52 protein-coding genes (1 of these 52 running past the window's edge) are annotated in these 57671 nt (G+C 39.7%); 10 read left to right on the plus strand and 42 right to left on the minus strand.

Annotation, left to right across the window (positions count from 1 at the left end):
- Window positions 1-703: 703 nt before the first annotated feature.
- Both ACYSNQ_RS15010 and ACYSNQ_RS15015 read right to left on the minus strand, forming a co-directional pair.
- Window positions 704-1588: a phosphate ABC transporter substrate-binding protein PstS family protein gene (locus ACYSNQ_RS15010; protein ID WP_426084395.1), complete on the minus strand. Its 885-nt coding sequence runs from the start codon at window positions 1586-1588 to the stop codon at window positions 704-706.
- Window positions 1589-1985: 397 nt separating this feature from the next.
- The gene (locus tag ACYSNQ_RS15015) at window positions 1986-3161 is read right to left on the minus strand and encodes a pyridoxal phosphate-dependent aminotransferase (RefSeq protein WP_426084396.1); all 1176 of its coding nucleotides are present in this window, start codon (window positions 3159-3161) and stop codon (window positions 1986-1988) included.
- Window positions 3162-3337: 176 nt separating this feature from the next.
- Here ACYSNQ_RS15015 and hisC point away from each other — a divergent pair, with 176 nt between their 5' ends.
- On the plus strand, window positions 3338-4387 hold the full coding sequence (gene hisC, locus ACYSNQ_RS15020) for a histidinol-phosphate transaminase (RefSeq protein ID WP_426084397.1): 1050 nt from the start codon (window positions 3338-3340) through the stop codon (window positions 4385-4387).
- Between the two features lie 272 nt (window positions 4388-4659).
- On the opposite strand, the gene ACYSNQ_RS15025 is transcribed toward hisC, so the two are convergent.
- The 17 genes from ACYSNQ_RS15025 to ACYSNQ_RS15105 all read right to left on the minus strand — a co-directional run bounded on the left by ACYSNQ_RS15025 (window position 4660) and on the right by ACYSNQ_RS15105 (window position 23714).
- A complete protein-coding gene (locus ACYSNQ_RS15025; RefSeq protein ID WP_426084398.1) occupies window positions 4660-5562 on the minus strand; it encodes a LysR family transcriptional regulator in 903 nt (300 codons plus the stop codon).
- Between the two features lie 16 nt (window positions 5563-5578).
- Window positions 5579-6286 (minus strand): carbonic anhydrase family protein, encoded by a 708-nt coding sequence (locus ACYSNQ_RS15030; RefSeq protein WP_426084399.1) that lies wholly within the window; start codon window positions 6284-6286, stop codon window positions 5579-5581.
- 435 nt (window positions 6287-6721) lie between these two features.
- Window positions 6722-7357 (minus strand): orotate phosphoribosyltransferase, encoded by a 636-nt coding sequence (gene pyrE, locus ACYSNQ_RS15035; protein WP_426084400.1) that lies wholly within the window; start codon window positions 7355-7357, stop codon window positions 6722-6724.
- Entirely contained in the window at window positions 7358-8068 is a 711-nt protein-coding gene (gene pyrF, locus ACYSNQ_RS15040) for an orotidine-5'-phosphate decarboxylase (RefSeq protein ID WP_426084401.1), read from the minus strand.
- Window positions 8065-8994 (minus strand): dihydroorotate dehydrogenase, encoded by a 930-nt coding sequence (locus tag ACYSNQ_RS15045; RefSeq protein WP_426084402.1) that lies wholly within the window; start codon window positions 8992-8994, stop codon window positions 8065-8067. Before ACYSNQ_RS15045 ends, pyrF begins: the two co-directional genes overlap by 4 nt.
- The gene (locus ACYSNQ_RS15050; RefSeq protein ID WP_426084403.1) at window positions 8991-9773 is read right to left on the minus strand and encodes a dihydroorotate dehydrogenase electron transfer subunit; all 783 of its coding nucleotides are present in this window, start codon (window positions 9771-9773) and stop codon (window positions 8991-8993) included. The genes ACYSNQ_RS15045 and ACYSNQ_RS15050 overlap by 4 nt, the downstream gene beginning before the upstream one ends.
- Before the next feature lie 176 nt (window positions 9774-9949).
- Window positions 9950-13138 (minus strand): carbamoyl-phosphate synthase large subunit, encoded by a 3189-nt coding sequence (carB, locus tag ACYSNQ_RS15055; RefSeq protein WP_426084404.1) that lies wholly within the window; start codon window positions 13136-13138, stop codon window positions 9950-9952.
- Entirely contained in the window at window positions 13131-14216 is a 1086-nt protein-coding gene (locus ACYSNQ_RS15060; RefSeq protein WP_426084405.1) for a carbamoyl phosphate synthase small subunit, read from the minus strand. The genes carB and ACYSNQ_RS15060 overlap by 8 nt, the downstream gene beginning before the upstream one ends.
- A gap of 4 nt (window positions 14217-14220) precedes the next feature.
- A complete protein-coding gene (locus ACYSNQ_RS15065; RefSeq protein WP_426084406.1) occupies window positions 14221-15504 on the minus strand; it encodes a dihydroorotase in 1284 nt (427 codons plus the stop codon).
- A 9-nt stretch (window positions 15505-15513) separates the two neighbouring features.
- Window positions 15514-16440 carry an aspartate carbamoyltransferase catalytic subunit gene (locus ACYSNQ_RS15070; RefSeq protein WP_426084407.1) on the minus strand — a complete coding sequence of 309 codons (927 nt, stop codon included), beginning with the start codon at window positions 16438-16440 and terminating at the stop codon, window positions 15514-15516.
- Between the two features lie 136 nt (window positions 16441-16576).
- Window positions 16577-17869 (minus strand): uracil permease, encoded by a 1293-nt coding sequence (gene uraA / locus ACYSNQ_RS15075; protein WP_426084408.1) that lies wholly within the window; start codon window positions 17867-17869, stop codon window positions 16577-16579.
- Window positions 17870-17904: 35 nt separating this feature from the next.
- The gene (gene pyrR, locus ACYSNQ_RS15080) at window positions 17905-18447 is read right to left on the minus strand and encodes a bifunctional pyr operon transcriptional regulator/uracil phosphoribosyltransferase PyrR (protein WP_426084409.1); all 543 of its coding nucleotides are present in this window, start codon (window positions 18445-18447) and stop codon (window positions 17905-17907) included.
- Window positions 18448-18703: 256 nt separating this feature from the next.
- Window positions 18704-19606 carry an RluA family pseudouridine synthase gene (locus ACYSNQ_RS15085; RefSeq protein ID WP_426084410.1) on the minus strand — a complete coding sequence of 301 codons (903 nt, stop codon included), beginning with the start codon at window positions 19604-19606 and terminating at the stop codon, window positions 18704-18706.
- 91 nt (window positions 19607-19697) lie between these two features.
- The gene (lspA, locus tag ACYSNQ_RS15090) at window positions 19698-20168 is read right to left on the minus strand and encodes a signal peptidase II (protein WP_426084457.1); all 471 of its coding nucleotides are present in this window, start codon (window positions 20166-20168) and stop codon (window positions 19698-19700) included.
- Between the two features lie 5 nt (window positions 20169-20173).
- Window positions 20174-20875 carry a CBS domain-containing protein gene (locus tag ACYSNQ_RS15095; protein WP_426084411.1) on the minus strand — a complete coding sequence of 234 codons (702 nt, stop codon included), beginning with the start codon at window positions 20873-20875 and terminating at the stop codon, window positions 20174-20176.
- Window positions 20865-21257, minus strand: a complete 393-nt coding sequence (locus tag ACYSNQ_RS15100; RefSeq protein WP_426084412.1) for a hypothetical protein — start codon at window positions 21255-21257, stop codon at window positions 20865-20867. The genes ACYSNQ_RS15095 and ACYSNQ_RS15100 overlap by 11 nt, the downstream gene beginning before the upstream one ends.
- Window positions 21258-22043: 786 nt before the next feature.
- A complete protein-coding gene (locus ACYSNQ_RS15105; RefSeq protein ID WP_426084413.1) occupies window positions 22044-23714 on the minus strand; it encodes a formate--tetrahydrofolate ligase in 1671 nt (556 codons plus the stop codon).
- 180 nt (window positions 23715-23894) lie between these two features.
- On the opposite strand from ACYSNQ_RS15105, the gene ACYSNQ_RS15110 reads away from it, so the two are divergent.
- Window positions 23895-24095, plus strand: a complete 201-nt coding sequence (locus tag ACYSNQ_RS15110) for a cold-shock protein (RefSeq protein ID WP_426084414.1) — start codon at window positions 23895-23897, stop codon at window positions 24093-24095.
- Window positions 24096-24182: 87 nt separating this feature from the next.
- Here the strand turns inward: ACYSNQ_RS15110 and ACYSNQ_RS15115 are convergent, their stop codons facing one another.
- The 3 genes from ACYSNQ_RS15115 to ACYSNQ_RS15125 form a co-directional block, all read right to left on the minus strand.
- Complete coding sequence (locus ACYSNQ_RS15115) at window positions 24183-24566, minus strand: Asp23/Gls24 family envelope stress response protein (RefSeq protein WP_426084415.1); 384 nt, start codon at window positions 24564-24566, stop codon at window positions 24183-24185.
- 248 nt (window positions 24567-24814) lie between these two features.
- The gene (locus ACYSNQ_RS15120; RefSeq protein ID WP_426084416.1) at window positions 24815-26002 is read right to left on the minus strand and encodes a M28 family metallopeptidase; all 1188 of its coding nucleotides are present in this window, start codon (window positions 26000-26002) and stop codon (window positions 24815-24817) included.
- A gap of 62 nt (window positions 26003-26064) precedes the next feature.
- Window positions 26065-26880: a MerR family transcriptional regulator gene (locus tag ACYSNQ_RS15125; protein WP_426084417.1), complete on the minus strand. Its 816-nt coding sequence runs from the start codon at window positions 26878-26880 to the stop codon at window positions 26065-26067.
- A 611-nt stretch (window positions 26881-27491) separates the two neighbouring features.
- Here ACYSNQ_RS15125 and ACYSNQ_RS15130 point away from each other — a divergent pair.
- A complete protein-coding gene (locus tag ACYSNQ_RS15130) occupies window positions 27492-28481 on the plus strand; it encodes an Abi family protein (RefSeq protein ID WP_426084418.1) in 990 nt (329 codons plus the stop codon).
- A 123-nt stretch (window positions 28482-28604) separates the two neighbouring features.
- Window positions 28605-29138 (plus strand): hypothetical protein, encoded by a 534-nt coding sequence (locus ACYSNQ_RS15135; protein ID WP_426084419.1) that lies wholly within the window; start codon window positions 28605-28607, stop codon window positions 29136-29138.
- A gap of 78 nt (window positions 29139-29216) precedes the next feature.
- On the opposite strand, the gene ACYSNQ_RS15140 is transcribed toward ACYSNQ_RS15135, so the two are convergent.
- The 3 genes from ACYSNQ_RS15140 to gdhA all read right to left on the minus strand — a co-directional run bounded on the left by ACYSNQ_RS15140 (window position 29217) and on the right by gdhA (window position 32671).
- Entirely contained in the window at window positions 29217-29423 is a 207-nt protein-coding gene (locus ACYSNQ_RS15140; protein ID WP_426084420.1) for a hypothetical protein, read from the minus strand.
- A gap of 295 nt (window positions 29424-29718) precedes the next feature.
- The gene (locus ACYSNQ_RS15145) at window positions 29719-31068 is read right to left on the minus strand and encodes a glucose-6-phosphate isomerase (protein ID WP_426084421.1); all 1350 of its coding nucleotides are present in this window, start codon (window positions 31066-31068) and stop codon (window positions 29719-29721) included.
- Window positions 31069-31324: 256 nt separating this feature from the next.
- Window positions 31325-32671: an NADP-specific glutamate dehydrogenase gene (gdhA, locus tag ACYSNQ_RS15150; RefSeq protein WP_426084422.1), complete on the minus strand. Its 1347-nt coding sequence runs from the start codon at window positions 32669-32671 to the stop codon at window positions 31325-31327.
- Between the two features lie 131 nt (window positions 32672-32802).
- Between gdhA and ACYSNQ_RS15155 the strand changes: the two genes are divergently transcribed.
- The 3 genes from ACYSNQ_RS15155 (at window position 32803) to ACYSNQ_RS15165 (ending at window position 35789) form a co-directional block, all read left to right on the plus strand.
- Complete coding sequence (locus ACYSNQ_RS15155) at window positions 32803-34092, plus strand: BaiN/RdsA family NAD(P)/FAD-dependent oxidoreductase (protein ID WP_426084423.1); 1290 nt, start codon at window positions 32803-32805, stop codon at window positions 34090-34092.
- 380 nt (window positions 34093-34472) lie between these two features.
- Entirely contained in the window at window positions 34473-34904 is a 432-nt protein-coding gene (locus ACYSNQ_RS15160) for a hypothetical protein (RefSeq protein WP_426084424.1), read from the plus strand.
- 714 nt (window positions 34905-35618) lie between these two features.
- Window positions 35619-35789 carry a transposase gene (locus ACYSNQ_RS15165; protein ID WP_426084425.1) on the plus strand — a complete coding sequence of 57 codons (171 nt, stop codon included), beginning with the start codon at window positions 35619-35621 and terminating at the stop codon, window positions 35787-35789.
- A 427-nt stretch (window positions 35790-36216) separates the two neighbouring features.
- Here ACYSNQ_RS15165 and ACYSNQ_RS15170 read toward each other — a convergent pair whose 3' ends face one another.
- Window positions 36217-37611 (minus strand): 6-phospho-beta-glucosidase, encoded by a 1395-nt coding sequence (locus ACYSNQ_RS15170; protein WP_426084426.1) that lies wholly within the window; start codon window positions 37609-37611, stop codon window positions 36217-36219.
- Window positions 37612-37892: 281 nt separating this feature from the next.
- On the opposite strand from ACYSNQ_RS15170, the gene ACYSNQ_RS15175 reads away from it, so the two are divergent.
- Entirely contained in the window at window positions 37893-38876 is a 984-nt protein-coding gene (locus ACYSNQ_RS15175) for a LacI family DNA-binding transcriptional regulator (protein ID WP_426084427.1), read from the plus strand.
- 197 nt (window positions 38877-39073) lie between these two features.
- Here ACYSNQ_RS15175 and ACYSNQ_RS15180 read toward each other — a convergent pair whose 3' ends face one another.
- The 10 genes from ACYSNQ_RS15180 to ACYSNQ_RS15225 all read right to left on the minus strand — a co-directional run bounded on the left by ACYSNQ_RS15180 (window position 39074) and on the right by ACYSNQ_RS15225 (window position 47016).
- Window positions 39074-39526, minus strand: coding sequence for a GNAT family N-acetyltransferase (locus ACYSNQ_RS15180; RefSeq protein WP_426084428.1), 453 nt, complete (start codon window positions 39524-39526; stop codon window positions 39074-39076).
- Between the two features lie 186 nt (window positions 39527-39712).
- Window positions 39713-40975: an ABC transporter permease gene (locus tag ACYSNQ_RS15185; RefSeq protein ID WP_426084429.1), complete on the minus strand. Its 1263-nt coding sequence runs from the start codon at window positions 40973-40975 to the stop codon at window positions 39713-39715.
- On the minus strand, window positions 40968-41867 hold the full coding sequence (locus tag ACYSNQ_RS15190) for an ABC transporter ATP-binding protein (RefSeq protein ID WP_426084430.1): 900 nt from the start codon (window positions 41865-41867) through the stop codon (window positions 40968-40970). Before ACYSNQ_RS15190 ends, ACYSNQ_RS15185 begins: the two co-directional genes overlap by 8 nt.
- Before the next feature lie 30 nt (window positions 41868-41897).
- Window positions 41898-42074, minus strand: a complete 177-nt coding sequence (locus ACYSNQ_RS15195; protein WP_426084431.1) for a DUF6440 family protein — start codon at window positions 42072-42074, stop codon at window positions 41898-41900.
- A gap of 15 nt (window positions 42075-42089) precedes the next feature.
- Window positions 42090-42779 (minus strand): DUF2812 domain-containing protein, encoded by a 690-nt coding sequence (locus tag ACYSNQ_RS15200; RefSeq protein ID WP_426084432.1) that lies wholly within the window; start codon window positions 42777-42779, stop codon window positions 42090-42092.
- A complete protein-coding gene (locus ACYSNQ_RS15205) occupies window positions 42769-43092 on the minus strand; it encodes a PadR family transcriptional regulator (RefSeq protein ID WP_426084433.1) in 324 nt (107 codons plus the stop codon). Before ACYSNQ_RS15205 ends, ACYSNQ_RS15200 begins: the two co-directional genes overlap by 11 nt.
- Before the next feature lie 96 nt (window positions 43093-43188).
- Complete coding sequence (locus tag ACYSNQ_RS15210; protein WP_426084434.1) at window positions 43189-43647, minus strand: DUF6442 family protein; 459 nt, start codon at window positions 43645-43647, stop codon at window positions 43189-43191.
- Complete coding sequence (locus ACYSNQ_RS15215) at window positions 43644-43853, minus strand: helix-turn-helix transcriptional regulator (RefSeq protein ID WP_426084435.1); 210 nt, start codon at window positions 43851-43853, stop codon at window positions 43644-43646. The genes ACYSNQ_RS15210 and ACYSNQ_RS15215 overlap by 4 nt, the downstream gene beginning before the upstream one ends.
- 349 nt (window positions 43854-44202) lie before the next feature.
- Window positions 44203-46017, minus strand: coding sequence for an excinuclease ABC subunit UvrC (uvrC, locus tag ACYSNQ_RS15220; RefSeq protein ID WP_426084436.1), 1815 nt, complete (start codon window positions 46015-46017; stop codon window positions 44203-44205).
- 78 nt (window positions 46018-46095) lie between these two features.
- The gene (locus ACYSNQ_RS15225; RefSeq protein WP_426084437.1) at window positions 46096-47016 is read right to left on the minus strand and encodes a DMT family transporter; all 921 of its coding nucleotides are present in this window, start codon (window positions 47014-47016) and stop codon (window positions 46096-46098) included.
- 275 nt (window positions 47017-47291) lie between these two features.
- On the opposite strand from ACYSNQ_RS15225, the gene pdxR reads away from it, so the two are divergent.
- The gene (pdxR, locus tag ACYSNQ_RS15230; RefSeq protein WP_426084438.1) at window positions 47292-48695 is read left to right on the plus strand and encodes a MocR-like pyridoxine biosynthesis transcription factor PdxR; all 1404 of its coding nucleotides are present in this window, start codon (window positions 47292-47294) and stop codon (window positions 48693-48695) included.
- 70 nt (window positions 48696-48765) lie between these two features.
- On the opposite strand, the gene trxA is transcribed toward pdxR, so the two are convergent.
- The 4 genes from trxA to zapA all read right to left on the minus strand — a co-directional run bounded on the left by trxA (window position 48766) and on the right by zapA (window position 52730).
- The gene (gene trxA / locus ACYSNQ_RS15235) at window positions 48766-49077 is read right to left on the minus strand and encodes a thioredoxin (protein ID WP_426084439.1); all 312 of its coding nucleotides are present in this window, start codon (window positions 49075-49077) and stop codon (window positions 48766-48768) included.
- A gap of 153 nt (window positions 49078-49230) precedes the next feature.
- The gene (locus tag ACYSNQ_RS15240; RefSeq protein WP_426084440.1) at window positions 49231-51597 is read right to left on the minus strand and encodes an endonuclease MutS2; all 2367 of its coding nucleotides are present in this window, start codon (window positions 51595-51597) and stop codon (window positions 49231-49233) included.
- Between the two features lie 113 nt (window positions 51598-51710).
- On the minus strand, window positions 51711-52259 hold the full coding sequence (locus ACYSNQ_RS15245; protein WP_426084441.1) for a CvpA family protein: 549 nt from the start codon (window positions 52257-52259) through the stop codon (window positions 51711-51713).
- Between the two features lie 18 nt (window positions 52260-52277).
- Entirely contained in the window at window positions 52278-52730 is a 453-nt protein-coding gene (gene zapA / locus ACYSNQ_RS15250) for a cell division protein ZapA (RefSeq protein ID WP_426084442.1), read from the minus strand.
- A gap of 221 nt (window positions 52731-52951) precedes the next feature.
- Between zapA and ACYSNQ_RS15255 the strand changes: the two genes are divergently transcribed.
- Window positions 52952-53950, plus strand: a complete 999-nt coding sequence (locus ACYSNQ_RS15255; RefSeq protein WP_426084443.1) for an NAD(P)-dependent oxidoreductase — start codon at window positions 52952-52954, stop codon at window positions 53948-53950.
- Between the two features lie 146 nt (window positions 53951-54096).
- Here ACYSNQ_RS15255 and ACYSNQ_RS15260 read toward each other — a convergent pair whose 3' ends face one another.
- Together ACYSNQ_RS15260 and ACYSNQ_RS15265 are read right to left on the minus strand one after the other, a co-directional pair.
- Window positions 54097-54486 carry a DUF1307 domain-containing protein gene (locus ACYSNQ_RS15260; protein WP_426084444.1) on the minus strand — a complete coding sequence of 130 codons (390 nt, stop codon included), beginning with the start codon at window positions 54484-54486 and terminating at the stop codon, window positions 54097-54099.
- Between the two features lie 331 nt (window positions 54487-54817).
- A protein-coding gene (locus ACYSNQ_RS15265; RefSeq protein ID WP_426084445.1) for a PolC-type DNA polymerase III crosses the window boundary here: on the minus strand, window positions 54818-57671 show its 3' portion. Its footprint extends 1529 nt past the window's final position; only the last 2854 of its 4383 coding nucleotides appear in the window; its start codon lies off the right edge, out of view; the stop codon is at window positions 54818-54820.

Below are 57671 nucleotides of genomic sequence, written 5' to 3' on the forward strand. Positions count from 1 at the left end.
TTCACTGAGACGGTCGGCTTCCTTCAGCATAGAAAAGAGATCCATGCTTTCGATAAAGCCCACACCCTCGCTCAACGCCTGCCAATCTGCTGCATTATACTTTATATCCAACCTTTTCCTCCTTTTTTAGCCAAAAGGGCGCAGGATATCATTCTGCTGCTTTTGAATTCCTGCCAAACCTTCCGGTGCTGATTTTTTCTGATTAAAATTCGGATGTAAGCGTTCATTTCTTTCACTTTTAAATTATCGCTTTCTTTTATTAAAACACAGAACAGAATCTCACTATTAGAATAAATAAAAATCATTTAGATATATAATTATAACAAATAAAACATCAAACGATGTATCAATATTTTTAAATAATATAAAAGAAAATGAGATTTTAACTTTTTCTAATTTGTAAAAAAAAAGCGTTTGGAACATAAATAAATGTCCAAACGCTGCCTTATTTAACATTCGAATAAACGGTGAGACAGAAGCAACTTGCTACACTTCGTTCCAATAGCATCAACTGTCTCACATTTGTGTTTCCTGTCATTTTAAGAAAATCCTTCTTATTGCTGTGAAACACAGTGAGGGAGCAGTTGTTGTCGAACAGGACCTACTTGGTTCTCAAAGCTTAGCCCTTCTGTCCCTCCTCTTTTACTCATTTATAGAATTTTCGTTTATCATTTCGATGCCAGAATAAGACTGAATCGTTCAATTAAAGATTTGTTACTTCTCCATCAACACTGCGTTCAATTTTCATATCTGTGATAGGAACGTAACCCAATTCTTTTACAACACTTTTCTGAATACCATCACTAATCATATAATCCAGGAATTTTTTCACTGATTCATCAGGCTGCCCTTTGGTATACATGTGCTCGTAAGACCAGATAGACCAAGTATTATCAGCGACATTTTCTTCTGTCGGCTCCACACCGTCAATTTTCAAAGCTATGGTTGATTCATCCATATAAGAAAATGCTAAATAACTAATTGCCCCTGGAGTTTGAGAAACAATCTGACGGACAGTACCTGAGGAATCTTGTTCCTGTGATTTTACCGATGTCGCTCCGTCAAGTCCCCATTTTTCGAAAGTCGCTCTAGTTCCACTACCTTCCGGTCGGTTGATTACAGCGATTTCCTGATTCTTGCCGCCAACATCCTGCCAGTTTGTGGTTTTCCCTGTAAAAATATCGATTAACTGAGCTTTGGTCAGCTCTTTAACACCAACATCCTTATTCACTACAGGTCCCATCCCTACAACTGCTACTTTATGGTCTACCAGCTTATCCGCTTCAATCCCGGATTTCTCTTCAGCAAAAACATCAGAATTACCAATTGTTACTGCGCCATCAGCAACTTGAGATAACCCTGTCCCGCTGCCGCCCCCTTGAACAGAGATAGAGTAGGCAGTATTTTCTGCGATAAACTGATCTTTGGCAGCATCAACAAGAGGTTGTAGTGCAGTTGAGCCAACTGCTACAATTTTGGTTGGTTCGTTTGTTTTATCAGAAGCTTCGCCTTTCGTATCAGAACTGTTACATCCTGCCAAAAGTACGCCTACTGTAATGACCATTGTTGTTAAAATCTTCTTCTTCATTTCAACACTTCCTTAGTAAGATTAGTTACAAGCTTAGTCTAACAAGTCATTGTTAATGCTTCTCAAATATCCTGTAAATAATCGGTAAAGAAATGTAAAGATTTTGTATACAAAAAAAGGCGGTCTTTTTCAACGGAAAACTCTTGGAAAAGATACCTGTTTATTTCGTTCATTTAGCTGTTATTCACACTATTAATAGTAGTATTTTTACTATTGGCAGCATTCTTGTATGTATCATGGCCTTGCCTTTTTATTATAGAAATAGCAATATGTCAGCCGCAAGGGGATCCCTTTCGCATTTTTATCAATAAAAACATCCTTCTCATCACCGCATTTCTAAGCAATAAGAAAGATGTTTATCAGCACTTGTTTGGGACGCAAGTTGTAATGTATGGTCCTAATCTTTTATCTCTTTAGTCATATAGATAGTCAACCGATTCATCGCTTCAACCAGTCGTTCCATATCGGCAGCATAGCTAATTCGGACATAACCTTCTGCTTCCGGTCCGAATGCAATTCCGGGAATTAGTGCTAGTGCCTGCTTCTCTGCCAAATCAATACAGAACTTCATTGAGTCTTGTTCAACACCCTCAGGTATTTTTGCAAAAATATAAAAGGCACCATTCGGTCGAGCAACTTGAAAACCTAGGGTTGTCATCTGATCATAAACAAAATCACGACGTTTACGGTACTCTTCCTTCATAATTACGCCGTCATTGATTCCCTCAACCAATGCCCGGACTGCTGCCTTTTGAGAAATTGTTGAAGCAGCTGTTACCAGATATTGATGGACCTTAATAATTTCTCCGGTTAACTCTTTTCTGCTAAAAATGAAGCCGATTCTCCAGCCTGTCATTGCGTGAGATTTAGACAACCCATTAATCATAATAGTCTGCTCAGGAATAAATTCAGCAATCGATACATGGGGATCATCATAGGTCAGCTCACTATACACTTCATCACTGATAACAAATACTGGGTATTTTTTCAGAACCTCTGCAATTGCTTGAACCTCTGAACGATTGTAGGTTACCCCAGTCGGATTGCTTGGATAATTCAAAATGACTGCTTTCACCTGTTCACCATGGACTGCCATGGCTTCATCAATCATTTCCGGTGTTAAAACAAAACCATTGCTTGTTGTATCTATATATACAGGCTCTGCACCCGCTAGTGTAATCACTGGTTCATACCCTGGATAGATTGGTGCCGGCAGCAGGACCTTATCTCCTTTTTCCAAAATAGCCAGCAAACTGGCAGATATCGCTTCAGTTGCACCAATAGTGACTAAAACTTCTGTTAAAGGATCATAAGCTAATCCATATTTTCCCTTAATAAAGTATGCAGCTGCTTCGCGGACATCCGTTAACCCTGCCATGCCTGAATAATGAGAGAAATTCTGCTCAATTGCCTGTTGTCCGGCTTCTTTTACATGGTCTGGCGTATTAAAATCAGGTTCACCCAATGTCAGCTTCAATATATCAGGAATTGTAGAAACCTGCTCATCAAAGCGGCGGATTGTAGAAACCGCAATCTTATAAACCTGCTGATTAAATCTGTTTGTTAAGTCCATTAACATCACTCCTTTATACTTGCTCATTATGGTATCATATTCTGCTTAATAATGAAAATATTATTTAAAAACATGATTTTTTTCTCGTCAAAATCTCATTTTACTCTTGCATTTCCTTTTTCGATTCTTTATAGTTAAGAAAATCACGAATACTTAATAGAGAAAGGCGTGAAACGATGAAAGGCATTCGTAAAATCGCACCATACATTCCTGGGAATCAGCCAAATTATCCAAATATGATTAAAATTAACACAAATGAAAATCCCTACCCTCCTTCACCAAAGGTCGAAAAAGCGTTAAAAGAGTTCAAAGTAGAGGACTTAAAACGCTACAGCTCTTTAGACAATCAGCTTTTAAAAAATGCACTGGCTGACAAACACCAGCTGCTCCCGGAACAATTAATTATTGGAAATGGTTCTGATGAAGTATTAGCATTTTGTTTTCTTGCTTTTTTTAATAGCAGCGAATCGATTCTTTTTCCTGATATTACTTATGGTTTTTATAAGGTTTGGGCTGACTTGTTTCATATCCCCTTTAAAGAACTCCCGTTAACGACGGATTTTCATATTGATTTTTCTGATTACAACCAGCCAAATGGCGGTATAGTTATTGCTAATCCTAATGCCCCAACTGGTTTATTTAAATCTTCAGAGGCTGTTCGCACACTCTTAAAAAAACATCCAGATGTGATTGTCATCATTGATGAGGCTTATGCAGAATTTGCAGAAGAAACGATGCTTCCTTTACTTGATGAATTTTCTAATTTGATTATTGTCCGTACCTTATCAAAGTCCCAATCACTGGCTGGTTTGCGTATCGGATATGCCATAGGAGATCCTCGGTATATCGCGGTTATGGAAAGCGTCAAGTCTTCTTTTAATCCTTATTCTGTTGATTTACTAGCTGAGAAACTGGCAGCTGCAGCAGTTGAAGATACTAGCTACTATCAGAAAATAAATGAAGAAATCTGCAAAACAAGAGAGTGGTTCGTCAGCAAACTGGCTACCTTCGGTTTTCAGTCTTTGGATTCTCAGACTAATTTTGTATTAACAACCCATAAAACAATCGATGTACCCGCACTTTATCATTTTTTAGAAGAACAAAATATTTTTGTCCGTTATTTTGCTAAACCAGCACGCTTAAAAAAATATCTGCGAATTTCGATTGGCACTCGTGAAGAGATGGAGAAAACAGCCGCAGCTATTGATTGTTTCCTAAAAGAATAAATTAAAAATTAGCTTTATTATAAAAAAGAACTGTACCGTCGTTAAATAAACAAGGGTATAGTTCCTTTAAAAAAATGATTCAACCTCATCTCAGATTGACAGACAACAAACTGCATACTATCATAGCGCTTGGAGCAAAAAACAGAGATTCACTGGTTTTGTTTCAAGCTTTTTTTGAGAAGTAAAAAAGCACGAATAAGCTATCGGCTGGCTAAAGAGCGTTTAGCAAGAAAGGGTTACTCCCCTCTTTGCTTGTAAAGCTGACTCTTTTGCTAACTGATTGTTCTAGAAACTTCCTTCAACAGCTTAACAAAATGATGCGCAATTTCTGTTCTCTGCTGATTTTTCTGATAGAGGATACAGATTTTATTTTCTTCCGACTGTTCTAGAGGGATTAGTCTAATTTCCTTTTTCGTAAATCCAGTAACGATACCTGAACCGGAAGCATAGGCATTCGTTTCAGCTAGAATGTTCATCAGTGTTCCCCGGTCGTTAACATAAATAACCGTTCCTTGTTCATCTTCTTCAATCAAGTCTTCAGCAAAATAAGAAAATTCACTACCCTCCTGAATAAAACGAACCTGAGGATAGGCCATTAATTCCTTTAAGCCAATTTGTCTTTTATGGGCTAAAGGATGATGGTTGCCCAAGAAAATGTGGGTAGCAAAATTGCCAATCACTTCATAAGTTAGATTCGTCCCTGACAAGTGACGTTCAATACCAGACCGATTCTTACTATTTAAATACAGTATCCCCAGTTCACTGTTATGACTTTTTACATCTTCAATCACTTTAAGAGTGGTCGTTTCGAACAGACGGAATTCTTTGTATTGCTCTTCAAATTTTTTAATCATCTGCGCCATAATTTTTCCCAAAAAATCATAATGCTGTGAAGAGACAGAGAAACGTTCACTTGCCTGCTGCTGGATATAGCGCTGTTCTAATAATGCCAGCGGTGTCAATACTTTTTCAGCATGCTCTAAAAATTGAACTCCTGCTTCTGTTAGAAAAGCCCCTTTGTTTGTTCGCGTAAATAAACGAATACCTAATTCATCTTCCAGCTCTTTTATGCTATTGGATAAGCTAGGCTGGGCGATAAAGAGCTTTTTCGCAGCTTCTCGAAAACTGCCGTTATCAGCAACCGCTACGACATATTTCATTTGTTTTATATTCATCATCATTCTCCATTGTTCATTCGACTAAATAAACCGGACGACCTTTTCTATCCTGCAGCGGACGGCTATTGAGCGCCAGCATACCTTCTTTCAGGGATTCAACCAATTGCCTATCCATCTGCCCCACTTCTTGGAACACAAACCAAGGAATCGGTCCCTTTGTCGGCGGAGTAGTTAAAGAACCTGTATAATGAAAATGGCTTCGTTTTTCCGGTAAAAAAACGGAAGGGTCAAAATAAAACTCATGTGTTCTTATGCTGCCTTCAACCAGCGTTCTTAGCTCTGTAAATTTGTTTACATCTCTCGTCAGATTGAACAAGCAGCCTACTACCAGGTTTTGACCTAAATCATTCATATGAACTAGATGAAACTCGATAGGATACTCCTGTTCTTCAAGCAGATGCTCTGCTGGCGTATGAAAGTGGATATCCGTCAAATGATAGGTCTGATCCGCATACACGATGAAGCTTTCTGTATTTGGCGGTACAAAGTGCATAGTATTTTTAAATTCTTTTTCAGTAAAGACTTCTTTTTTATAATGAAAGGTAATGCTGTCACTGCCTATAAGCTTCTTCTCATTGATAGAATCGACAGAAAGACGAATTGGCGACTGATCTGGAAATGCCGCTCCTTCAGCAAACCAGTCACATAAAGTTCCCCAATGTTCTGGACCTCTTTCTCCTGAATAACTCCATTCTACATCCATATTTCGAATATTTTTCATACGGCCTCCTAAAAGAAAAAAATTATTTTTGATAACTGTATCTTATTTCCCAATTTGGGTCAAACAATGACCTCCCGAAAATCACTGCTCAATAAAATAAAAAAGGACACAAGCGGCAAACATCTAAAAATTGCTGCTTCTGTCCCAACGTTTATTCTAAATTGAAATAGGTATCAAAAATCGGAGATACAATTAGACCTCTAGACCCTCAGCACACTTAAAACCGAATAGACAGTGAGATGGAAGCAGCTTCTGCGGTAATACGTCGACAGCGAATGGCTGACCTTCGTGTTTCCTGTCATTTTCGTACATTCCTTCTTAATGCTTTGAATCACTGTGATTACTTACTACGAAAGTAGAACAAGTGATGAAAAGCTAGCTTGCCCGCTGCTTAAATTCAATCACTTTTATCTAATCTGTTCTCCTGTTTCATTTTTACACTGTTTTCCAAGCAGCTGGGTTTTGCTTCCATTCCTGTAGTAGTTCTAAATCCTGAGCTTCAATATATTTTGCTTCCAGCGCCGCTTCAAGCAGTGTTGAGTAATTTGTTAATGTCGTCAACTCAATACCATGCGCCTCAAAATTTTCTAGTCCCTTTGGCAATTCATAGGTAAAGATTGCAGCTACGCCTAAAACATCGGCTCCTTCACGTTTGGCTGCTTCTGCGGCCTCAAGGACACTCCCGCCAGTTGAAATCAAATCTTCAATGATAACCATTTTCTGACCTTCGCTGATACGTCCTTCAATCTGGTTCCCTTTCCCATGTTCCTTTGCCTTACTGCGAATGTAAACCATCGGCAGGTCAAGAATATCTGCAACCCAGGCAGCATGAGGAATGCCCGCTGTAGCTGTTCCTGCAATTACTTCAACCTCTGGATATTTCTCCTTAATGGCTGCTGCCAGACCTTGAGCGATTTCTTTACGAATCATTGGATAGCTCATAGTAATGCGGTTGTCGCAATAGATTGGACTTTTAATGCCGCTAGCCCATGTGAAGGGATCATTTGGACTTAAAAACACCGCTTCAATTTTTAATAAATCCTTTGCTACATTTTTTGCTAATTCAGTCATTTAATTTCCGCTCCATTCCTTTTTAATTGACAGATATGCTTGATAGGGATTCTCAGCCTGAGTGATTGGACGCCCAACTACTATATAATCTGAACCGATTTCTCTTGCTGCTGCGGGCGTCATTACCCGCTTCTGATCGCCAACGGCACTTCCGGCCGGACGAATACCTGGTGTTAGACAAACGAAGGATTCATTCGTCGATTCCTTAATCAGTTGGACTTCTTGCGCAGAACAAACAACGCCATTTAGCCCAGCCGTTTCAGCACATTTAGCATAGTGCTTAACACTTTCCTTTAATGAAGCATGAATTAGCTGATCGTGCTGCATTTCTTCTTCACTAGTCGATGTCAGCTGAGTAACGGCAATCAGAATGGGTGTTTGGGCTTGCTGAGCTCCAGCTTCAAGCCCTCGCTTAGCAGCCTGCATCATTTGAATCCCGCCGGCCGCATGAACATTTGTCATATCCACGCCAAGCTTCGCCAATCCCTTCATCGCACTTTCTACAGTGTTTGGAATATCATGCAGCTTCAAATCCAGAAAGACAGAATGACCAGCCTGTTTCAAAAAGCGGACAATTTCCGGACCCTCCTGATAAAACAGCTCCATTCCTACTTTCAAATAAAGCTTTTCTTCCACAGGAAACCCTTCAAGAAAATGTTCTACATCTTTTTTTGAAGGGAAATCCAATGCAATAACCGGCCGTTCAATCATGAGCGCCGCTCCTCTCTTACTTCTTTAATTAACTGCTCCAATGATTCAATACCAAGCTCTGCCATGCGAATAGGCAAGCCTTCAATCAATTTAGGACAAATATAAGGATCAGTAAAATTCGCGGTACCTACACCAACTGCGCTTGCACCAGCCATAAACATTTCCAGGACATCATCTACCGTCTGCACGCCGCCCATTCCAATAATCGGAAGTGAAGAGACTTGCGAAACCTGATGAATAAGGCGAATCGCCACCGGCTTAATTGCCGGACCTGATAATCCTCCAGTACTATTTGCCAGAATCGGTCTTCTAGTTTTTAAATCAATCCGCATGCCCAGCAGCGTGTTTATCATTGTAAAGCCGTCTGCACCGCCTGCTTCAATAGCTTGAGCGATTGGCACAATATCAGTAACATTCGGCGAAAGCTTAACATAAACCGGTACTTTTGCTACCTTTTTCACTGCTTCTGTTAATTGAAATGCGACATCGGGATCTGTACCAAACGCGATTCCCCCATGCTTAACATTGGGACAGGAAATATTCAACTCGATAGCGCCGACATTTGAAGCATCCCCAATTTTGGCACAAACTTCAACATAGTCTTCTTCGCAGGCACCCGCAACATTGGCAATAATCGGTAAATCGTATTTTTCCAATGCTGGAAGCTTTTCTTCCATTACTACCTTGAGCCCCGGATTCTGTAAGCCAATGGCATTCAGCATGCCGCTAGGCGTCTCAGCAACCCGCGGTGTTGCATTTCCAAAACGAGCTTCTGCAGTCGTTGCTTTAATCATGATTGAGCCAAGCAAACCGATATCGTAATATTTTGCATATTCTTCGCCAAAGCCAAAACAGCCGCTGGCAGGGATAATAGGGTTTTTTAATGTTAGTCCTGGAAGACTGACTGCTAAAGGATTTTTCATCATAATACAACCTCCCTAGCCCTGAAAATAGGACCCTCATCGCAAACTTTTACACTCTTAGTTCCAGTCTCGTCATCCGGCACATGACAAACGCAGGCATAACAAGCGCCCATTCCACAGGCCATTCGCTGTTCCAAAGAGAGAAACACATTCGGATTATCTGAAAATAGCTGCGCTACGGTTTTCAACATGCCGTTAGCACCACAAGCAAAAACTGCAGCTGGTGCTTCATCCTCCAAAGCTGTCATCAATAAATTACCCACATTCCCTTGAATACCAAAAGAACCATCATCTGTTGCAAAACGAGTATCTCCTAATGCCATAAATTCATCTTGAAAATAAGCTACTTCCTTCGAGGCATATCCAAGAAAATGAATGACTTCAACGCCTTTCGCTTTCAGCTGCTTTGATAGTTCGTACATAGGCGGGATGCCGATTCCGCCGCCGACAACATAAACCCGCTGTCCAGTCTTTAGGTCAGACAAGTCAAAGCCATTACCTAATGGTCCCATTACATCCAGCTGTTCTCCTACTGTCATTGTAGAAAAATACTGGGTACCATCCCCTTCTGTACGATAAATGATTGTACAGCTGCTTTCTTCTTTGTTAATCTGGTTGATACTAATTGGCCGTCTAAGCAAAAGATCCTCGCGCGGTACTTTAATATGTAGAAACTGTCCTGGCTTTCCCATTTCTTTGACTAACTCACCGGTCAATGTCATTTGAAAAATCCTTGGGGCCAGCTGCTTCTGCGCAGTGATTGTCATCATTTCCTGTTTCATCGTCAGACTCCTTTCAGAAATAAACTTATGGCACACCCTTGTGCTTATCTGCTGTTTAATTGAGGAGCTGTAGAGAGCGCTAAGTCCGGTTGCTCTCTACTTTTCCTCTTAACTGTTCTTCTAGCAAAAGGGATATGTTGTGCTATCACTTATTATGATAGCTTACTTCTACTTTTTTAGATAGCTTCTGTAGAAAAAGCTCTTGATTCCAACACTTTTAAGATGGCATTTGCTGTATCCAGCGAAGTAAACAACGGAACACCATGCTCCACAGATTCTCTGCGGATGATAAAGCCGTCCTCATTTGCTGATGAGCGGTTTTTATCCATTGTGTTGATAACTACTTGAGTTTGTCCGCTGCGAATCAAATCAACAACCGTTTCTTTACCTGATTCTTTATCTTCGATTTTTGAAATCGTTTCTACCTGCAGCCCTGCCTTAGCAAAATATTGAGCAGTTCCCGCTGTAGCTGTAAGACTATAGCCAATCTCTGTAAAGCGTTTGGCCAAATCCAGTGCCTCTTCTTTGGTTTCGTCAGCAATAGTGAATAAGACAGCCCCATAGCTTGGCAAATGCAGCCCGCTTGCTTCAAAAGCTTTATACAATGCTTTTTCAAGACTATAATCCGAGCCCATCACTTCCCCTGTTGACTTCATTTCTGGTCCAAGATAAGTATCCACTTTCTGTAGCTTCGTAAATGAGAAGACCGGTGCTTTGATGTGAACCTGTTTGCTTTCTGGATACAGACCATCTGTATAGCCCAAATCAGTTAGCTTTTCACCCAGAATAGCTTTGGTTGCTATCTGCGCCATGGGAATACCTGTGATTTTACTCAGGAAGGGAACCGTCCGGCTCGCCCGTGGATTGACTTCAATAACATAAACAGTCTCTTCATGAATCACAAACTGAATATTCATCATTCCAATGCAGTTCAGTCCCAATGCTAGTTTTTTAGTGTATTCAGTAATTGTTTCTTTGATAGTTTCAGATAGTGTCTGTGGTGGATAAACCGCCATCGAATCGCCTGAGTGAACACCTGCCCGCTCAATATGCTCCATGATTCCCGGAATTAACACTGTTTCACCGTCACAAATGGCATCAACCTCGCATTCCCGTCCCAGTAAATAGCTGTCGACCAGAACTGGATGCTCCGGAGAAGCCTTAACAGCATTTTTCATATAGTCTTCCAGATCTTTCTGATTTTCCACAATCTCCATCGCCCGTCCCCCTAAAACATAGCTTGGGCGAACTAAAACTGGATAGCCGATACGGTTGGCCACTGCCACTGCCTCTGCTTCACTAGTTGCTGTATCACCTGGCGGCTGAGGGATTTCAAGCTCATTCAATGCCTGTTCAAATAAATCACGGTTTTCGGCACGGTCTAAATCTTCGATTGTTGTTCCGAGAATTTTCACTCCGTTTTTCACTAGCGGTTCAGCTAAGTTAATCGCTGTTTGACCGCCAAACTGGACAATCACTCCAATAGGCTGCTCCAAATCAATCACATTCATGACATCTTCCAGTGTTAATGGCTCGAAGTACAGCTTATCAGATATCGAGAAATCCGTAGAAACCGTCTCAGGGTTGCTGTTCATAATGATTGCTTCGTAGCCGGCGGCCTGAATTGCTTTTACTGAATGAACTGTCGCATAGTCAAACTCTACTCCCTGACCAATCCGAATAGGCCCTGAGCCTAAGACTAAAACAGAAGGCTTGTCAGAACGAATACTTTCATTTTCGAACTCATAGCTACTGTAAAAATAAGGGGTTTGAGATTCAAATTCTGCCGCACACGTGTCTACCATCTTATAGACAGGAACGATACCTTGTGTTTTTCGTATTTGAGTGATTGTTTCTGTGGTTGTCTGCCACAGCTCCGCAATTTTTCGATCAGTGAACCCATTTTGCTTCGCTTCTTTCAACACTGCCAGGTCATCAACACTTTCGCTAAGTGATTGCTCTAGTTCAACAATATGAAGCAGCTTATCAAGGAAGAATAAATCAATCTTTGTTAATAATGCCAAGTCTTCAATACTATAGCCTCTTCTTAATGCCTCAGACAGGTAGAATAAACGGTCATCCTGTGCCTTAACAATTTTTTCAGTTAGTACATCGTCGGAAACGTCCTTTAGTTCTTTTAGCTCATTGTGATAGGCACCAATTTCCAAAGAACGGACAGCTTTAAGAAGTGATTCTTCAATGTTTCGACCAATAGCCATCACTTCTCCAGTCGCTTTCATCTGGGTTCCTAATAAACGTTCGCCCTTTTCAAACTTATCAAAAGGCCAGCGTGGAATCTTAGCTACTACATAGTCCAATGCAGGTTCAAATTCAGCATATGTCGTTCCAGTTACCGGATTTTTCATTTCATCCAGCGTTAAGCCCACTGCAATTTTTGCGGCAAGCTTTGCAATCGGGTAGCCGGTTGCTTTACTTGCTAAAGCAGAGGAGCGGGAAACACGAGGGTTTACCTCAATAACATAGTATTCAAAGCTATGGGGATCCAGCGCCAGCTGAACGTTACAACCGCCTTCTATTTTTAATGCCCGGATGATCTTTAACGAAGCATCTCTCAGCATTTGATACTCATAATCAGACATTGTTTGACTTGGCGCAAAAACAATCGAGTCTCCAGTATGAATGCCCACAGGGTCAAAGTTTTCCATATTACAGACAACGATTGCATTGTCCGCCGAATCACGCATTACTTCGTATTCAATTTCCTTATAGCCGGCAATACTTTTTTCAATTAGGCACTGAGTTGCCGGGGAGAGCTTCAAGCCGTTTTCCGCTACAATACGCAGCTCTTCCTCATTGTCGCACATGCCGCCGCCTGTACCGCCCAGTGTAAACGCAGGTCGAACAATGATCGGATAGCCGATTGTTTCTGCAAAAGCCAGTGCTTCTTCTACTGTATGCACAATATCACTTTCTGGAATCGGCTGCCCTAGCTCCTCCATCAGCTGCTTGAACAAATCTCTGTCTTCCGCCTGATCAATCGCACTTAACTTAGTTCCTAGAAGCTCAACGTTCAGCTCATCTAAAATACCAGAAGCTGCCAGCTCCATTGCCATATTCAATCCAGTTTGACCGCCCAATGTAGGCAGCAGTGCATCTGGACGTTCTTTTCTAAGAATCCTTGAAACAAACTCCAGTGTAATCGGTTCGATATAGACTTTATCCGCAATTTCTTTATCAGTCATGATTGTTGCCGGATTGGAATTGACTAGAATAACTTCATAGCCTTCCTCTCTTAGCGCAAGGCAAGCCTGTGTTCCTGCATAGTCAAACTCTGCTGCCTGACCAATAATAATTGGTCCTGAACCAATGACCATGATTTTCTTTATATCTGTACGTTTAGGCATTTCCCTGCTCCTTCCATGCATCCATTAATTCCATAAATTCGTCAAAAAGATGTAACCCATCATGAGGACCTGGTGCAGCATCTGGATGATACTGTACTGTAAAGGCAGGAAATTCTTTATGGCGTACACCTTCAACTGTTCCGTCGTTGATTTCCACGTGGGTTACCATCAGTTTATCTGAATCAATTGTTTTTTCATCCACTGCATAGCCATGATTTTGCGAAGTAAAATCGATTCTGCCTGTCGCAATTTCACGAACTGGATGATTCAACCCGCGATGACCAAATTTCATTTTGTATGTATCTGCCCCATTCGCTAGAGAAAATAGTTGGTGGCCTAAGCAAATACCAAAAATAGGAACCTTCCCTTGAATGCCCTGAATCATTTTAATTGCTTCTGGAACATCCTTGGGATCTCCTGGTCCGTTTGTCAGCATAACGCCATCCGGATGCAAATCTAAAATCGTCTGTGCATCTGTATTATATGGAAGAACGGTTAGATTGCATTGTCTGTTTGAAAGCTCACGCAGGATACTATGCTTCAAACCAAAATCCACAACAACAACATTTCTGCCGCTTCCCGGACTCGGATACGGTTTGGTTGTAGAAACTTGAGCAACCTGATTGTGCGGCAGTACAGTTGCCTTCAGCTGATCAAAAAGATGATTAAAATCGTCGCCTGCATCTGCCAGCATGCCTTTCATCGTTCCGACTGAACGAAGTTTCTTCGTCAATGCACGAGTATCAATCCCTGAAATCCCTGGAATTCCTTTTCTCTTCAGGAATTCATCCAGTGTCATTTGATTACGCCAGTTAGAAGCTAGACGTGCATGCTCTTTAACAATCACCCCTTTACAGGTTGGAGAAATTGATTCATAATCATCACGGTTTACTCCGTAATTCCCTACCATCGGATAGGTAAATGTAATGATTTGACCATTGAAGCTTTGGTCTGTGATTGTTTCCTGGTAGCCAGTCATACTAGTTGTAAAAACAACCTCGCCTACCACATTTGCTTCTGCTCCGAAAGCTTTTCCCTCGAAGACCGTACCATCTTCTAAAATCAGTAATCGTTTCAACGTGCTATGCCTCCTCTTTCTTCCATACCAGCTTTCCATCTACAAAGGTCATTATAGTGTTCCCTTTTACTTTCCAGCCGACAAATGGTGTGTTGACCGCTTTAGATAGAAACTGCTTATCATCTATTGCCTCTTCTAAATCAAGATTAAACACTGCTAAATCTGCCGGTGCACCGATTTGCAGCGTTCCTGCATCTAATCCGAATAATTGAGCCGGCTTCACTGCCATCCAGTCGATAACCTGTTCCAAAGTGAATTTTCCTGTTTCAACAAAATGTGTATAAATTAGCTGAAAAGCAGTTTCACTGCCGACAATTCCAAATGGAGCTTTCAAAAAGCTCTGTTCCTTTTCTTCCAAACCATGAGGAGCATGATCCGTTGCAATACAGTCAATTGTGCCATCCAGCAGCCCATCTATTAACGCCTGCCGGTCCGCTTTTCCTCTTAATGGAGGATTCATTTTCCAAAAACCGTTATCTTCAGGAATATCTTCATCAATCAAAAGCAGGTGGTGAGGTGAAACCTCAGCCGTAACATGAATACCTGCACGTTTTCCATCACGAATCACGCGAACACTTTCTTCTGTAGATACGTGACAAACATGATAATGTGCACCCGTTTCTTTCGCCAAGGTGATGTCTCTGGCAATTTGAGAAGCTTCTGTTGCACTCAAGATTCCCGGAAGTCCCAGTTTCTTCGAGATTTCGCCTTCGTGCATGACACCGCCGAAAAGCAGCGATTCATCCTCTGTATGAGCCACCAACGCCATGTTATTTGCTGCAGCTTCCTTCATCGCCAGATACATCGTTCCTGCAGTCTGTACCCCCACGCCGTCATTTGTAAAAGCAAAAGCTCCGGCTTCCTTAAGGGCTTTCTGATCTGTTAAACGTTCACTCCGCAGCTCTTCAGTGATTGGTGCATATTGCAGCACCTTTACTTGAGCTTCATTTTTTATAATCTCATAGATTTCTTTCAATTTTTCGGCAGTATCAGGTACCGGATTCAGATTAGGCATAGCACAGACTGTGGTAAATCCGCCTCTAGCCGCCGCTTTACTCCCTGTTTCAATCGTCTCTTTGTAAGTAAAGCCGGGTTCTCTTAAGTGAACATGGACATCTACTAGTCCTGGAGTAATCAACTGACCTTGTGCATCATATACTTGATCAAAATCTGCTTCCTCGAACACTTGACCAATCGCTGCAATTTTTCCATCCTCTATCCAAACAGCAGCTGCGGTTACTTGATTATCTTTAACTACGATTTTTCCATTTTTTATTAATGTTTTCATACATTCCACCTACACCTTTCCTGATAGTACTGCTTCTAAAATTGCCATTCTTACATACACGCCATTGCTCATCTGCTGTATAATTCTTGACTGCAGGCTCTCTACCAGAGAATCTGCCAGCTCTACATCCCGATTGATTGGTGCCGGGTGCATGATAATTGCCTGCTTCTGCATACGTTTTGCCCGTTCTACAGTTAACCCGTATTGCTGATGGTAGCCTTCCTTTGAAAAGCTTTCTGTCCCGTCATGACGTTCATGCTGTACCCGCAGCATCATCATCACATCTACTTTTTCCACAATTTCATCCAGCTCCCCGTACTCTCCATATACATCAAACTGCTCATCATACCACTCTCTCGGACCAGAGAAATAAACCTCAGCTCCCAAACGCTTCAGCATCTGCATGTTAGATTTTGCTACTCTGGAATGAGTCAAGTCGCCAATAATCGCAACCTTCAGTCCAGCAAAACGGCCGAATTCTTCATAGATTGTCATCAAATCCAGCAGACATTGACTAGGGTGCTGACCGCTGCCGTCTCCGCCGTTAATGATTGAACACTGAATCGTTTTACTTTGAATCAGCTCATCATAATAATTTTCTTCTCCATGACGAATGACTGCAACGTCAATTCCAAGTGCGGACATTGTTAACACGGTGTCATACAATGTCTCGCCTTTTTGAACGGAGCTTGTGCCAGCTTCAAACTCAATCACTTCCAGACCAAGCTTCTTCTCAGCGACGTCAAAACTCTTGTGGGTCCGCGTGCTGTTTTCAAAGAAAAGGTTCGTTGCAAAATACTGCTTTCCTCCGGATTCCCAGACCGCCCCCTGCTTGAACTCCTGTCCCCGACGGATCAGGCCCATTACTTCCTGATCACTTAATGCTTCTACTGTCAACAAATGCTTTAAACTAACCCGCTCTGATGTATGAATCATTCGTCATTCCTCCTGTTATTTTGATAAAACTAACTGGTTTACTTTTTAAAATCTATCTTGGTTCTTTTAGCGATTTGCTAGTCTTTTCTTCTACACTAGTTACAGCGAAAGAAATGACTTTTTTTCATTTTTGCTTTTATTTTTCACTACGAGCCTTTTCAGGAAGAACCAGATTTAAGATAATTCCTAACACTGTCGCTAATGCCATACTGGTTAACTCAAAGTTGGCAATTTTTAAATAGGCTCCGCCGATTCCAATAACCAGAATTGCTGAAGTGATAACCAAATTACGTTTTTGATCATAATCAACTTTATTATCAATTAAAATTCTCAAGCCGCTGGAAGCAATTACTCCGAAAAGCAAGAAGCTGATGCCGCCAATTACCGGACTTGGAATACTTAGAATCAAAGCACTTACTTTACCGATAAAACCAGCAACGATTGCCAACCCTGCTGCTCCGCCAATAACATAAACGCTGTGTACCTTAGTAATTGCCAGTACACCGATATTCTCTCCGTAGCTAGTTGTCGGTGGTCCGCCGGTAAATCCTCCAATAATGGTAGACAGTCCATCTGCCAGCAATGTCTTATTAAGACCCGGAGACTTGAAGAAATCTCTTTTAGTAATTTTACTTAGAACCATCAGGTGACCCATGTGCTCTGTCATTGTTACAAACGCAATCGGCGCCATACTGGTTAAGGCGGCTAATGAAAACTTGACATCATAGTCAACAAAGGGAATCTGGAAAGCCGGAAGCCCAAACCACGGTGCAGCACTAACTGGCGCAAAATCGACAATCCCCATCAGGACTGCAAAAATATATCCTGTAACAATTCCCAGTAAAATAGGAATCAAGCTCAGAAAGCCTTTAAGGAACATGTTATAAAAGATGGTAATTCCCAGTGTGAACAATGCTACCAAAAAGAATTTACTGTCATAAACTGATTCGCCATTTTCCAATGTTTTAAACATTGCCTGATTCGCCGCAGTGGATGCCAGCCCTAGGCCGATAACCATGATTACAGGTCCAACAACCACTGGGGGTAAAATCTTATTGATCCAATCAGAACCTGTTTTAGCAATAATCAAAGCAACAATCAGATAAACGATTCCTGCATAAATGATTCCCTGAGCCACTGCAGGATATCCTTGTGTTGCCATTAGCGCATTGATAGCAGAGATAAATGCAAAGCTGCTGCCTAGATAAGCAGGAACTGATCCTTTAGTGATTAAGATGTACAACAAGGTCCCAACACCTGAACTAAACAAAGCAATGCTTGGCTCCAGCCCTGTCAGAATAGGTACCAATACATTGGCGCCGAACATTGTAAAAAGATGCTGCAGGCTTAGCCCCATCCATTGTAAAGCCTTTGGTTTATCTTGAATATCCAGTACAACATCTGTATTTCTAAACTTTTTTTCCAACATTTCTTCTTTCCAACTCTCTCATTTATTCATAAACTTTATTCTGCTGTTTTATTAATTAGTATTCGATCTGTTCCGTCGATTTCTTCCATTTCAACGATTATTTCCTCAGTCATTGCCGTTGGAATATTCTTCCCAACATAATCTGCCCGAATCGGTAATTCTCTATGGCCTCTATCCACAAGCACTGCCAGTGATATTTTTTTAGGTCTTCCCAAATCTATCACTGCATCCAGAGCAGCCCGGATCGTGCGTCCGGTGAATAGAACATCATCTACCAAGATAACCTGCTTTCCTTTTACTGAAAATGGAATATCGGAGGAATGCAGCTCGGCTTCCTCAGCCACATCGTTAGCCACATCATCTCTATATAAGGTAATATCAAGCTCGCCTACAGGCACATCAATGTTTTCCAGTTGTTTCAAACGTTCTGCAATTCTGGCGGCAATATAGATTCCTCTCGTCTTGATTCCCACAAGCACAATATCCTGAATCCCTTTGTTTCTTTCAATGATTTCATACGTGATACGAGTTAATGCCCGTTTCATTGTTACTGCATCTACAACTTCTTTGCCCTGCATTTTTGTTGCCTCCTTATATGAATAAAAATCTTTTTAACTTGTTGATTCTGTTGACAGCCGTCAGCTTTTTAGACACAAAAAAACTCCTGCCCAGAAGGCAGGAGGATACTTACATAATTGTATACTGTAATGCACGCAGATACATCCTTTGAGCGCACTCAAGGTTATCTGCATGTCTCCTTCTTAGCCTCACGGGACTACTCTTAAAGGACTGCTTATTCAACTAAAAACAGTTTACCTTGTATCAGATAATAAATCAATGATTATTTCTTAATTGCTCCAAAGTTTTTTCAAAAATCTCAGGAAGAGGGGCTTCAAATTCCATGTACTCGCCAGTTGTTGGATGCGTGAAGCCTAAAAGCTTAGCATGCAGAAACTGACCTTGCCCCGCCAATGTCTTTTTCGGTCCGTATAATGGATCTCCAGCTACGGGGTAGCCAATATATTTCATGTGAACGCGAATTTGATGCGTCCGCCCTGTTTCAAGCTGCAGCTCAATCAACGTAAAATCATTAAACCGTTCCAATACCTGAAAATGAGTAACAGCTGGTTTGCCCCCTTCGATTACAGCCTGCATTTTCCGGTCTGCCTTTGAACGGCCAATTGGGGCATTAATTTCTCCTTTATCATGGGAAATTTCCCCATGAACCAGCGCCAGATATTTTCTGACAGAAGTCTTTTCCTTTAGCTGTTCAGCCAGTGCTTCATGTGCTTTATCATTTTTTGCTACCATCAGTAAGCCTGAGGTATCTTTATCAATCCGATGAACAATTCCCGGACGAATGATGCCATTTATTGAAGACAGGTCCTTAATATGGTACATCAGTGCGTTAACCAATGTGCCTTTGGGATGTCCTGCTGCCGGGTGAACAACCATCCCCTGAGGCTTGTTGATTACAGCGACATCCTGATCCTCATAGACAATTGTTAATGGAATATCTTCCGCTTCAATCTGCAGTTCTTCCGGCTCCGGCACAACAATCGTCACCATGTCTTCTTTTTTCACTTTATAGTTTGAACGAACAACTTCTCCATTCACTTTCACCTGCTGGCCTTTCAGCCACTGCTGAATTTGAGAACGGGTGAAGTCCAGCCTCTCGCTCAAGACTTTATCGATTCTACCAGTTTCATCCTTTATTATTACATCAATTTGTTCCATTTCCGCCATCCTTCTAATCTTCATAATCTAAGTAGGTTTTCGCTCTTTTCAATTATTTATTACCACAGTCTGTTATCCGTGCAACTGCTGCTTATTTCTGATTCGTTTTCTTAGCTGCCCGCTCATCTAAAATCAAGTAGATAAAGATACATGCCACACCGATTACTAATGACATATCTGCTATGTTAAAGATTGGAAAGCTCATAAAATCTGTTTGAATCATGTCGACAACATACCCTAAGCGCAGCCGGTCAATAAAGTTACCCAAAGCTCCCGCCAGGACAAGACTCAGACCAATCGTAAACCAGCGGCTGCTTTTCAAGTTTTTAATCAGCATATACACCAGCACTGCAACAACAATCACGGTAATAATATAGAAAAAAATCATCTTCCCTTCTAAAATACTCCATGCTGCACCTGTATTTCTAACATATGTAAAGGATAAAAAGCCGTTGATAAACTCCTTTGTCTCTCCTAATTGAATGTTGGAAACTGTTAAGTACTTCGTCCATTGATCAATGCCAATAATCAAGGCACTTATAATTAGATAAACTGCTAACAACAAAATCATTCCTTTTCCCTATTATTGTACAAATCTCTTGGCCGGATAATTCCTAATAAATTTCCATTTGGATTTCCATTTTTCGTAATCAGAATTGCCTCCAGCCGAACCTGGCTTTCAAACATTTCCTCCACCTGATAGATATTTGTTTCTTCATCCACAAACTGATAATTTGCTTCTTTATAATTATCAGTTAGCAAATCACCGGCAGTCTTGCCTTCCAGTTCTATAGTCCCACGCCGACTCTCTACAGCCAGCCAAATGCCTAAACCGCGAACAGTAATCAATCCCATAAACACACCCGAATGGTATATTGGGAATTGGGAGTAACGCTTTTCAGCAATAATTTCCAAAATCTCCTTTAGAGGAATCTTCTTCTCAAAACCTGTTACATGTTTGCCAAATTTAGGTAAAACCTTTTCTGGTTTTATCAGCTGTTTTTCAATCTCAGCTATTCGATCTACTGCCCATTGATTTGGTTCCGCAATAACAAAATCCTTGGAAACCCGCTCGTGAACAATAGCATTTCTCAACTGCGCCATCTGCAAAAGATCATTTTCAACGGAAGCAACCTGAGACTGCTTCTTTCTTGCCAAACGCCGAACCATCTCGCTGAAGCCCATTGCAGAAGGATTGTTTAGCTCTTCTTTCAGCCATTTTTCAATTCGGTTAAAGCTGTTTAAAAATTCCTCAGCATTATGTCCCATTCGATTTCTCCTTAATTACATACGCTTTTTTGAGTGAAGTGATTAAAAAAACAAAATAAAGCACTAAAAACAGTAAAATGGCAATCAAAGGCATTCTTGTTGCAGGAATCAGCAGCATCAATACAAAAAAGATTAGATAATTACCTACCAGCATTGGATTCATTGTAATTTTCAGCTCTTTATCCAATCCATCATTTTTTAAATGAAAGGGTTCACTTTTCAAAAGATAAAAAGAAACCTGTAAATCCAACTCATTTTCAAGCACCTCTACGGTTTTTGTTGAGTTATTGCCAATAGCGAACCATTTTTTTCCATTCTTTAAAATAGTGATTGGTGTCGCCATACCGTAAAAGCCGGTTTTACGTGTAATATAAAGCTTCATATTCCCACACCTCCATGCAACTCTTAACAAGTATATACTAAAAAACGTTGCTAGAAAAGGAGAATCCATCTCCTTTTCTGTCTTCACTTTTAAAAAGCTTTCTTCCATGATTTTCTACTTAAAAGTAAAACAAAAAAAGCAAAGTTCTTCTGCTCACTAAAAGCAGCGCCCTTTGCCCGTCTCATATACTCTTTTCCATAAATAAAACAACACACAAAAAAGTAGTCTGACAAGTGTTCCTCTTGTTGTTTTCATACACATCTGAATTGAGGTTCTCATGTCCACTCAATCCTTCTATTTATTGAACACTTGCCAGACCATATTCAGTTAGTAAGGAGTTGTTGCTCAAATTCCCACGTTCCTTTCTCGTGCCATCTCGGCTTCTTACTTTGGATGTTCTCTCAACGTCCATTTTTTCACTATTCCCCTGTACTTCTTCTACAGGATTCTTTAGGGAATTTCTATTACCCCTTACACTTATTTTATACCATAATTAGCGCACTAATGCAAGCGCTAACACTCAAAAATAATTTATTTTTTATCCAAAAAGAAATACCAAAATGTCAAAGCATTACAAAAAACTGAAGCATATAGAGGGAAAACTGTAGACAAGTTTATAGTCTCAAAAATAAACTGATGATACTAAAAAAGAATAGTGTGCACCTCCTAAGTAAGATGTTCACTCTAACTTAGGAGGTGCACTTCAAAAATCATTTCTGCCTACTTCGCCTTCTTTCCAGAATCAGAACACTTCTGGCACAAGCTCGCTGGTTTACAGCTTATTTTTTAAAACAAACCAATTGCATTACCTTCTTCATCAATGTCCATGTTCAATGCTGCTGGTTTTTTAGGCAGCCCCGGCATAGTCATAACATCTCCAGTAAGTGCTACGATGAAGCCGGCGCCAATTTTAGGAACCAGTTCGCGAATAGTTATCTTGAAGTGCTCCGGTCTTCCCAATTGGGTTGGATCATCTGAAAGAGAATATTGTGTTTTAGCCATACATACTGGTAAACGGTCCCAGCCGTATTTTGTGAAGGTTTCCAGCTGCTTTTGAGCCTTCGGTGATAGCTGAACTCCTTCGCCGCCGTAAATCTTTTGTACGATGGTTTCAATTTTTTCTTCTAGACCAATCCCTGTAGAGTAGATAGTTCTGAAATCAGCCGTTTCTTTTTCAATCGTCCCAATCACTGTCTCAGCAAGAGCTGTGCCGCCGTCAGCCCCCAGCTCCCAAACCTTTGTTAGTTCAACAGGAACCTTCAATTCTTCACACATTTCCAATAATATCTCAATTTCCTTTTTAGTGTCGCTGACAAATTCATTTATTGCAACAACCACAGGTAAACCATAACTCTCCATATTTTCAATATGCTTTTTCAGGTTAGCGAACCCCTTTTTCAAAGCAAAAACATTTTCTGTTGCCAGCTCTCCCTTAGACAGCCCGCCGTGCATTTTCAATGCTCGAATGGTCGCAACAATGACAACTGCATCTGGTGCTTTCTTTAGATTTGGTACTTTGATATCGAGGAATTTTTCCCCGCCTAAATCTGCACCAAATCCGGCCTCAGTTACCACATAATCCCCCAGCTTTAAGGCTGTTTTTGTCGCTAAAACGCTATTGCATCCATGAGCGATATTGGCAAACGGTCCGCCGTGAACAAGAGCTGCTGTACCGTATATTGTCTGTACCAGATTTGGCTTAATCGCATCTTTCAGCAACAAAGCCAGTGCCCCTTGAATCTGTAAGTCACTTACAGTCACGGGTTCTCTATCAAAGGTATAGGCAACCACGATATTCCCCAACCGTACCTTAAGATCCTCTAAGTCGGCTGCTAAACAAAGAATAGCCATGATTTCGCTGGCCACCGTAATATCAAAGCCATCTTCTCTAGGAACACCTTGGATAGGACCGCCTAATCCAACGACTACATGTCTCAGCTCACGGTCATTTAAGTCCACTACACGTTTCCAGATAATTCGTCTTGCATCAATATTTAATTCGTTTCCCTGTTGTATGTGATTATCAAGAAGAGCAGACAATGCATTATTGGCGGTCGTAATCGCATGCATATCCCCAGTGAAGTGTAGATTAATATCTTCCATGGGCAAAACTTGCGCATAACCGCCGCCGGTGGCCCCGCCTTTAATCCCCATCACTGGACCTAATGAAGGCTCACGTAATGCAATAACGGTCTTCTTACCGATTTTATTCAGAGCATCTCCTAAGCCAATCGTAACTGTGGACTTGCCTTCACCCGCTGGCGTAGGATTAATGGATGTTACTAAAATTAGTTTGCCGTCTTCTTCCTGATCCAACCTTCGAATAGCAGAAAAATCTAGCTTTGCCTTGTAGTTCCCATAAAGTTCTAAATCTGCTTCGTTTAAATTAATTCTTTCTGCTACCTTTTTGATAGGCAGGAGTTCTACTTCCTGAGCAATCTCAATATCTGTTTTCATTTTTACCTCTTTTCCCGAACTTTTTTATTGATATTTTCATTTTCGTTAAGTTATTTTCTATTATAACCATTATTTTTTAACTTTTCCATGATTATATGCAGTCTATTCCAAAATATTGACGTTTTCTTTTTTTGTCATTATAATGAGACTAGTTTCAAATCTAAAAGGAGCGTGAATCGAATGGAAAAAGGCGTCGTTAAATGGTTTGATAACAGAAAAGGATATGGTTTTCTTACGTATAATGAAGAGGAAGAAATTTTCGTTCATTTCACTGCAATTGAAGAAGAAGGATTTAAACATTTAGATGAGAATCAAGAAGTAACATTTGAGGTCGTTGAAGGTTCCCGGGGACTTCAAGCTGCCCATGTTAAAAAAGTTTAATATAGAGAAAAGAATCTGGAAAGAAGCGGCTGCTTCTTCCCAGATTCTTTTTTAGACGGCTGTTTAATCAGGAAACAGTTTATGCAGTTACTGTTTTTCTGCTGCCTGATACTCTTCTTTGGTAACAATATCTTTTATCTGAACGTTTACTTCAGTAACTTTCAGATTTGTCAGACGCTCAAATTCTTCTGAAATCAGCTGTTTAATTTCCCAAAAGATTTTTGATAAATCCTTTTCAAATTCGACGACTATCTTCAAGTCAATCGTCACTTCGTTTTCATCAATTTCAGTTTTAATTCCTTCGGCGGCCGTTTCACCCTCTGTTATCGTATTTTCCTTATCTAAAAGGAAAACCTGGCCATGTATATTCAGCACACCGTCAATTCGATCCAATGCTGCTCCTATAATCGTTTGAATAATCGTTTCATCAAACGCTGAAGTTGATGTTTGATGCCTTGTTTCTGCTTCCATCCGATTCCCTCCAATTTACTGCTACTTTCAACTATCAAAAACAGCTCACACCTAAATAGTAAGAAAGTTTATTAATTTTTACAAAAATTACGCTCAAATAAAATTAGGAGTAGAAACTGATTATTGTTCCACGCTCTCATCAGCTATTTACATACTTTATATAAACAGCTTTTACTGCCGAAGATTACCAAGCATTCAAACGTCCAGAGGATTACAGAAAATCGGCTACAACTGGGGCGGTTGAAGTCCTACAATGATTGTTCCATCTCGCTGATTTTTAAAATATAGTCAGATACAAAATTTGCTGTCGGCAGAATCAATGAGCTATCCACTGTATCCATCGTGTCATTTGGTGTATGTGTATACTGCAAAGCTCCTTCAAAAAAATCAGAGGAAGTTACTGCCATGCACGGAACACCTTTAAACAGAAACGGTGCATGGTCGCCGGCATACCATTCTTTTCCTTTTACAATCATTGAATGAACAGGCAACACTTCATTAAGCTGCTGGTTGTACGCCTCATTAAAATTATAAAGAGAAACAGCTGTCTGTGAGCCTAGATGACAAGGTGAGTCAATATTAATCATGAGAGAAATTGGTTCGCTGTCTATCATGTTTAAGTAGGCAAGCTCTCCCGATGCTTCATAGTACTCTTCACTTGTAAAAGGAACAATATCCACTGTAAGGTCTGAAATTGCTAATAGTTCTGCTGTTTTAAGCAGGACAGCTGCTCCCATTCCATTATCAAGAGCTCCTGGAGTTCCATACTGTGTATCAATATGAGCCCCTACAATAATTCGTTTAGCTGAAGCACTGGATTTTTTTGAACCAATCAGCTGTCTGCCGGCGGCTGGCTGTTTTGCTGATTCAATAAGAAGCTCGGCAGCCGTTGCCTTCTCAGTAAGCAAAGAACGAATCTGATGAAACGTCTGCTGGTCAATCACAGCGGAGGGGATTAAAAAATTGCCATCCTCAAACAGCGGATGGGGTGTTTTCCCATTCAGCTCAGAAGGATTTGTTGCTGCCACAATAGCTGCCGGTTTTTTCCGTTCAATCAGATTAATCAGCTGTCTATGTTCATCAGGATAATAAAATGGATAATCTTTTGGTGATAACGGTGTCTCGGTTAAAACACCTGATAAGAGTAGAATCTTCCCTTCACATACCCCATGCTCCAGCTGTTCAAGTGTTTCAGCGGTACAAACCTTTTCAGTTCCTTTAAATGGCTCAGAGAATGGACTTGGTTCCACTGTAAATCGTTGTCCTCCAATGCAGATTGCAGAAGGGCCATACTCCCAAGTGCAGCAATCAAAAGGCAAAGAGGATACTGAATACCCCATCCTTTTTAGTCTTTTTTCAATTTGGTCAGTTAGTTCCTGATTTTTCCTTGTGCCAACTGGTCTTTCTTGTGATAAAGCATGTAACAGCTCCTGCATTATTGATTCCTCCCTTTTGAAATAAAAATCACTAACTTGTCAATCCAACAAGTCGAGCTCTTTCATTCAAAGTGTATCATGGGAATTAAGGGGTGGTGTGCATATGGAGGGTTAACATTTTGATCCGTTGTCAGTCTCTTCATTTCTTCAAATGCCGGAATAATAAATTGTGCTGCCTCTCCTAGGCGTGTCAGTTCATACAGCCAGCGGTCTCCTGCTGATACAAGTTCATCATATTCAGGATTGTTTAAAGCTGTACTAACTGACAGCACCTCTCCCTGATCATTCATGCTCAGACTCCTGTGTATGGCAGCAATACTATAGCCTACCCGAATCAGCATGTTAATAATTTTAATCCGATCTAGATCATTTTCAGCATACAGTGTCTCTTTTTTTCTCCCGATACCTGCTGAAAAAATCAGTCTGTTTCTTTCCCAGTTTCTGATTGTTTCCACTGTAACTCCCAAGTAGTTAGCTAATTTTTTTCTGGATAAACTCGGCTCTGCCGCAGTTAGCGATTGATCCTTGCTGGCAACTGCCCAATCCTGCAGCGCTTTTGCAGTACTTTGCGCAAGAACTATTTCCTGATTAATTAAGCAGAGATATCTTGCCGCAGCTTTAATACCTGCATTCCAATTTTTTTCTGCTGAAAGGGTCATCACTGCAATGCCTGCTTTTCTGAGTGAGCGGTTTGTGTAAGGATAACCAAAAATACATCGGCATATTTTTAACTGCTGGACATGGATATCCGTAAACATCCGATAGTTATTGCCTTTTCTGTCCGCTGTACTAATATACCCGGAGTGTTCATAAAGTCTGATTGTATTAGGATGGATGTTATAAAGCTTTGCCAGCTGAGCAGTTGTGTAGCTATTCATCCTGTTCCCTCCCTTTAAACTTCTATAGCTCAAATTATACACGAATGGAAGCTGCAACACTTTTGTTAGTTGAGGTTATCCTCTAAGTAAAATTCTTGATTTAAGATTCATCACAGTTAATTCGATGTAATATAGAGTTTATGGACCAAAGATATTTTCCTTCAAGCTTTTTTGTTCTAATTTTGACATCAGAAATTAACATTGCCCTTGCAAAATAAAAAAGCTACCTCACGGGTATGAGGTAGCAAAAAGGAGTTTTACTCTTTTCAGAGTAAAGTTAAAAAATAAAAGGTTGTTAGGAGTTCATTCTATTACAATACAATCTTTTTGTCAACTTATTTTTCTATTTAATTTATTTTTTCTTTTATATTAACTTCATTAAATAAAGTTTTCGTTATTTTAAAAGAAAAATCTTCTTACCTTTCACAGGCAAATAATCTAAAATACATTCACTCTTTATCAATCTAAGTTTAAAGCCTTAAGTACATTTACAATGTTGACATAATGTCATATTTTAGTTATCATGATAATGTTATTATAATAACTAAAAAACGGGTGCCTTGCACCTCTATCTCACTCTACAGTGAGATTTTTTCGTTGAAGGAGCAAAAATGGAAGACAAAACATTTAAAACTTTAGATGATCAAATAAACATCCTTAAATCTAGAAATATGCGGTTTAGAGATGAAGAACAGGCAAAATTCGTCCTAATTAACAATTCATATTACGGTATTATAAATAGCTATAAGGAGCTGTTCAGTAAGGATATGGCAAATGATTACCACAATCAGCTGTTTGAAGATATCTTAGAAGATACACTACTCCTGTGTGATTTTGACAAAAATTTAGCAGCGATTCTTTACAAATATATGATGATGATTGAAACCACGTTTAAATCTTCTTTAAGCTACTATATCGCACTTGAATTAGGAGCTGAGCAAGATGCCTATCTAAGCAAGCATAATTATTCCAATGGCTATCGTGTACAGATTGGGCGTTATAAAGGTGTTTTTTCTATTGAAAAAACGTTTGATAAAATTACAAAAAAAATAAATGATAACAGAATTTCATCCATCCAGCATTTTCAAGAACAGCACGGAAATGTTCCTCCTTGGATTGTAGCCCCTACCCTAAGTCTAGGTGTTGTTTATGAATGGTATCGACTTTGTAAGCCACCTATAAAAACAAATACAGTAAATGTATTTTTATATCCGGATAGACCAGATGAACTAAAGAAAGAACTTTTTTTACAAGCAATGAAGGTGGTTCATCTTTATCGAAATATTGCAGCTCATGGTTCACGGCTGCTGATTCATGAAATTCCTCAAAGTGCTCGTTTAAAAGAACGGCTCGTAGGAAAATATACAACCAGCTGCTTATTTTCTCAAAGCTATATCTATGATCGAACTTTTCGGATTTTTGCTTTATTTACTTCAATTTGTTTGCTGCTATCTAATCGTTCCAACACAAAAACTAATTTTATCAGTGAAATTGGCTATCTGTTTCATCAGCTGGAAATGGAGAATAAAGAAATCTATCAGAGGCTTCTTTATCGGACTTTTTTACCTAAAAATTTTATTGAGTTATTAAGAGAAATCTAATTCCACTACCAAAGAATGATTGAAAATTCACAAAATATATTTTTTACTAAAAGTTTGATTTTATCATTTTTATCCTTTATACTTAAATGTGAATAAAATCTAACATTAGAAAGGAAGGAATATATGAAAAAAATAGTTTGGATTTTCTCATTGGTAATTTTTAGTCTTTTTACTTGGGGTTCGGAAGCTTCTGCTGAAACTGCAGATTCTATTGCAAAAGAAGATAATATTGAAGCGATTGCTCGTTTGAAGGAATTAGATGGACTCGAAAGCTGTCCTATTCCATTGGAAAATTTGACCACTCGTCAGCCAGCCGATTTAAGCAGCCAGACTCTCTCGCCACTACTGAGAAACCCATCAAATCGTAAAATATTTCGCTACGATGCTTACAGCTATGTTTATAATATTTGGCAGTTTTACAGTCCAGAGCTGGCGCCTGTTGGTTTTAACTGGTTTGATAATGGTATTCCCTATACAGCAGTTTCAACCGACTATATAAAAAATGGTTTTCGTTTTACCAATAATGTTTGGGACTCAGGTGTAGGCGGCTGGGATTTAGGCCGCTACTGGCGTAATTTTTCTACACGTTATCATGATGGACAAATTTTGACTTTTTGGGCCAGAGTAGATAATTTGTATCAGCTGCTTTATTATTAATGTTGTAGAAAAAGTAGATTTCGTTTAATAACGCCCTGCCTATGAGGTACATAAGCAGGGCGTTATCATTCTCTCATCTTACACAATCTGAAGATTTCTATAATTAACAACTGTTCTAAGTTTCCTTTGATTGTCTAAAACAACAACTGCGGCATTTCCCAGCATTTTTTCAATGTATCCAATCTGTGTTTCTTTTCCCTGGATGAAAGCAACCTGCTGATTCACATAAAAGCCTATTGATAATGAAGATAGCTCAATAGCTTTAGGACCATATTGTCTTCCCATAGTAGACCTCTTTTCTTAACTTTTGCCAGCGTTTCGTTTACTTATGCAAAATGACGATTGACTATCGATCGGTCAAAGTTCAGTATTTACACTTCTTTGAAGATCCGCCTCGCTATTTTATGAAATGAAAGCAAGGCTTTCCTTAAAATCAGGGAATAGACCTATCTTTATAGTAACACAGAATGAGGTATGCCCCTAATCTCCTCAAATATTTCTTTAACCATAAAACAAAAAACTGCTAAAAAGATGTTTAAATCTTTTTAGCAGTTTTAATCTTAATACCTAGGTTAAAGACTTATAAACGTTCGTTTAATTCTTTAGCTAACTCTTCAAAGCCAGGTTTGCCAAGTAACGCAAACATGTTCGCTTTATAAGCTTCCACTCCTGGCTGGTCAAATGGGTTTACACCATTTAAGTAGCCAGAAATTCCTACAGCAATTTCAAAGAAGTACATAACATATCCTAATGAATATTCATCCATTTTTGGAACATTCACAATCATATTTGGTACGTTGCCGTCTGTATGAGCCAATAAAGTCCCTTCAAAGGCTTTAGTATTCACATAGTCAATTTCTTTACCCTGCAAATATCCTAGACCGTCCAAATCTTCATCCTGTACTGGAATTTTTAGTGAATGACGAGGCGTTTCAATTTTCACCACTGTTTCAAATAAATTGCGCATGCCATCTTGAACATATTGCCCCATAGAATGCAAATCAGTAGAAAAATCTGCTGCTGCCGGGAAAATACCTTTTTGGTCTTTTCCTTCTGATTCACCATAAAGCTGTTTCCACCATTCAGAGAAGTAGTGCATGCCCGGCTCGTAGTTGATCAGCATTTCAGTGGTTTTCCCTTTACGGTATAAGATATTACGAAGTGCTGCATATTGATACGCTTCGTTTTCTTTCAAGTCAGTTGTTGCTGCATACTCTTTACGAGCATCATTTGCACCAGACATCAATGCATCTATATCTGCTCCGCTTACAGCAATCGGCAATAGCCCTACAGGTGTCAGAACAGTGAAACGTCCGCCGACATCATCAGGAATAACAAATGTTTCCCAGTTTTCAGCATCTGCCTCAACTTTAACCGCACCTTTTGCTCGGTCAGTTGTTGCATAAATACGTTTATTCGCTTCTTCTTTACCATATTTTTTGATTAGCAATTCCTTGAAGACACGGAAAGCAATCGCTGGTTCTGTTGTTGTTCCTGATTTAGAAATAACATTTACAGAAAAATCGCGGTCGCCGATTAGATGAATCAAGTCCGCTAAATACGTGGAGCTGATGCTGTTTCCTGCAAAGAATACTTGCGGCGCCTTACGTTCTTCTTTTGTTAATACATTGCTGAAAGAATGTTGTAAAAACTCAATAGCAGCACGGGCACCTAAGTAAGAGCCCCCGATACCAATAACAACAAGTACTTCAGAATCAGACTGAATTTTTTCCGCTGCTTTCTTAATGCGGGCAAATTCCTCTTTATCATAGTTTTCAGGCAAATCAATCCACCCAGTATAGTCGTTTCCGGCACCTGTACCTTCTCGCAATGCTTTATCTACTGCATCGACTTGAGTTTGCATATATTCCAATTCATGATCAGCAACAAATGGTGCTAATTTGGAATAGTCAAATCTAATGTGTGACATTCCTTCTCCTCCTTGAAAGTAAACTTATTACACTATTACTTTACGTTCTTTTATCATATTTTTCAAGTAAATTATAACTGTATAGACCAATATCAAAAACTGAATGACTCCCTTTACTCATAAGAGAGTTTAAAAATCACCATAGCAATACTCTATTTCTCTATCAACAGTTTTCTTTCACTAATAAATCCGGCTCATAAAGCGAACGAACTATTTTACTAATCCAGCTGGGAAAAAGCGATGATTACACTGTCTGCTAGACCAGTCCCTGACTCAGCATCGCCTTAGCTACTTTTTCAAAACCAGCTATATTGGCCCCAAGAACATAATTATCTTTTGCTCCATATTCAGCAGCTGTATCACGACATTTTTCATAAATATTTTTCATAATATCATCAAGCATACTGTCTACCTTTTCAAAAGACCATGACAAACGCTCGGAGTTCTGGCTCATTTCCAAAGCAGAAACTGCTACACCGCCAGCATTGGCAGCTTTCCCAGGACAGTAAAGAACTCCATGCTGTTCAAATACATGGACAGCATCTAAGGTACAAGGCATGTTTGCCCCCTCAGCTACAATTTTCCCGCCGTTTTCAACTAGAACTGCGGCCTGTTCAGCGTTAATTTCATTTTGCGTAGCACACGGCAATGCAATATCATAGGCAGTCTTAAAATCCCAAACAGACTGACCGTCGTAATATTGAGCTTCTTTATGTGTAGCAACATATTTTGAAATGCGTTCTCTGTTTTTCTCTTTCAGCTCTTTAACCAGTTCAACATCAATTCCATTCGGATCATAGACAAAACCATTGGAATCAGAACAAGTCAACACGGTAGCACCTAGCTCTTTGGCCTTTTCCATTGCATAAATCGCTACATTTCCGCTGCCTGACACGACGACTTTCTTTCCTTCAAAAGAATCCTTGCGATCAGCAAGCAGGTGACGAACGAAATAGACTGCACCGTAGCCTGTCGCCTCTGTTCTTGTTTGGCTGCCCCAGTATGTTAATGGCTTACCCGTTAGAACGCCCGCATCATAATTTCTCAAACGTTTGTAGGTCCCGTATAAATACCCAATTTCACGGGCCCCCACACCAATATCCCCAGCCGGAACATCCGTATTAGGTCCAATGTGCTTGTGCAGCTCAGTCATGAAGCTTTGACAAAAGCGCATAACTTCACTGTCAGATTTTCCTTTTGGATCAAAATCACTGCCGCCTTTTCCGCCGCCAATCGGCAGTCCTGTTAAGCTGTTTTTGAAGATTTGTTCAAACGCCAAAAATTTCAAAACACTAACATTTACGCTTGGATGGAAGCGCAGGCCGCCTTTATAAGGACCAATTGCTGAGTTGTATTGAACCCGATAGCCTCGGTTCACCCGCCATTTTCCTTCATCATCCTGCCAAGGAACTCTAAATTGAATAACCCTTTCCGGTTCAATTAGCAGCTCTAAGATATTCGCTTCTGCAAATTCCGGATTTTCTTTCAGAAATGCTTCCATACTTGGCAAAAATTCATCAATTGCTTGCAGGTATTCTGTTTGCCCCTCTTCCTTCACTTCAAGTTTTTCCCGAATTTCTTTAACATAGTTTGTTATATTCATACATTCACCTTACCCTTCAGCTTTCTTTTCATTTTACAGGAAACAGCAGATTTTTCCAGCTAAAACATGAAAAAAACCAAAAAACTTTTTCATGTTTTGTGATACACTGTTTATTGAATTGGAGGTCAATCATGAATAATAAATTTGATGTCATCGTTATCGGTGCCGGGACTAGCGGATTAATGGCGGCAATTGCTGCTGCAGAAGCAGGCAGCCGCGTCCTGCTTCTGGAAAAGAATAAACGGATTGGAAAAAAACTTTTATTGACGGGCGGCGGCAGGTGCAATGTAACCAATAAACGAACACCTGAAGAGATTATCGAACATATTCCTGGAAACGGAAAATTTCTTTATAGTGCCTTTTCCCAATATACGAATCAAGACATCATCCATTTTTTTGAATCAAATGGAGTGTCGCTAAAAGAAGAAGATCACGGCCGGATGTTTCCTGTTACTGACCGCTCCCAAACAATTGTCGAAGCACTTTATGCTAAGCTGATGGAATTAGGCGGCACACTCTATACAGAAGCTCCTGTTAAGCGGCTTCTCCGAAAAGAGCAGCAAATCATTGGTGTTGAGCTAAAAAACAAAAAAATATATGCACCCTGTGTCATTGTTTCAACTGGAGGAAAAACCTACCCTTCCACTGGTTCAACAGGTGACGGGTATATCTTTGCTAAAGCACTGGGGCACCATATTGAGCCCTTATATCCAACGGAGTCACCTATACGTTCTGAGGAAGCTTTTATTAAGAACAAAACCCTTCAGGGGATTTCTTTAAGAGACGTTCAGCTCGCTGTTTTGGGAGAAAACGGAAAACCTGTTACCTCCCATCAGATGGATCTTTTGTTTACACACTTTGGACTGTCTGGTCCAGCAGCATTACGGTGTTCCAGCTTTGTCAATCAACTACTCAAAAAAAATCCGGAGCAGCCAGTCAAACTCACACTTGACATTTTTCCAGATAAATCTTTGCAGGAGCTTTTGTCTGAGATTAAGAAGAAAATAGCAAAAACATCAGAAAAACAGCTCAAAAATTCTCTGAAGCAGCTGCTGCCGGAACGCTTACTTGAATTTTTCCTTGACCGCCATACTTTACTATCACTGACTGGTCGTCAAGTAACTGAACAGCAGCTTGAGGATTTAGCAGTTGAAATGAAGAATTTTATCATCTTAGCGACAGGCACCTTCCCCTTAGAAAAATCATTTGTAACCGGAGGTGGTGTTTCACTAAAAGAAATTCAGCCAAAAACACTGGAAAGTAAACTTGTTCAGGGATTGTTTTTCTGCGGTGAGGTCTTAGACATCAACGGCTATACCGGCGGTTATAATATTACTGCTGCTTTAGTTACAGGTCATACAGCTGGGGTGCATGCTGCTGAAATTGCAGAATATAGTGCTTACCTGCTTGATGATTATTAGAAACTAAGCTGGAGGCATAACTAAAATTCTACTCTATGTATTTGCACCCTCCGAATAAACAGCAAAACAGATGCAGCTTCTTTTTTTGAAAAAACTGTTTCATCACACTAGTGTTGAAGCTGGAATCACGATCACTCATCCGGCGTAAACAACTATTGACGGAGAAACTGTACTTGCTATGGTTCGCTTGATTAGTTGTTTTTCACTCTACGAATACGCTGCTTATTTTCATTTAGCTAATGATGGTTCGTACTGTTTTACAGAAATTTTCAATCAGCTACAACCAGAGTAGCAGAAAACTTTCATAAGAAATCGGTCAAAAGGCTGATTTCTTTTTTTTAGTTCCATGGGAAAATAGATTCATACAGGAGGTGAACACAATGAAAATTAAAATCAAAAAAGAAACCCACTGGGGTTGCTTAAAACCATTAAATGTTTATGTAAATGATGAAAAAAGAGGGAAACTATTCAACTGTATCTCATTGAATCTGGATGTTCAACCAGGAGATGAAATCAGCTTTAAAGAGGGACCGTTTCCGGCCTTTAAAAAAATTGAAGTAGCTCCTCATACAAAAGAAATCGTAATTAAAAATTCTAATAACTTACAGCCATTATTCGTTAAATTTCTGCTATTGTTCTTTGTATTCGTAATTTCTTGTCTGGTCATCCAGTCTATGCTGTTCTTTGCAGCATTCGTTATCGCTTTGTTCCTAGGCTTCGTCTCTATTTTCAGACTTCAATCCTATCAGTTTGAGATTGACGGTCATCCCGAATGGCAGTCGTTGGAACGCTCAATCAAACTGTTCAAATAGAATAATAAAAACGTTAAGAGAGTGGGATTTTTTAAATCCTACTCTCTTTTTTGGTTCTATAATATTTTGTGTTGGTGGAAAATCTGCCAACACTTTTTTAAGTGTTCAAACACAAAAAAGGAACAATAAACTGATAAAATGAAATCGTCTAAAACCACAAATCATCAGAAAGCTTGTTCCCTATGGATAAGAATACCAGAAAATTGCTTGGACTAACAGATAAACACCTCTCCTTTGGAGAGGATTGGCTTGAATATAGATTAATGAAAAGTGTTCAGGCTCAGGTAATCAAAGCAACCCTTACCTATCGACCAACACATTGTGAGAAATGTGGGGTAAAAAAATCAAGGGCAAATAATTAAGAATGGTCATCACCTAACCAACGCTCAACTTCCTGTGTTTAATGAGCGCTTGACCTTCTTAGAACTAAAGCGCTCCCGATTTCTTTGTCGTGAGCGTGGAAAAACCTTTCATGCTCATACAGAGCTGATTGAAGAACATCATCATCTGTCTAAGCAGCTCTGTCTACAAATTATGCTTGATTTAAAGAAGAATGTCTTTAGAAAACAGATTGCTCAAAAACATTTTGTTTCAGATGTGACCATTCTTCGCTTAATGGAAGAACTCTCTGCTTCCTATCGCTCTAATTGACAGTTTCTTCCGAAAATTCTATGTATCGATGAATTCAAGGCAACAAAATGCTGTCAAGGAGCGATGAGTTTCATTTGTGTCAGTGGAGAAACCAACAAGATTAAAGTCAGCAAGCGCGTTGCCTATGGTTATCGTAATTTTTATCGTTTCCGTTCACGCATTTATATTATTCAAGGTCTTATTTTTTCACCACATGAAAAAGAGAAACAAGCGAATATCTCCGCAGCTTTATAGGCAAATCGAGAATTACCAGTTCCACTTGTGTAGGAACATTTAGTGGGATGGTATGCGTACGATGATAGATGAATGTGTAACATTCATACCTTATATTAGAGCTAGCTGTCCAGCTACGAATATACCTTGTGGAGCCTGCCTCTGCGATTACTCGAGGCAAAGCATAATAAATTTATAGGCTTAGCTGCCCAAATCATTCGCTTTATTCTCCCTTTTTCAAAAAAGAACTTGGAACAAAATCAGAGAATCTCTGTTTTTTTCGTTCCAAGTCCTTCAATTTTTTTCAGTTTTTGTCCTACCAACACAATTTGACGTAGAACCTCTTTTTTCAAATTTTTTTTACAAAAAAAGTCTGGAATAAAAGTACATTCCAGACTTTTAGTATGTCGAAATTCGAATAAACAGTGGTACGAAAGTTGTTAACTTTCTAGTTACTCTTCATTAATTCAGTCACATAAGCAACTGTTTCAGGCTGTTCTTTTTCGATTTTTGCTATAGAGTCAGCAAAATTCGGCAGGTGATCCTTGTGAGCAATCAGAAGCTCATCAAGTAATGTTTTCGCCATTGTTCCGCCTGGTACTAATGGATTTACAGTGAACGCATGTAGTGCTGCACCGTAGTCGCCATCAATTGCCGCACGTATTACTGTTTCTTCCATGCCTTTCATGTTTTGAATAATGCCGCGGGCTGCCGGCGGGAATGCTCCCCAGTTATAAGGTTCATGTCCATGAGAGGTTACCGGACCAGAAACTTCAACAACACAATCATATGGTAAATCAGTAATTGTTCCGTTATTTTCAGTAGAAACAACCATGTCCGTGCGTTTATCATTGTAGATAGATGCAATCATTTCACAGGCTGCATCACTGTAGTGCGTACCGCCGCGTTGTTCTAATTCTTTTGGTTTGTAGTCTAGCTTAGGATCTTTATAAAGCTCAAACAAACGAGTTTCTGTTTCTTTAACGACCTGAGCTCTGGTTTCTCCCTTTTCAAACTCTTCAACAGAATGCTTCAGCATTTCGTCTTCAATATAGTAATAGCGATGATAGCCGCAAGGCAGCATCCCTAAATCTTTTAGCTGCTCGTAATGGAACGGCGCATCCCAGATGTTTTTCAAATGACTTTCCTGTTCATTTTTTGGTCCGTAAATTAAGTCAATTAATTCCTGAGTCCGCTCGTTGCCTTCTTTATCCCAAACCCGGTGCCAATGGAAATGGTTAATCCCTGCAAATTTAAAGAATAAATCTTCTTCTGGCACACCCAGTTTTTCAGCTGCTTGTTTTCTATGTCCAATTGGTACATTACACAAACCGACGGTCTTTTTCCAGCCGCCATGTTTAATTGCGGCTTCAGTTACCATTCCTGCCGGATTAGTAAAGTTCACTAGCCATGCTTCTGGACAAAGCTCTTTCATGTCATTAATAATGCCTAAAATCACAGGAATTGTCCGGAAAGCCTTAAACATTCCACCAGCGCCGTTTGTTTCTTGTCCCAGTACACCATGAGACAACGGAATACGTTCATCCTTAATACGTGCTTCTAATAAACCTACCCGAAACTGTGTTGAAACGAAATCAGCATCCTTTAATGCTTCACGGCGATCCAAAGTCAAATGAACTTCCCAGTCCAATCCGGCTGCCTTCACCATCCGTTTTGCCATTTCTCCCACAATTTCCAGTTTTTCTTTTCCTGCTTCAATATCTACTAACCAGATTTCTTTGATCGGTAGTTCATCTTTCCGTTTGATATACCCTTCGATCAATTCAGGTGTATAACTTGAACCTCCACCAATTGTTGCGATTTTCAGTGCTCCTCTTGACATATAGTTCCCTCCTGGTATTTTTTCAGATAGTTATCTGATATCGTTTACATTTACATTCTAATTTGTGGGAACATTCCCATGTCAAGCGTTTTCCTAAATTTTTTTAGCAGCTGATTTTCTAATTAAGACCTCTTCAAGATTTTGGACTGCTTATGCTTTGAGATCTGCTTAACTAAACTTCCTTAATACTGCTTTTCTCATTTCTTTTTCCTGTAGAATTGAAGTCAAAAAAATTATCCAGTATACTGAGAGAAGCATGAAAATCTGGAGGCGATCTGCCTATGACAACTATCATCGATGTAGCCAAACAGGCAAATGTATCAAAATCAACTGTATCAAGAGTTATCTCAGGAAACGGCTATGTTAGTAAGGACAGCCGTGAAAAGGTGCTGAAAGCGATGGAACAGCTGGCTTACTCCCCTAACCTGATTGCAAGGAATCTTCAAAGCGGAGAAACGAAAACAATTGGTTTCCTAGCTCACGGCTATTTTGATTTACTAGGATTATTTTTAAGTAACTTTATCTCAATTGCCAAAACGCATAATTATTATGTCACTCTCTACTTTACTGATGGAGACAAAAAAAAGGAAATTGATGCCTTAAATCAAATGAAGTACAAACAGCTGGACGGCGTTTTTATTTTGACCAGAGCAAACGACTGGGATGTCATCGAACCGTATACGATGTATGGGCCAATAGCTACTTGGCACCGTATTGATTCTGAACGTATCTATTCAGCCTATGTAGATCACTATTCCGGCTATTTCGATTCATTGGACTATCTTTATCGGCAAGGCTACCGAAAAATCGGACATGTGATGGGGAATCCCAAGAATTTGAATACTAAAGCCCGGATCAAAGCGATTGACAGCTTCTATCAGGAAAAAGAATTGGTTTTGAATAAAGACTGGGTTTTCTATGATATGATGCGGGAAACCAGCGGAATCAAGCTGGCTTACCAATGGCATCATATGAAAGAACGGCCGGATGCGATGGCTTTTTATACCGATTCCGTTGCAGCTGAATTTATATCTGAATTACAAAACTTAGAATATGAGGTTCCCGCAGACGTTGCAGTCATTGGTTTTGATAATAGTGACCTCAGCAAACTGATGCACATGACAACTGTTGACTACTCAATCAATCATCAAGCTGAAAATTCTTTTATCCATATTTATAACCAGCTGAATAAAGACACTCTGCATAAACGGCCTCTAGATGTTCAACTGATCGAGCGGAAGACTACGCCAAGAATCATCAGCTAACTATACTTATACTCTGAAAAAGAGAACCAGCTCATGCCACACTGGCATTTAAATACGAAGGCACTCTCATTTTGATAAAAAATACTGTAGTTCTCTTAAGGAATTATTGCTTTTACTTGAGAGAATATACCAATCAATAGCCAAAAGCCGTGACCCTTTCAATCACGGCTTCTGGCTATTATTTAGTTGAAGAATGCTTACAGTGCACTTAGCTCCATTTTAAGATATACCTTATCCTTTAATTGGATGCCGTCTTCAAACATAGGCTCCTTATAGTGCTCTATGAAGTAATTTTCAAGACGAGAAAAAATTTTAAAGCCACAGCTTTCATAAAACGAAAGAATCCAAGGTACATCGCCAGTGCCAGCAAGCATAGCTGTACCCTGACCTTGGTAATAATTGGCGATATAGCTAATCAAATGCTTGCCATACCCTCTCCCCTGAAATTGTTCATAGGTAGCTAAATTTTGCAGCTCATAGATTCCTTCTCCCTCATCTGTTACCACACAAATACTTTTTAACCCATTATCATATAATGCGAAAAGCTGCCCTCTTTCCAAATACTTATCAATCCTATGCTCTTCTTCATCCGCTAAAAGCAATAAATCTAAAAAATCCTTTTTATGTTCATTGATAAGTTGTATCTCCATATAACCCTTCCTCTCAGATAGTTAGCTCTTTTTGCCCTCTTCGAGACACAATCTAACAGTATTCCAGCAGTTAATCACCACTGCTTAATACCTTCTTTGCTTCTTTCCCATCGTTCATTTGCACATCAGCAAAAATAGAGAGTGGGCTATAAATGACCCGACTCTCCTTCATATACTTAAAAAATACTATGCTTTTTTACGTTCATTTTTCAGAATAGAAAGTGATTGCTTCAATGATTTTAGAACGCCGCCTTCACTGTAAACCAGTACATTTGATTTATACAGCTTCGCTGAGAAGAGCGTCAGTAGAATGCCGAAGGCTAACAAAATAGCGATTGAAATCATTACACCTGATGTCGAAACTGTTTCACTTGCCAGTCTGATTGGCATAATGAATGATGAAATCAATGGGACATAGGATGTAATCCGAATAATAATATTTTGCGGATCTGTTGTACCTAAGGTCAAACCGATAAAATAGCCAATCATCGCAAGATAGATAATAGGTTGTACCGCTTTCGGCGTATCCTCTGGCTTAGAGACTAGGGAGCCACACAAAGCAGCTAGTACAGAATAGACAAACACGCCTAACAGGAAGAACACAGTAGTAAAACCAATAAAGTTTCCTAAAATATTTTCCATTGAGATGCCTGACAAGAAGCTCTTCACAATATCTAGATCTTTGAATTGATTATAGCCAATCCCAACTGCTGCTGCATAAATTGCAATTTGAGTTAAAGCTACTAGAATAACACCAGTCAGTTTCCCATAGAAATGTGTCTGAGCCTTGGTGCTGGAAAGAATAACTTCCATGATTCTTGTTCCTTTTTCAGAAGCAATTTCCTGTGCAATAATTGAAGCATAGGTGATAATAATCATCCAGAGAATAATAGTTACTACAAATGAAATCGCTGTTTGGAAGGCTGTATTGTCTTCTCCCTCGTTCATTTTGCCATTCTCATCGAAACTAACCTTTGTTTTTGCAAAGCTCGCCGGCTGCTGTAAACTAGCAACCTGTTCCGGTGTCAAATTCAATTTACCCGCATTTACTGAGCCTTGAATGTTATTCAAAATCTGTTGAAGCATTAAATCTGTAGTTGAACCCATGGAAGACTCAGAATATAATCTCCCTTTGATTGTTTCACCAGATGTATCAATGGTCATAAATGCTTCAATTTTTTCATTTTTTAACTGTTTCTCTGCTTCTTTTTGTGAAGCAACTGTTTTAAATTTAAAGTCCTCGATTTCAGCACTTGTTAATTGCTCCGCCAATACGGCATCATCGGAAACAATCCCAATCGTTTCAGCTTCGGAAAATCCTCCCGAAAGAGAAACAGCAGCATACATAATTCCCATCAAAAGGAAGGGCGCTAAAATCATAATAACAAATGACGCTGATTTTACATTCTTTTTATAGACATCTGATGCAATTATCCAAAACTTACTCATTTGGTTCACCTGCTTTCATCTTGAATATTTCTTCTAAGGTTGGCGGTTGTTGATTGAACATTGGAATATAGCCGAATTGTGTTGCTCTGGTGAATATTTCTTCTCCGGCCTTTGGATCGTTTAATGTTGCTTCAACAACACCATCTCCTCGTTTCACTGCTGAGGCAACTCCATTTATAGAGGAAACGTCTTCTGCTGTCAGCGCAGATTCTAAAAAGACTTTTGTACGTCCAAAGCTTTCACGAATCTCATGAACTTTCCCGTTCAACACCATCTTTCCGCTCCTCAACATCAACAGGTGATCACAAATTTTCTCAACGTTATCCATGTTGTGGCTTGAAAAAATGACACATGACCCTTTTTTCTTTAATTCAATGATGCCGTCTTTTAGCAACTCTGCATTTACTGGGTCAAGACCACTGAAGGGCTCATCCAAAATGACTAGCTTTGGTTCATGAATTAGAGTGGCAATCAGCTGAACCTTTTGCTGATTCCCTTTGGAAAGTGATTTCACTTTATCGGTTTTCTTACCTTTAACTTTAAATTTTTCCATCCATTCGTCAATTTTCGGCTTGATTTCTTTTTTATTTTTCCCTCTTAATTCAGCAAAATAAATCAGCTGCTCTTCAATTGACACTTTTGGATACAATCCGCGTTCTTCCGGCAAGTAGCCAATATCATTATAATCCTTACCGCTTAGTTCATGACCATTCCATAGAACCGTTCCACTATCTTGTGTAAGGAAGTCCAAAATCAATCGGAAGGTTGTTGTTTTACCTGCCCCGTTCTGTCCAATTAGCCCTAAAATTTTACCATCTGGTATTTCAAAAGAAATATTATCGACCGCAGTATAGTCGCCAAATGTTTTAACCAAATTTTTCACTTCTAACATTTCATACCCTCCAATTTTTTCTGTAGTCAGTTATTTTGTAATCACCGGTTTTCCGTCCTGGTCCAGCAGCACTGTTAATCCTCCTGCGTAGCCAGATCCAACAAACAGGTAGTTGACTCCTGTTTCCTTATCCACAATAATGCATGTTTGTTCCTTCAACATACCAAGACTTTCTCTTTGTAAAAGTTCAAATCTTTTATCAGCCATTAAAATCACTCCTTTCTAAATAATTCCTTGAAGTAAAATACTTAAAAAAATTCCTATTATTCCACCGATAATGGTTAGAATAATAATGTCTCTGAACACCTTTTGCCTTTTGGCGAACTGTTCTGGCCGAGAGAAGAACTTCCGCCGATCTCTGTAAAACACAAGAGAATATACTACGTTAATTGCAATTGAAAGCGGCATGACCGTAAAAACAGTTCCTAATAAAAACAAGATAAAGCGTGATATAAGGTAGAGAGCTGTTACTGATGTGTGGGGTTCTCTTGTAAGAAAGGCCAGCCAATAGAGCAGCAATCCAAACGGAACAAACAACAGATTACGCCAAAACATCCAAAGCCATTCTTTACGCATCCGCAGCCAATAGCTTTCTTCGTCAGAATAAATCGAGGAAACACAAGGATCTGCTTTAAAATAAAAATATTTTTTCTTATGATTGGAAATACATTCCCAGCCAGCTTCCTGATAAATCGTTAGATAGTCGTCCAGCTCATCTCGTTCTCCTGAAAAAAAATCTACAGAAAATTTTTTAATCTCAGGTGCATTTTTTTGAAATTCCAGAAAACCAAAGTTATTTAGCTTTATGAACTGCCAGCCTAGCTGTGCTTGTTCCCTCAGCACCTCCATCTCCTTTTCCGGATAAAGAGCAACACCTTTTGAAAGCACATATTTTTTTCCCTTAATGATCATCGTACTTTCTCCTTCTTTCAGCAACTAAAAATTCTCCGGCCTGATAAAGAAGTTTTCTGCGGCTGATGTCTTTTTCCAAAACATCAAGTCCCTCCTCAGTAATTAAATAAATCTTCTTACGTTCCGAATTTTCTTCCAGAGTAATATAACCGCTCTTTTGCAGCTTCTTCAAAATGGTATACATACTTGCCGGACCGATGGAAACCTTACCGTCGGTCAACTCGCTAATCTGTTTCATAATGGCATATCCATGCTGAGGCTGCAGCAAAGTAAGCAAAATCAGATAACTAGAGTCTGTCAGTGTCTCGTCCATTAAGATTCCCTCACTATATCATCTTTAGATATATCATCGAGCGATATATCGCTTAACGATATATTAGCTGAATGATTTTCATTTGTCAATTACTATTTACATTTTTTTCTGGTAATAATAAGAGGCAATTACATAGAGAACTAAAAATAGACAGATCAGGACAGAAAGAGCAACGCTATAACCCGGGTTGATAAATCCGCAGATTATTGCCGTTACTGCTAAAATGAAAATAAAAATTCTAGCTGTCAGAACCATTGCTCTTGTATTAATCTCAACATTTCGCTCATCAAATTCTTCCCGCCGGTTTTTCTCCATCTTCTTTTCATTTTTCAGCATTCGATTATTTTGAATGAACATCAAAATCCCAACAGCTCCTAATCCCACGCTCATTCCGTTAAGGTAGCTCGAAGTATGCTCATCATTAAATAATAAAAAGGATAAGCTGCCTATTAGTAAACTCGCAGCAATCATTCCAATAAACAACAGTCTCCGCCGTTGAAGAATTGCTCGATAATCTTTCGAATTATGCGCTTGAGCTTTCGGCCAAAATTTCATATATTCTCCTCCTCTAAATCAAATATAAAAATATCTTCGATTGGCTGATTAAAAAACTGTGCAATTTTGTGTGCTAAGACTAACGATGCGTTGTACTTGCCATTTTCCAAGGAAATAATAGTTTGCCTAGTAACACTTACAGCGTCGGCAAGTTCACTTTGAGTAATTTTCTGCTTTTTTCGAAGCTGTTGTATTTTATTCTGCACATGACTTCTCCTCTCTAGAAAGTATAGTCAGCTTTACAAAAAAAGTATAGCTCACTATACAAAAAAAGTAAAGCCCCCTTTACAGATTTTTTGATATTTTTATTGCATAGCCTTATCTTAAGCTTAAAAATCAACTTTCAAGGAGAAAAAAGAATGAAGGGGCTGTGACATTAGTATGCCTCAGTCCCTTAAACCTGGATAAACGGTGTTTCAGAAGTAACTTCTTCGACAATAAGGCGGAAATTCGCAAAAATTTGTAAAACAATTTTCGGAATTTCCGCCTTATTGCTTGAAGCTGAACACTTCTGTCACAACCTCTTCATTCAGCTGATTTATTAAAAATTCTCTTTTATTCGGGCATCTCTGTCTCTTGCTGTTCATTTTCTTCAAGAGATTCGTGCAAATGATTATACACGTTCTGCGCCACATTCTTAGGTAGCCCTGACTCCCTAAGCTCCTCTACTGAAGCCGCAGTAATATTTTTCAATGATTTAAATTGCCGCAGCAGTTCTTTCTTCCGCTTAGGTCCTAATCCTTCAATATCATCCAGCTTGGAAGCAAAACTGTTTTTGCTGCGCAGCTGTCTATGGAAGGTAATCGCAAAACGATGGACCTCATCCTGAATTCTTTGAAGCAGAAAAAATTCCTGAGAATTACGTTCCAGAGGTATCACTGATAAATCAGCACCAAATAGCAGTTCACTGGTTTTATGCTTATCATTTTTGGCTAGCCCTGCAATAGGGATATCCAGCCCCAACTGGTTTGCCAATACGTCCTTTGCAACATCTACTTGACCTTTCCCGCCATCGATCACAATTAAATCAGGAAACGGCAAGCCATCCTTTAAAACCCGTGAATAACGTCGGTAAATGACCTCTCGCATAGATGCATAATCATCCGGTCCCTTAACCGTTTTTATTTTATATTTTCGATATTCTTTTTTAGCTGGTTTCCCATCTATAAAGACCACCATTGCCGATACAGGATCGGTTCCCATAATATTGGAATTATCAAAAGCTTCAATTCTAATAGGAGTGGGAATATTCATTGCGTTTCCTAAACGTTCCACAGCACCAATCGTCCGTTCCTGCTTGCGGACAATCAAATCGAATTTTTCTTGTAAGGCGACTGTTGCATTTTTCCCTGCCAGTTTGACCAGCTTTTTCTTTTCACCTCGCTGAGGCTGCATAACTCTGGTGGATAGCAAAGCTTCCACACTTTCTTTATCGATATCATCGGGGATTAGCACTTCTTTAGGAATGAAATGTTCATTTTCTTGATAAAACTGCCCGATAAATGTTAAAAAATCCTCTGTTGGTTCATCATAAAACGGAAAAATACTTACGTCACGTTCGATTAATTTCCCTTGACGAACAAAGAAGACCTGTACACACATCCAGCCTTTATCTACTGCATAGCCGAAGACATCTCTATCAACTAAATCAGCATTCGTCATTTTTTGTCTGGTCATGACTGTTTCAATTGATTTAATTTGATCCCGATATTCCGCTGCTTTTTCAAACTCCATCTCGCCAGCTGCAAGTACCATTTTCTCTTCCAACTGTTTCTGTATTTCCGGATAGCCGCCATTTAAAAAACGACGAATTTCACTAACCATTTCGCTATACTTCTTTTTAGGAACATCGAAGACACATGGGGCTAAACATTGCCCCATATGATAATAGAGACAAACTTCTTTGGGCAAGACCTTGCATTTTCTTAGCGGAAACAAACGGTCCAACAGACGCTTGGTATCATTTGCGGCCCGAACATCCGGATAAGGTCCAAAATAAAGAGCTTTATCTTTCAATACCTTTCTGGTAATCAACAATCTTGGATACGGCTCACTAGTAATCTTTATAAAAGGATAGCTCTTGTCATCCTTCAACATGATATTATATTTGGGATCATTTTTGTGAATAAGATTAATTTCCAGCAGCAATGCTTCAATATTTGATTCTGTTACAATATATTCAAAGTCTTCAATTTCACTCACAAGACGTTCTGTTTTCGTATCATGGCTCCCTGTAAAGTAGGAACGAACCCGATTTTTGAGAATTTTTGCTTTCCCTACATAAATAATTGTCCCGTTTTTATCCTTCATCAGATAACAGCCGGGCTGATCAGGAAGTAATGCTAGCTTATTTTTTATCCGTTCATTCATTGCTTTCTCCCTCTCTTTATTTCCTGTAACATTATAACATGAAGAGCAGGAATGTGCGATAAAACAGGAACTGGCGTTCTAATCATTTTTCAGAAGCTGCTGCTCCTTATTATTTACTATCTCTTTCTTTGCTGTATATTGTGCTTTAACTAAATAGACTCCGATAATGATAATAACAATCCCTACTAGCTCACTAAAGGACAATTTTTCAGAAAAGATAAAAAGCGAATAGATTGAAGCAATTGCAGGCTGAGCCAGGCATATAATCGAAGACAGATTAACATTAACCTTCCCCTGACAATAGGCCAGCAAATTATGGCCAAAGACTTGTAAAAGGACAGCTAAGCCAATAAGCGGCCAAAAATCAGCCCATATTTCCGGATGCTGAATCCCTTCTGTAGCTCCCCCTATAAAAAACAAACTTGCCACAGAACCAAAGCCGCTGATAAACATAATAACACTGCTGGAGAAACGGTCTCTAAGATGATAGCAAATCAATAGAAATCCCGCATAGAAAAAAGACGCAGCCAAGGCCAACCCATCACCAAAATAATTCTCAAAGGACGGATTTATTTTTCCACCTAATAAAGCAACAACCCCCACTATAGTAATAATAGCTCCAACAATGAAAAAACGAGGCATCCGTTCTTTGAAAAAAAGATAAGACAACGGAATAACTGTAAAGGGCGTTAAGTTGGTTAATAAATTAGCATTTGCAACAGTTGTATAGGAAAAAGAGACATTCCATAAAGCGATATCGCCAGCTAAAAACACACCTGCTGCCAAAAGCAGGCCACTATCCTTTAGTGTCAGTTTTTTGAGCTGCGGATAAGCCAACGGAAAAAGCAGCGGTAATGAAAAGAGCACGCGATAAGCACCTGTATTAATCGGTCCGAGCTGGCTAAATTTAACAAAAATTCCTCCAGTCGCTAATAGACTAACAGCTAAAAGCTCCAATAAAATGTCCTTTGTTTGATTTTCTCTGATTTTTTCTTTCATCATTATCCCCCGTTTGCTCGACTATAATCTATATTTTTACTGACAGCCAAGTTTATTAAATTTTCTCTATGGTATACTATTGATGGCCCTATAAAAAGTGCCACTGGTATACATTTTTACCAGTCCACCTAGAAACAGCCCTTATTAATCAACACAATTTTCAGTAAGATTATTAATTTCATATGAAAATTCTATAAAAAATACTGTTCTTAATGTTTCTCTTGAAACAAGATTGACTGGTTAGGAATGGTTTAGTTTTAAGAAAAGGAGGATTTATGTTAGTAATAGATCGAACAAAAAAAGCGCCCTTATATCAGCAGCTTCATGAACAATTGAGGGATGAAATTTTAAGTGGTATCCGAAAAGAAGGAGAGTTATTAAGCGGCAGCCGTATTTTAGCACAGACACTAACTATCAGCCGGCATACTGTAGATACAGCCTATAGTCAATTAGCTGCTGAAGGATATATCTATTCAAAACGAGGCATTGGCTTTATTGTTGCACCAGTCCCTAGGCTGACTAACGTTGCAGGACTCGTTCAACCGGCATTTGAAAAACAGTCCCTTGAGAAAAATGAAAATATTCTCTACGACTTAACCAATAGCAGCCATACCAGTAATCTCTTTCCGAAAAAGCTTTGGCAGAAATATACAGAGAGCTCTTTGGAGCTATTGTATAAAGAGGAAAAAATATCTTCATTACTTGATAAACAAGGAGAATTGTTTCTTCGTGAAACTCTTCTTCATTATCTTGAAAGAATGAGAGGGGTTCGCTGTTCTGCCGATCAGATTATTCTAACAAGCGGTACACAACAATCCTTGGACTATCTATGTAAGCTGCTGCCAAATCAAACACAGATTCTGATGGAAGAACCATGTTATAATAAAGCTGTATCTGTATTTAAAAATAATAGCCGCACTGTTCAGACTGTTCCAGTCGATGATCATGGCATTTGTGTAGATCGACTCCCCACAGTTCCAACTGGCAGTCTCTTATATACAACACCTTCTCATCAGTTTCCAACTGGCGTGACCTTACCGGTTGGCCGACGCTATGAGCTGCTGAATTGGGCATCTCATAACCACAGCTATATTATTGAAGATGATTATGACAGTGAATTACGTTATTATGCCAAACCAATTCCTGCACTCCAGTCAATTGCTAGAAATGACCAAGTCATCTATTTGGGAACATTCTCGAAAGTCCTCTCTCCTTCTCTAAGAATGAGTTATGTGATTTTGCCCTTATCCTTAATGAACAGTTATCAAAACAAATTCTCAGACTACAATTGTTCTGTCCCCCTGCTGAATCAATACATTGTTGCTCAATTAATCAAAGACGGAAAGTATGATCAGCATGTGCGTAGATTGAATCAGATTTTCAAAAAGAGACTAGAGCTTTTTACCCATGCCTTTCAGGACGTTGCTCATAAAATAAAGATTTCGAAAAACGGCAGCGGCCAATATTTTCTAATTACTTTTTCTGCAGCAGTTTCTCAAGAAGAACTGATAAAAGCTGCTGCAGAGCAACAGGTAAAAGTCTACTCTACGATGAATTTCTGGCAGGAAAAAACCGATTGCCCTCCAAACACTTTATTTTTAGGCTTTAGTAAAATAGAATTAACAGATATCCCGGATTGCGCAAAGCGTCTTAAAGCAGCTTGGAGGCAATGGCTCTGATTGCGTTATTATTGCTGAAGAAAAAAACATGGAAGCTATCCGCAGCGGATAGCTTCCATGTTTGCGTTGCTTATATATGTTTGCTGACAATATCATTCAATTGCTCTTTAGAATGAACGCCAACCAGACGTTCCACTACTTCGCCGTCTTTTTTCAGAAGTAATGTCGGAATACTCATAATTCCGAATGAACCTGGAGTTGCGGGATTTTCATCCACATCCATTTTTACAATTTTTAGTTCATCCTCTTCATATTCGCCTGATAACTGATCTAGAATAGGTGCCTGCATGCGACAAGGACCGCACCATGCTGCCCAAAAGTCAATCAGCACTAAGCCTTCGTCTGTTTCTGCTGCAAATGTTTTATCAGTAACTGCTTCCATCTTTCATTCCTCCTATATTCAAGTACAAGGTTATTATAGCACTTCAGGTATAGATACTCTATTTTTTTGCTTACCAATAGTAAGAGAGTAATTGACACCTGTAAAATAATGCCTATTTATTCTTCAATTAACTATCACTAACGCATAACTGGCTTATTTAAATTTAACCACTGTTGCGCCGTTCCCACCTTGATTACCTGGTGCAAATTCATAGCTGCTCACGCTGCGGTGATTTTTTAGATACTCAGTAATCCCCGTTCTTAGAGCACCCGTTCCTTTTCCATGGACAATGGTCACTTGGGGATAGCCTGCTAGAATTGCAGCGTCCAAATACTGGTCTACTTCAGCCAGTGCCTCCTCGTACCGTTTTCCTCGAAGGTCAAGCTGATTTGAGACATGGCTGGATTCAGCTGAACGAATAGCTGTAATACGCTGTGTTGGTTCTTTTTCTTTGCCGGCCAAAGTCATATCATCCTCGTCAACCGTCATTTTCAAAATCCCCAGCTGAACCTGCCAGCTATTCTCACCGGCTTTTTTCAGTAGTGTTCCCCGTTGTCCGTAGGTAGTAACCATTACTTCGTCACCGGCTTTCAGCTTTTTGCTCTCTTTCGCTTTTTTCAGAACCTTATTTTTTTGCAAATGAGTTTCATCCTGATGAAGGTTAGATAGCTGTGTTTTCGCATCAATCAACTGATGCTCCTTCACACCGCCTTGTTTCCCGCTGCTCAGCTGCATTTTACGAATATCCGAGATAATGCCTTCTGCACTTTCCTGTGCTTCTGTGACAAGCTCATTCGCTTTTTTGCGGGCCTTTTCCATTTCTTTGTCACGCTCATCAAGAAAATAGTTATAAGCATCCTTCAGCTCTTTGTGCAGAACCTGTGCTTCGTCTACATAATGGCGAACTTCAAGATATTCTGTTTCTGCCATCTTTCTACGGTTTTCAAGATCAGCAATCATTTCATTCAAATCCTGACTTTCTCCATCCATAATTTGCTTCGCTTCATTAATAATCCCTTCCTCAAGACCTAGACGACGGGAAATTTCAAACGCGTTGCTTCGCCCAGGAACACCAATCAGCAGACGATATGTTGGGCTAAGAGTATCTACATCAAACTCCATACTGGCGTTAATTGTTTTCGCCCGGTTATATCCATACACCTTCAGTTCCGGGTAATGAGTCGTTGCTACGACATAAGCACTTTTGCTGCCTAGCGCATCCAAAATTGAAATAGCCAGCGCCGCTCCTTCCTGAGGATCAGTACCAGCGCCTAGCTCATCAAACAGAACCAGACTATGCTCGTTCACCTTGCCCAAGACATCGACAATATTTGTCATATGTGAAGAAAAGGTACTTAAGCTTTGTTCAATCGATTGTTCATCGCCAATATCTGCAAATACTTCATGGAAAATGCCGATAACGCTTTCCTCTCCTGCTGGGATTGGCAGCCCTGATTGTCCCATCAGCTGAAGCAGTCCTAACGTTTTTAAGGTGATTGTTTTACCACCAGTATTTGGACCAGTGATAACAATCGCCTGATAGTCATCTCCTAAAATAATATCATTGGCTACAGCAGTCTCCTGATCCAATAGAGGATGCCGTGCTTGTTTTAGGTATACGTGTTTCTCCAGACTAACGGTTGGAACTACCGCCTTCAGCTCTTTGCCAAGCCGTGCTTTGCTGTTGATAAAATCAAACTTACCAATGACATACGCATTGTGAATGATTTCCTGTTGATAAGGAACCAGCTCCGCTGAGAGTTCTGAAAGAATCCGTTCTATTTCGTTCCGTTCGGCAATTTGATGCTGACGAAGGCGATTGTTCAACTCAACAATTTGTTTTGGTTCAATAAACAGTGTCTGTCCAGAGGAGCTTTGATCATGAACTACTCCGCCAAATACGCCCCGATATTCATGCTTAACAGGAATTACATAGCGTTCATTTCTCATAGTAACAATTGCATCACTTAAATATTTGGCATTTTTTCCTCGAACAATTCCGTCTAGCTGCTCTCGAATTGTCTGTTCACTTCTTCTGATATTATTTCGAATCGTTTTTAACTCAGCAGATGCTTCATCATTAACATGACCATCTTCTGCTATGGCTGTTTTTAGTCTTCTGCTTAGCTCTGGAATCGTTACTAGCTGGTCTAACCAGTCATACAACCGCAGCAGATCAATTTCGCTATCTTTTAAATCATCAAAAAAGCGGATAACTTCTCCTGTAGTGGAAAGAACCCTGCTAATCTGAGCCAGCTCCAGTCCGTTTAAATTTGCCCCGATTTGGATACGTTTCATATGTGGACGGATATTTTCCAGCTTCGGCACAGGAATACCGCCGCGCAGACGCTGCAGCTTAAAACCGTCTTCTGTTTCCGCCAGCCAGGACTGAATAATATCGCTGTCAACACTAGGCAAAAGACTGCTGACTTCCTCACTCCCCTGTGCCGTTACAGTATATTCCATCAGTAACTGCTTTACTTTATCAAAATTTAGCGTCGCTAAAATCTTCTCATTCATTTTTTCACCTTCTATTTTCTAGTCTTAACCATAAAAAAGATACAAAAAAAGCTGAAACAAAAAGCCTGCATCGGACATTGTCTCAACTTCTCTTACAAACCTCTAACCTAACATTAGTTAATCATTTGTTCTACCCAAAGATTATAAACCTGTTTAGAAAAAATTGGCGTGTCTTTCAGCATAAATCGAACAAGTCCGCTGCTTTCAAACTGATTTTGAATAAAATCAACAGGAATCATTGACAGCGTGCTCAAAATCAAAAATAGACCTATATATAACACTACCATACTTAAAATCCCGCCTGCAACCCAGTCAGCCTGCTTCAAAACCGGTAAAAAAGTTAAGCCATGCGCAAAAATTGCGATAAATCGAACAATCAGCCAGCCAATAAATAAAATCATCAGAAAGGCTGTTGCGGCATAAAATGCCTGATCCAAATCAAGAACGATTTCCTGCTTAAAGAATACCAGTTTTGTTTCTTCTGTCGCTGAAGGATAAGGGATATATAGTTCAAGGTGTGAAGCCAATGATTTATAATTGCTCTTTGCTACAAGATAAGCAATAAAATAGCCCACACTATATAAAATCTGTAAAACAAATCCTCTTTTAGCACCGGTATAAAAACCGATTGCTAAAATAAAAAGTATCAGTAATGTTAACATCCTGTCACCCTCTCAAGCTTAGTTTTCCTGGGTATCCTGAGTACCTTTGTTTTGAATCTGCTGCTTCCGGTTTTCGTTCAAAATCTGCTGTGCCTCCATATGGTTATGGATTTCAACATCTTCTTTACCGTTCTTCTTCAGCACACCCTTCGCTTCCGCTTCAATGGCTTCGATTCGCTTAATCCTATTTTCAAGCTCTGCTACCCGAATTGTTCTGCGTTTCAGCTCTTCTACTTCCTGCTTCAGCTTCAGTACTTCTTCCTGTTTCTTCAGCTGATCGGAAACCGCATTAACAGCCAACAAAACAGAAGCTTGCTCATTATTGGTCTGAGGAGATATATGTTTAATTTCAGCCAATTGCTCATTAACGATTCTCGTTACTAAATCCATATGCTTTTTCGTTTCCTGTCCAATAATTGTATACGTATGATTTGCTATCACGGCTTTATATCGTGTCTTGTCATGTGCCATGCTTTTCCCTCCTGTAAATAACCCGTAAGCCCCATTATATCACGAAAAATATCTTTTATGGTATTTTTTGTGTGAGCAATCCTTTATTATTATATGCTACTTATTGAAAAAATTAAAGGTTTTAAAAGATTATTCTCATCTGTTTTAGAGATAACTTAAAACAATATACTGGGAATTAACTTAAAAATTCCGTAAAATGAAAATTAGAAAGGAAGATTATCATGAAAATTTTCATCTTCGGTATTGGTGCCAAAGAAAAACCAGTTGCTGAAAAATGGGCGGCTGAGCATAAGATTTCCATCGAAACAAGCAGTAGTGAGCTCAATTCTGAAACGGTCGAATTAGCTAACGGAGCAGACGCTATTTCATTCCAGCAAATGAGTGCTGTGCATGAAGAAGCGATGTATCAAAAAATGGCGGAATACGGCATCCAGCTGCTCTCCACACGTTCCGCCGGTATTGATGGACTTTCCAAGAAATATCTAGAAAAATATAACATTAAAGCAGTAAATGTTCCAGTATATAGCCCTCGTGCGATTGCCGAACACGCATTGACATTGTCGATGATGCTGCTTCGCCGCATTCCTCGTCTGCTGCAGCGGGAACAAAACCAAAACTTTGTGTTAGATGGCTTAATCGGTCGGGAAATTCATGATTTAACAGTGGGAATCATCGGCACTGGTCATATTGGCTTAACCACTGCTCAGCTATTCAAAGCGCTAGGTGCTAATGTTGTGGCTTTTGATAAGTATCCCAAAAATGGTTTAGAGGATTTACTTACTTATGAGGATTCATTGGAAGCAGTTGCTAGCCAGGCAGATATTCTTAGCCTTCACGCCCCATATGTAGCTGAAAACCATCATTTGATTAATAAAGACATTCTTTCGCTGATGAAACCGACTGCTCTCTTAATCAATACAGCTAGAGGTCCGTTAGTCGACACCCATGCACTTCTGACTGCGCTAACAGAAAAAGAAATTGCCGGCGCCGGGCTGGACACTCTGGAAAATGAGCAGTTGTATATTAATAAAACAAAGGAAGAACAAATCGAAAGACATCCTTATATTGAACAGCTGTTAACATTGGATAATGTGCTTGTCACGCCCCATATTGCTTTCTACACTCTGGAAGCTTCGCAAATCCTTATGGAAAGCTCATTAGGTAGTCTTTACGATATGCACCAGACGGGTACCAGTGAAAATCTGGTTCAACTTAATTAGAAATGCATCATCTAATTAGACCCACGCTGATTGTTGAAGACAACAGTTTACATCCGTAAAAAGCTTATAGCTCTTTTACTAGTAAAAAAGTAACAGGCAAGATATTCTTTCGAATACCTCGCCTGTTACTTTTAATGTATCTGTAATTATTCTTTTTCGAATCCTATTTCAGTCAACGCTTCTTCGCCTTCTTTGAAGCTGGCTCCTACGCCAACACTCTCATCAGGGGCATCAAAAGTGATGATTGTTTCTTTTTCAGTGTATTTCATTTCAGCATCGCCTAAACCGCTAGATTCTTCAAAAGATTTAGCTACTTCTTTTGCCATATCTTCATCAGTAATTTGCAGTACTTCATTGTCCATAACGGCTTTTCCAGATACTTTCGTAACTTTATCGCCCTCATGTTCAACGATGATTGATACTTTTGTACCGGTCATTGGCGACTGACTGAACGTATCCGTTTCAGTTTTAGCACCACAACCAACTAAAACAACTAATAAAAACACCCCAAATAGAACTCTTAACGTCTTTTTCATTTCTTTCCTCCTAAAATTTAATACTCCTCTATTGTACTTGTCTTTAAATGAAAAGAAAAGAAGAATTTTAGCTAATAAGCATTTTAATTAGTCGCCTACCTTGTAGTTTAACATTTAGAGTTTGATGAAATCGAAGCTATCCAAAGCTTTGCTTCACTTCAAGCCACCAAGCATAGAGCCTTTGAAACGGCTTTAGGGAGCTGGAAGCATCCACTAATGTTCCAACCCCCTAAATCTTCTAGCTTCTTCAATCACTTATTCAATCAATGTTTGCCTTTGCCTGGCACTCAGCCTACGTCATTTTCAACACTGTTTTTCAAGCTCATCAATTCTACAGCATATCAAACAATGACAGCTGATTTTCGTCCGGCAGGTCTTTTAAAACGCCGTTTTCAGTCATATATTCTATCAGCGTTTTGGATACCTTGCCTCGGTTGGCCAAATCTTCTTTTGACAGGAACTCCTGATCCTTCCTTGCCTCAACAATTGCCCGGGCCACGTTTAGTCCCAAACTCGGCACTGCACGGAAAGGCGCAATCAATGTATCGCCGTCAATCACAAAATTTTCCGCATCAGATTTATACAAATCAATCATGCTAAACTTGTAGCCTCGTTCAATCATCTCATTCGCAAGCTCGAGAACAGTCAGCAGGTTTTTTTCCTTGGTAGATGCTTCCAAGCCCTTATCCTGAATCTCTTTCATACGAGCTTTCACCCCTTCTTTTCCTTGAGACATTGCCACAAGATCAAAGTCATCTGCCCGAACTGAAAAGTATGCACAATAGTACAGTATTGGGAAATACACTTTAAAGTAAGCAACCCTCAGTGCCATAAGTACATAAGCGGCCGCATGGGCCTTAGGAAACATGTACTTGATTTTCGAACAGGAATCAATATACCACTCTGGTACTTTATTTTCTTTCATTGCCTTTAAATATGTGTCTCGAAGATCATCCGGAATCTTGTTCCACAATCCTTTACGCACCGTTTCCATAATCTTGAAGGCCATACCATCATCAAGTCCGGCATGGATTAGATAAACCATGATATCATCCCGACAGCCAATCACTTCTGCCAGATTTGCTTCTCCTCTTCGAATCAGCTCCTCAGCATTTCCCAGCCATACATCTGTTCCATGAGAAAGGCCGGAAATCTGCAGCAGCTCTGCAAATGTTGAAGGATGGGTTTCTTCCAACATACCACGTACAAAACGAGTACCAAATTCTGGGATGCCCAATGTTCCCGTTTTAGAAAAAATCTGTTCCGGTGTCACGCCTAATACTTCTGTTCCTTCAAAAATCCGCATAACCTCCGGATCATCTGTAGGAATTGTTTTAGGATCAATACCAGATAAATCCTGAAGCATTCTAATAACAGTAGGATCATCGTGCCCCAGTATATCCAGCTTCAATACGTTATCGTGAATGGAGTGGAAATCAAAGTGCGTTGTTTTCCATTCAGCATCCTGATCATCTGCCGGATATTGAATAGGCGTAAAATCATACACATCCATATAGTCGGGGATAACAATAATCCCCCCTGGATGCTGACCAGTTGTCCGCTTCACACCTGTCGAACCTTTCGCCAGACGATCAATCTCCGCACTGCGAAAATGGAGATTATGGTCCCGTTCATATCCTTTTACATAACCATACGCGGTTTTATCGGCAACCGTACCAATCGTTCCTGCACGATACACATATTCTTCACCGAAGAGAACCTTAGTATAGCCATGGGCTTCCGCCTGATAATCACCAGAAAAGTTCAAATCGATATCGGGAACTTTATCTCCGTGGAAACCTAAAAAGGTTTCAAATGGAATATCATGACCATCTTTAAATAAACGAGCGCCGCACTCAGGACACTTTTTCTCAGGCATATCAAATCCTGAACCGTAAGAACCGTCTTCAAAGAACTCAGAATATTGGCAGTTTGGACAGTGATAGTGAGGCGCCAACGGATTTACCTCGGTAATTCCAGTCATCGTTGCTACAAAGCTAGAGCCAACGGATCCCCGTGAACCAACCAGATAACCATCTTCCATACTCTTATGCACCAGCTTTTGAGAAATCAGATAGATAACGGAGAAGCCGTTACCAATGATACTATCCAGTTCCTTCTTCAAGCGTTTCTCAACAATATCCGGCAATGGGTCACCGTAAAGCTCTTTGGCACGATTATAGCTGAGATTTCGGATTTCATCCTCAGATCCCGGAATTTTCGGCGTGTATAAATCGTCCTTAACCGGTGTGATTTCTTCACACATATCAGCGATTGCATTGGTATTTTCTACTACAATCTTCTGAGCAACATCTGCACCTAAAAACTGGAAGGCTGTCAGCATTTCATCGGTAGTTCTGAAGTGAACAGCCGGTAAGCTATGACGATTGAGCGGATTCGCTCCTCCCATTGATCCAATAAGGATTTTCCGATAAACGCTGTCTTCTTCATTTAGATAGTGAACATTGCCCGTTGCGACTACCGGCTTATCAAGCTCATTACCGATTTTAACCAGATTGCCGATGATTTCCTCCAAATCTTTTTCATTTTTTACCAGCTCCTGCTCTAGTAGCGGCGCATAAACTGCTTTGGGCATGACCTCAATATAATCATAAAATTTTGCTTTGTTTTTTGCCTCTTCTACCCCTTTTTGCATCATCGCTTCAAAAATTTCACCATTTGAACAGGCCGAACCGATAATCAGACCTTCCCGCAGCTTATTCAACTGAGAACGGGGAATTCTAGGTATCCGGAAAAAATAGTTGACATTAGACATTGAAATTAGCTTGAATAGATTCTTTAGTCCAGCTTGAGTCGTTGCCAGAATCGTTGCATGGAACGGCCGGGCACGCTTATATGAATCCCCTTCGCCAATATGTCTATTTAAATCATCGTGATAAAACATATCATGATTTTCTTTAGCGTCCTTTAAGAAAATCCAACATAGGTGACCTGTCGACTCAGAGTCATAAATCGCCCGGTGATGCTGTTCAAGATTGACGCCGAATTTTTTAGACAAGGTGTTCAACCGGTGACTTTTAAATGTCGGATGCAAAAATCTGGATAGTTCCAGCGTATCAATCACTGGATTTTCAGCTTCCGGTATGTCGTATTTTCCATAACTGGTATTCAAGAATCCCATATCGAATGATGCATTATGGGCAACCAGAATCGTTCCCTCTGAA

The organism is Enterococcus sp. LJL51, assembly GCF_054871795.1.

What these genes read in the sequence shown, in the direction of transcription:
- trxA (WP_426084439.1), bottom strand. Translation starts at nt 49,077, where the DNA reads ATGGAAGCAGTTACTGATAAAACATTTGCAGCAGAAACAGACGAAGGC.
- ACYSNQ_RS15175 (WP_426084427.1), top strand. Translation starts at nt 37,893, where the DNA reads ATGACAACTATCATCGATGTAGCCAAACAGGCAAATGTATCAAAATCA.
- carB (WP_426084404.1), bottom strand. Translation starts at nt 13,138, where the DNA reads ATGCCTAAACGTACAGATATAAAGAAAATCATGGTCATTGGTTCAGGA.
- pyrE (WP_426084400.1), bottom strand. Translation starts at nt 7,357, where the DNA reads ATGACTGAATTAGCAAAAAATGTAGCAAAGGATTTATTAAAAATTGAA.
- ACYSNQ_RS15260 (WP_426084444.1), bottom strand. Translation starts at nt 54,486, where the DNA reads ATGAAAAAGACGTTAAGAGTTCTATTTGGGGTGTTTTTATTAGTTGTT.
- ACYSNQ_RS15065 (WP_426084406.1), bottom strand. Translation starts at nt 15,504, where the DNA reads ATGAAAACATTAATAAAAAATGGAAAAATCGTAGTTAAAGATAATCAA.
- ACYSNQ_RS15050 (WP_426084403.1), bottom strand. Translation starts at nt 9,773, where the DNA reads ATGAAACAGGAAATGATGACAATCACTGCGCAGAAGCAGCTGGCCCCA.
- uraA (WP_426084408.1), bottom strand. Translation starts at nt 17,869, where the DNA reads ATGTTGGAAAAAAAGTTTAGAAATACAGATGTTGTACTGGATATTCAA.
- ACYSNQ_RS15225 (WP_426084437.1), bottom strand. Translation starts at nt 47,016, where the DNA reads ATGAAAGAAAAAATCAGAGAAAATCAAACAAAGGACATTTTATTGGAG.
- ACYSNQ_RS15045 (WP_426084402.1), bottom strand. Translation starts at nt 8,994, where the DNA reads ATGATGAAAAATCCTTTAGCAGTCAGTCTTCCAGGACTAACATTAAAA.
- gdhA (WP_426084422.1), bottom strand. Translation starts at nt 32,671, where the DNA reads ATGAATATAACAAACTATGTTAAAGAAATTCGGGAAAAACTTGAAGTG.
- ACYSNQ_RS15165 (WP_426084425.1), top strand. Translation starts at nt 35,619, where the DNA reads ATGAGTTTCATTTGTGTCAGTGGAGAAACCAACAAGATTAAAGTCAGC.
- ACYSNQ_RS15195 (WP_426084431.1), bottom strand. Translation starts at nt 42,074, where the DNA reads ATGGCTGATAAAAGATTTGAACTTTTACAAAGAGAAAGTCTTGGTATG.
- ACYSNQ_RS15100 (WP_426084412.1), bottom strand. Translation starts at nt 21,257, where the DNA reads ATGAAGCTTTATATTACACGTAAAACCGGCTTTTACGGTATGGCGACA.
- zapA (WP_426084442.1), bottom strand. Translation starts at nt 52,730, where the DNA reads ATGGCACATGACAAGACACGATATAAAGCCGTGATAGCAAATCATACG.
- ACYSNQ_RS15120 (WP_426084416.1), bottom strand. Translation starts at nt 26,002, where the DNA reads ATGCAGGAGCTGTTACATGCTTTATCACAAGAAAGACCAGTTGGCACA.
- ACYSNQ_RS15200 (WP_426084432.1), bottom strand. Translation starts at nt 42,779, where the DNA reads ATGATCATTAAGGGAAAAAAATATGTGCTTTCAAAAGGTGTTGCTCTT.
- ACYSNQ_RS15135 (WP_426084419.1), top strand. Translation starts at nt 28,605, where the DNA reads ATGAAAAAAATAGTTTGGATTTTCTCATTGGTAATTTTTAGTCTTTTT.
- ACYSNQ_RS15140 (WP_426084420.1), bottom strand. Translation starts at nt 29,423, where the DNA reads ATGGGAAGACAATATGGTCCTAAAGCTATTGAGCTATCTTCATTATCA.
- ACYSNQ_RS15245 (WP_426084441.1), bottom strand. Translation starts at nt 52,259, where the DNA reads ATGTTAACATTACTGATACTTTTTATTTTAGCAATCGGTTTTTATACC.
- ACYSNQ_RS15145 (WP_426084421.1), bottom strand. Translation starts at nt 31,068, where the DNA reads ATGTCACACATTAGATTTGACTATTCCAAATTAGCACCATTTGTTGCT.
- ACYSNQ_RS15240 (WP_426084440.1), bottom strand. Translation starts at nt 51,597, where the DNA reads ATGAATGAGAAGATTTTAGCGACGCTAAATTTTGATAAAGTAAAGCAG.
- ACYSNQ_RS15070 (WP_426084407.1), bottom strand. Translation starts at nt 16,440, where the DNA reads ATGATTCATACATCAGAGCGGGTTAGTTTAAAGCATTTGTTGACAGTA.
- ACYSNQ_RS15160 (WP_426084424.1), top strand. Translation starts at nt 34,473, where the DNA reads ATGAAAATTAAAATCAAAAAAGAAACCCACTGGGGTTGCTTAAAACCA.
- pdxR (WP_426084438.1), top strand. Translation starts at nt 47,292, where the DNA reads ATGTTAGTAATAGATCGAACAAAAAAAGCGCCCTTATATCAGCAGCTT.
- ACYSNQ_RS15110 (WP_426084414.1), top strand. Translation starts at nt 23,895, where the DNA reads ATGGAAAAAGGCGTCGTTAAATGGTTTGATAACAGAAAAGGATATGGT.
- hisC (WP_426084397.1), top strand. Translation starts at nt 3,338, where the DNA reads ATGAAAGGCATTCGTAAAATCGCACCATACATTCCTGGGAATCAGCCA.
- ACYSNQ_RS15170 (WP_426084426.1), bottom strand. Translation starts at nt 37,611, where the DNA reads ATGTCAAGAGGAGCACTGAAAATCGCAACAATTGGTGGAGGTTCAAGT.
- ACYSNQ_RS15095 (WP_426084411.1), bottom strand. Translation starts at nt 20,875, where the DNA reads ATGGGACATAATGCTGAGGAATTTTTAAACAGCTTTAACCGAATTGAA.
- ACYSNQ_RS15015 (WP_426084396.1), bottom strand. Translation starts at nt 3,161, where the DNA reads ATGGACTTAACAAACAGATTTAATCAGCAGGTTTATAAGATTGCGGTT.
- ACYSNQ_RS15190 (WP_426084430.1), bottom strand. Translation starts at nt 41,867, where the DNA reads ATGTTAGAAGTGAAAAATTTGGTTAAAACATTTGGCGACTATACTGCG.
- ACYSNQ_RS15255 (WP_426084443.1), top strand. Translation starts at nt 52,952, where the DNA reads ATGAAAATTTTCATCTTCGGTATTGGTGCCAAAGAAAAACCAGTTGCT.
- pyrF (WP_426084401.1), bottom strand. Translation starts at nt 8,068, where the DNA reads ATGATTGAACGGCCGGTTATTGCATTGGATTTCCCTTCAAAAAAAGAT.
- ACYSNQ_RS15155 (WP_426084423.1), top strand. Translation starts at nt 32,803, where the DNA reads ATGAATAATAAATTTGATGTCATCGTTATCGGTGCCGGGACTAGCGGA.
- ACYSNQ_RS15125 (WP_426084417.1), bottom strand. Translation starts at nt 26,880, where the DNA reads ATGAATAGCTACACAACTGCTCAGCTGGCAAAGCTTTATAACATCCAT.
- ACYSNQ_RS15030 (WP_426084399.1), bottom strand. Translation starts at nt 6,286, where the DNA reads ATGAAAAATATTCGAAATATGGATGTAGAATGGAGTTATTCAGGAGAA.
- ACYSNQ_RS15180 (WP_426084428.1), bottom strand. Translation starts at nt 39,526, where the DNA reads ATGGAGATACAACTTATCAATGAACATAAAAAGGATTTTTTAGATTTA.
- ACYSNQ_RS15115 (WP_426084415.1), bottom strand. Translation starts at nt 24,566, where the DNA reads ATGGAAGCAGAAACAAGGCATCAAACATCAACTTCAGCGTTTGATGAA.
- ACYSNQ_RS15010 (WP_426084395.1), bottom strand. Translation starts at nt 1,588, where the DNA reads ATGAAGAAGAAGATTTTAACAACAATGGTCATTACAGTAGGCGTACTT.
- ACYSNQ_RS15105 (WP_426084413.1), bottom strand. Translation starts at nt 23,714, where the DNA reads ATGAAAACAGATATTGAGATTGCTCAGGAAGTAGAACTCCTGCCTATC.
- ACYSNQ_RS15025 (WP_426084398.1), bottom strand. Translation starts at nt 5,562, where the DNA reads ATGAATATAAAACAAATGAAATATGTCGTAGCGGTTGCTGATAACGGC.
- pyrR (WP_426084409.1), bottom strand. Translation starts at nt 18,447, where the DNA reads ATGCAGGGCAAAGAAGTTGTAGATGCAGTAACAATGAAACGGGCATTA.
- ACYSNQ_RS15130 (WP_426084418.1), top strand. Translation starts at nt 27,492, where the DNA reads ATGGAAGACAAAACATTTAAAACTTTAGATGATCAAATAAACATCCTT.
- ACYSNQ_RS15205 (WP_426084433.1), bottom strand. Translation starts at nt 43,092, where the DNA reads ATGGACGAGACACTGACAGACTCTAGTTATCTGATTTTGCTTACTTTG.
- ACYSNQ_RS15085 (WP_426084410.1), bottom strand. Translation starts at nt 19,606, where the DNA reads ATGGAACAAATTGATGTAATAATAAAGGATGAAACTGGTAGAATCGAT.
- ACYSNQ_RS15210 (WP_426084434.1), bottom strand. Translation starts at nt 43,647, where the DNA reads ATGAAATTTTGGCCGAAAGCTCAAGCGCATAATTCGAAAGATTATCGA.
- ACYSNQ_RS15185 (WP_426084429.1), bottom strand. Translation starts at nt 40,975, where the DNA reads ATGAGTAAGTTTTGGATAATTGCATCAGATGTCTATAAAAAGAATGTA.
- uvrC (WP_426084436.1), bottom strand. Translation starts at nt 46,017, where the DNA reads ATGAATGAACGGATAAAAAATAAGCTAGCATTACTTCCTGATCAGCCC.